General features: G+C 41.2%; 40 protein-coding genes. 17 read left to right on the top strand and 23 right to left on the bottom strand.

Annotated features, from left to right (window positions below; all coding sequences use genetic code 11):
- Window positions 1-1,344: 1,344 nt before the first annotated feature.
- Complete coding sequence (tyrS, locus tag FTU66_RS12055; RefSeq protein WP_180112862.1) at window positions 1,345-2,577, bottom strand: tyrosine--tRNA ligase; 1,233 nt, start codon at window positions 2,575-2,577, stop codon at window positions 1,345-1,347.
- A 63-nt stretch (window positions 2,578-2,640) separates the two neighbouring features.
- Here tyrS and FTU66_RS12050 point away from each other — a divergent pair, with 63 nt between their 5' ends.
- Entirely contained in the window at window positions 2,641-3,768 is a 1,128-nt protein-coding gene (locus tag FTU66_RS12050; RefSeq protein ID WP_004969740.1) for an anhydro-N-acetylmuramic acid kinase, read from the top strand.
- 128 nt (window positions 3,769-3,896) lie between these two features.
- On the opposite strand, the gene erpA is transcribed toward FTU66_RS12050, so the two are convergent.
- From erpA to FTU66_RS12035, 3 genes are all read right to left on the bottom strand, one after another.
- The gene (erpA, locus tag FTU66_RS12045) at window positions 3,897-4,232 is read right to left on the bottom strand and encodes an iron-sulfur cluster insertion protein ErpA (RefSeq protein WP_004969742.1); all 336 of its coding nucleotides are present in this window, start codon (window positions 4,230-4,232) and stop codon (window positions 3,897-3,899) included.
- A 134-nt stretch (window positions 4,233-4,366) separates the two neighbouring features.
- On the bottom strand, window positions 4,367-5,374 hold the full coding sequence (locus FTU66_RS12040; protein ID WP_180112861.1) for a putative solute-binding protein: 1,008 nt from the start codon (window positions 5,372-5,374) through the stop codon (window positions 4,367-4,369).
- A 181-nt stretch (window positions 5,375-5,555) separates the two neighbouring features.
- Window positions 5,556-6,572: a putative solute-binding protein gene (locus FTU66_RS12035; protein WP_004969750.1), complete on the bottom strand. Its 1,017-nt coding sequence runs from the start codon at window positions 6,570-6,572 to the stop codon at window positions 5,556-5,558.
- Window positions 6,573-6,959: 387 nt separating this feature from the next.
- Here FTU66_RS12035 and FTU66_RS12030 point away from each other — a divergent pair, with 387 nt between their 5' ends.
- Window positions 6,960-8,900, top strand: coding sequence for an ATP-binding cassette domain-containing protein (locus FTU66_RS12030; RefSeq protein WP_180112860.1), 1,941 nt, complete (start codon window positions 6,960-6,962; stop codon window positions 8,898-8,900).
- 456 nt (window positions 8,901-9,356) lie between these two features.
- On the opposite strand, the gene FTU66_RS12025 is transcribed toward FTU66_RS12030, so the two are convergent.
- From FTU66_RS12025 to dnaA, 5 genes are all read right to left on the bottom strand, one after another.
- Entirely contained in the window at window positions 9,357-9,719 is a 363-nt protein-coding gene (locus FTU66_RS12025; protein ID WP_004969754.1) for a hypothetical protein, read from the bottom strand.
- Window positions 9,720-9,880: 161 nt separating this feature from the next.
- Window positions 9,881-12,349 (bottom strand): DNA topoisomerase (ATP-hydrolyzing) subunit B, encoded by a 2,469-nt coding sequence (gene gyrB, locus FTU66_RS12020; protein WP_180112859.1) that lies wholly within the window; start codon window positions 12,347-12,349, stop codon window positions 9,881-9,883.
- A 43-nt stretch (window positions 12,350-12,392) separates the two neighbouring features.
- Window positions 12,393-13,475 (bottom strand): DNA replication/repair protein RecF, encoded by a 1,083-nt coding sequence (gene recF, locus FTU66_RS12015; protein WP_168418740.1) that lies wholly within the window; start codon window positions 13,473-13,475, stop codon window positions 12,393-12,395.
- 37 nt (window positions 13,476-13,512) lie between these two features.
- Window positions 13,513-14,661, bottom strand: a complete 1,149-nt coding sequence (dnaN, locus tag FTU66_RS12010) for a DNA polymerase III subunit beta (protein WP_004969759.1) — start codon at window positions 14,659-14,661, stop codon at window positions 13,513-13,515.
- Window positions 14,662-14,769: 108 nt separating this feature from the next.
- Window positions 14,770-16,146 carry a chromosomal replication initiator protein DnaA gene (gene dnaA / locus FTU66_RS12005; protein ID WP_004969761.1) on the bottom strand — a complete coding sequence of 459 codons (1,377 nt, stop codon included), beginning with the start codon at window positions 16,144-16,146 and terminating at the stop codon, window positions 14,770-14,772.
- Between the two features lie 660 nt (window positions 16,147-16,806).
- On the opposite strand from dnaA, the gene rpmH reads away from it, so the two are divergent.
- From rpmH to FTU66_RS11975, 6 genes are all read left to right on the top strand, one after another.
- Window positions 16,807-16,941, top strand: a complete 135-nt coding sequence (gene rpmH, locus FTU66_RS12000) for a 50S ribosomal protein L34 (protein WP_000831329.1) — start codon at window positions 16,807-16,809, stop codon at window positions 16,939-16,941.
- Window positions 16,942-16,972: 31 nt separating this feature from the next.
- Complete coding sequence (gene rnpA, locus FTU66_RS11995; RefSeq protein ID WP_004969764.1) at window positions 16,973-17,365, top strand: ribonuclease P protein component; 393 nt, start codon at window positions 16,973-16,975, stop codon at window positions 17,363-17,365.
- Window positions 17,366-17,374: 9 nt separating this feature from the next.
- Window positions 17,375-17,695 (top strand): membrane protein insertion efficiency factor YidD, encoded by a 321-nt coding sequence (gene yidD, locus FTU66_RS11990; RefSeq protein ID WP_004969767.1) that lies wholly within the window; start codon window positions 17,375-17,377, stop codon window positions 17,693-17,695.
- Window positions 17,696-17,700: 5 nt separating this feature from the next.
- Window positions 17,701-19,464, top strand: coding sequence for a membrane protein insertase YidC (gene yidC, locus FTU66_RS11985; protein WP_004969769.1), 1,764 nt, complete (start codon window positions 17,701-17,703; stop codon window positions 19,462-19,464).
- Window positions 19,465-19,555: 91 nt separating this feature from the next.
- A complete protein-coding gene (gene mnmE, locus FTU66_RS11980; RefSeq protein WP_180112858.1) occupies window positions 19,556-20,911 on the top strand; it encodes a tRNA uridine-5-carboxymethylaminomethyl(34) synthesis GTPase MnmE in 1,356 nt (451 codons plus the stop codon).
- Window positions 20,912-21,229: 318 nt separating this feature from the next.
- On the top strand, window positions 21,230-21,565 hold the full coding sequence (locus FTU66_RS11975) for a DUF1622 domain-containing protein (protein WP_178319447.1): 336 nt from the start codon (window positions 21,230-21,232) through the stop codon (window positions 21,563-21,565).
- Between the two features lie 124 nt (window positions 21,566-21,689).
- On the opposite strand, the gene FTU66_RS11970 is transcribed toward FTU66_RS11975, so the two are convergent.
- Window positions 21,690-22,877: an MFS transporter gene (locus tag FTU66_RS11970; protein WP_171287397.1), complete on the bottom strand. Its 1,188-nt coding sequence runs from the start codon at window positions 22,875-22,877 to the stop codon at window positions 21,690-21,692.
- A gap of 103 nt (window positions 22,878-22,980) precedes the next feature.
- Window positions 22,981-23,247: a metal/formaldehyde-sensitive transcriptional repressor gene (locus tag FTU66_RS11965; protein WP_004969779.1), complete on the bottom strand. Its 267-nt coding sequence runs from the start codon at window positions 23,245-23,247 to the stop codon at window positions 22,981-22,983.
- A 58-nt stretch (window positions 23,248-23,305) separates the two neighbouring features.
- Between FTU66_RS11965 and dmeF the strand changes: the two genes are divergently transcribed.
- Window positions 23,306-24,283: a CDF family Co(II)/Ni(II) efflux transporter DmeF gene (gene dmeF / locus FTU66_RS11960; protein WP_180112857.1), complete on the top strand. Its 978-nt coding sequence runs from the start codon at window positions 23,306-23,308 to the stop codon at window positions 24,281-24,283.
- A 171-nt stretch (window positions 24,284-24,454) separates the two neighbouring features.
- Window positions 24,455-25,102 (top strand): DsbC family protein, encoded by a 648-nt coding sequence (locus tag FTU66_RS11955; RefSeq protein ID WP_372238852.1) that lies wholly within the window; start codon window positions 24,455-24,457, stop codon window positions 25,100-25,102.
- A gap of 174 nt (window positions 25,103-25,276) precedes the next feature.
- On the opposite strand, the gene FTU66_RS11950 is transcribed toward FTU66_RS11955, so the two are convergent.
- From FTU66_RS11950 to FTU66_RS11935, 4 genes are all read right to left on the bottom strand, one after another.
- The gene (locus FTU66_RS11950) at window positions 25,277-25,534 is read right to left on the bottom strand and encodes a GlsB/YeaQ/YmgE family stress response membrane protein (protein ID WP_004969785.1); all 258 of its coding nucleotides are present in this window, start codon (window positions 25,532-25,534) and stop codon (window positions 25,277-25,279) included.
- A 196-nt stretch (window positions 25,535-25,730) separates the two neighbouring features.
- On the bottom strand, window positions 25,731-26,258 hold the full coding sequence (gene hpt / locus FTU66_RS11945; protein ID WP_019836204.1) for a hypoxanthine phosphoribosyltransferase: 528 nt from the start codon (window positions 26,256-26,258) through the stop codon (window positions 25,731-25,733).
- Window positions 26,259-26,475: 217 nt separating this feature from the next.
- On the bottom strand, window positions 26,476-27,816 hold the full coding sequence (gene guaD, locus FTU66_RS11940; protein ID WP_180038204.1) for a guanine deaminase: 1,341 nt from the start codon (window positions 27,814-27,816) through the stop codon (window positions 26,476-26,478).
- Window positions 27,817-27,977: 161 nt separating this feature from the next.
- Window positions 27,978-28,943, bottom strand: coding sequence for a TerC family protein (locus tag FTU66_RS11935; protein WP_104852786.1), 966 nt, complete (start codon window positions 28,941-28,943; stop codon window positions 27,978-27,980).
- Window positions 28,944-29,341: 398 nt separating this feature from the next.
- Between FTU66_RS11935 and FTU66_RS11930 the strand changes: the two genes are divergently transcribed.
- Entirely contained in the window at window positions 29,342-29,623 is a 282-nt protein-coding gene (locus tag FTU66_RS11930) for a GNAT family N-acetyltransferase (RefSeq protein ID WP_096902010.1), read from the top strand.
- A gap of 161 nt (window positions 29,624-29,784) precedes the next feature.
- Here the strand turns inward: FTU66_RS11930 and FTU66_RS11925 are convergent, their stop codons facing one another.
- Window positions 29,785-30,870 carry a zinc-dependent alcohol dehydrogenase family protein gene (locus tag FTU66_RS11925; protein WP_180112856.1) on the bottom strand — a complete coding sequence of 362 codons (1,086 nt, stop codon included), beginning with the start codon at window positions 30,868-30,870 and terminating at the stop codon, window positions 29,785-29,787.
- A 238-nt stretch (window positions 30,871-31,108) separates the two neighbouring features.
- Window positions 31,109-32,479 (bottom strand): UDP-N-acetylmuramate:L-alanyl-gamma-D-glutamyl-meso-diaminopimelate ligase, encoded by a 1,371-nt coding sequence (gene mpl / locus FTU66_RS11920; protein ID WP_004969796.1) that lies wholly within the window; start codon window positions 32,477-32,479, stop codon window positions 31,109-31,111.
- Window positions 32,480-32,719: 240 nt separating this feature from the next.
- Between mpl and FTU66_RS11915 the strand changes: the two genes are divergently transcribed.
- The 4 genes from FTU66_RS11915 to FTU66_RS11900 all read left to right on the top strand — a co-directional run bounded on the left by FTU66_RS11915 (window position 32,720) and on the right by FTU66_RS11900 (window position 36,899).
- Window positions 32,720-33,061: a DMT family protein gene (locus FTU66_RS11915; protein ID WP_004969799.1), complete on the top strand. Its 342-nt coding sequence runs from the start codon at window positions 32,720-32,722 to the stop codon at window positions 33,059-33,061.
- A gap of 225 nt (window positions 33,062-33,286) precedes the next feature.
- Window positions 33,287-33,799, top strand: coding sequence for a 5-(carboxyamino)imidazole ribonucleotide mutase (purE, locus tag FTU66_RS11910; RefSeq protein WP_019836195.1), 513 nt, complete (start codon window positions 33,287-33,289; stop codon window positions 33,797-33,799).
- 14 nt (window positions 33,800-33,813) lie between these two features.
- Window positions 33,814-34,935 (top strand): 5-(carboxyamino)imidazole ribonucleotide synthase, encoded by a 1,122-nt coding sequence (locus FTU66_RS11905; RefSeq protein ID WP_104852791.1) that lies wholly within the window; start codon window positions 33,814-33,816, stop codon window positions 34,933-34,935.
- A 677-nt stretch (window positions 34,936-35,612) separates the two neighbouring features.
- On the top strand, window positions 35,613-36,899 hold the full coding sequence (locus tag FTU66_RS11900; RefSeq protein WP_004969803.1) for a lytic murein transglycosylase: 1,287 nt from the start codon (window positions 35,613-35,615) through the stop codon (window positions 36,897-36,899).
- Between the two features lie 70 nt (window positions 36,900-36,969).
- Here FTU66_RS11900 and FTU66_RS11895 read toward each other — a convergent pair whose 3' ends face one another.
- The 5 genes from FTU66_RS11895 to FTU66_RS11875 all read right to left on the bottom strand — a co-directional run bounded on the left by FTU66_RS11895 (window position 36,970) and on the right by FTU66_RS11875 (window position 42,299).
- Window positions 36,970-37,347: a hypothetical protein gene (locus FTU66_RS11895; protein WP_162164695.1), complete on the bottom strand. Its 378-nt coding sequence runs from the start codon at window positions 37,345-37,347 to the stop codon at window positions 36,970-36,972.
- 140 nt (window positions 37,348-37,487) lie between these two features.
- Window positions 37,488-38,402: a matrixin family metalloprotease gene (locus tag FTU66_RS11890; RefSeq protein ID WP_004969807.1), complete on the bottom strand. Its 915-nt coding sequence runs from the start codon at window positions 38,400-38,402 to the stop codon at window positions 37,488-37,490.
- Window positions 38,403-38,621: 219 nt separating this feature from the next.
- Entirely contained in the window at window positions 38,622-40,559 is a 1,938-nt protein-coding gene (dnaK, locus tag FTU66_RS11885; RefSeq protein WP_154321227.1) for a molecular chaperone DnaK, read from the bottom strand.
- A 121-nt stretch (window positions 40,560-40,680) separates the two neighbouring features.
- Window positions 40,681-41,253, bottom strand: coding sequence for a nucleotide exchange factor GrpE (grpE, locus tag FTU66_RS11880; RefSeq protein WP_257220042.1), 573 nt, complete (start codon window positions 41,251-41,253; stop codon window positions 40,681-40,683).
- 566 nt (window positions 41,254-41,819) lie between these two features.
- Window positions 41,820-42,299, bottom strand: coding sequence for a hypothetical protein (locus tag FTU66_RS11875; protein ID WP_178867890.1), 480 nt, complete (start codon window positions 42,297-42,299; stop codon window positions 41,820-41,822).
- A 220-nt stretch (window positions 42,300-42,519) separates the two neighbouring features.
- Here FTU66_RS11875 and FTU66_RS11870 point away from each other — a divergent pair, with 220 nt between their 5' ends.
- Window positions 42,520-43,593: an alpha/beta hydrolase gene (locus FTU66_RS11870; protein WP_131261892.1), complete on the top strand. Its 1,074-nt coding sequence runs from the start codon at window positions 42,520-42,522 to the stop codon at window positions 43,591-43,593.
- Between the two features lie 40 nt (window positions 43,594-43,633).
- Here the strand turns inward: FTU66_RS11870 and FTU66_RS11865 are convergent, their stop codons facing one another.
- The gene (locus tag FTU66_RS11865; RefSeq protein ID WP_180112855.1) at window positions 43,634-44,302 is read right to left on the bottom strand and encodes an acetoacetate decarboxylase family protein; all 669 of its coding nucleotides are present in this window, start codon (window positions 44,300-44,302) and stop codon (window positions 43,634-43,636) included.
- Between the two features lie 98 nt (window positions 44,303-44,400).
- Here FTU66_RS11865 and FTU66_RS11860 point away from each other — a divergent pair, with 98 nt between their 5' ends.
- Window positions 44,401-44,970: a peptidylprolyl isomerase gene (locus FTU66_RS11860; protein ID WP_154321226.1), complete on the top strand. Its 570-nt coding sequence runs from the start codon at window positions 44,401-44,403 to the stop codon at window positions 44,968-44,970.
- The last annotated feature ends 388 nt before the right edge of the window (window positions 44,971-45,358 follow it).

Below are 45,358 nucleotides of genomic sequence, written 5' to 3'. Positions count from 1 at the left end.
TGAGCCATGATCAAACTCTTCAGTTAAAATCATTTTGAAGTTTTAATCTAAACTTCCAAATCTGGCTCATCAATTTTCTGACTTAAATTTCGCTCAAATAAACTTCGAGTAATTTAAACCAATCAATTAATGAAATATATTCGATCAATCAATCAGTAAAAATCCACACAAGTTGTTCTTCATAATCTCTTAATGATCTTAATTTCTGCCTCGTCAGCAGAAATTTTAACGCAAAACACTTCTAACAACTTAATTTTGTAAGCTAAGTTCGTAGGCTGTTTCGCGTCGGGATGGGTGCATTCTAGGGGATTTCAAAATATTTGCAAGCCCCAAATTATAATATTTTTCACGTATGTAGTTTTTTTCTACAGAAATGCTTGGTTTTTTTATTTTTTAGCTATTTTTTCATCAAATTTAAATAAAAACTCCCATCTACAAAGTAAATAGGACTTTTTCATCCATACTTTTGTGGACTCAAATCGGTCAAGTTTTGCAGGCTGTAATCAAAGATTATCAATGTCTACGATTCTTTTCGTCTTGTGACATCTAAAAATTTTACATTTCAGTTAAAAGTGCTTTTTGCATGATCCCCAATCATATTGATACATACGGCGTGCATTTATCATTTATTTTATACCTATGTAGTGGTTTTACCGCGAATTAAAAGTTGGTGCTCAGCATTTGAATTAGCGAGTTCTAGTTGACCAGCCTACTTCTCTATTCAACAAATATGGTTCGATGCATCTATATGCACCACTTACAAGAGGGTTTTTCTTATAAAAGTAGCCTTAAAATTCAAATCAGGTTTTAAAAACTTCAATAGACTTCTTGCGTTCGTTAAATTTTCAAATAGCTGAAAGCCATATTTTATGAGGTTTAGGCAATTCAAAAAATTAGATAAATCTATACTTTCGAAAAATTTCTTAATAATGTCTTTATAAAACAAAGAGAAGGAACTTTATATTTTACCTTTAGATATAAACTACCACAAAACCAAAGGCAAAAAAAAGAAAGAGATCTCTCCCAAAATCTCTCCCTCGGAGTTGAATCTATATGCGATCCATATATCGTTATTATAGTTATACGAAAAAAAAGAGTCCCTTGGGGAAGGGACTTGTAAATTGTGGAGCTATAGTTATAAGTACCCTCTAGATCTGTTTTGTACACTGTGTCTAGATGGGTAAATCTTATACATAACTGAGCAAAATTGCAAGATGTTTGGCAAAATTTAAGTGTTGTTTTTATAGGTTTTTTTTTGAATTTACTTATTCATATAATAAATATACCAAACAGAAAATAAAAGCAGACCGAAGCCTGCTTGTATTTCAATCACTTAGAATAGTCCTAGTCCGTGAATGTAACTTTGGCAATTGCTTTTTTACCTGCCTGAATAATATGCGTTGCATTTTCTTTGATCGAAAAACTTGCATCGACTACATTCCAATCTACTTTCACTGCGCCACGCGCCACAGCATCTTTGGCTTGTGCAGCATTTTTAGTTAAACCCGCAGCACGTACAATAGAAGCAATAAATAATTCACCGCCAAATTCAGCACGCGAAATCGTGACTTCTGGCGTACCTTCAGGTAATTCACCTTCGGTAATGATATTACCCGCACCTTTATGGGCATTGACCGCGGCTTCGCTACCATGGAAACGCTCAACCAATTCGAGTGCCAAAATCTTTTTGATTTCTTGCGGATTACGACCTTCTGCCATTTCTTTAAGCAAAATTTCAATTTCATCCATCGACTTGAAGCTGAGTAACTCAAAATAGCGCTCAATCAGACTATCAGGCATCGACAAGACTTTTTGATACATCGCACCCGGTGCATCAAATACGCCAATATAGTTGCCTAAAGATTTAGACATTTTATTTACGCCATCTAAGCCTTCAAGAATTGGCACAGTAATACAAACTTGCGCTTCCTGATCATAACGACCTTGCAAAGTACGTCCCATCAACAAGTTAAAGGTCTGGTCTGTACCGCCCAATTCTACATCGGCTTGTAATGCCACCGAGTCATAACCTTGTACCAACGGATACAAAAATTCGTGAATCGCAATCGGTTGCTGGTTGTTATAACGCTTGGTGAAGTCATCACGTTCCAACATACGCGCTACGGTTTGCTGCGATGCCAACTGAATTAAGTCTGCTGCAGTTTTTGTTGCAAACCATTCAGAGTTAAACACCACTTTGGTTTTATTTGGATCAAGAATTTTAAAAACTTGTTCCTGATACGTTTTGGCATTTTCCAAGACTTTTTCACGTGACAACGGCGGACGTGTAGCACTTTTACCTGTTGGGTCACCAATCATGGCAGTGTAATCGCCAATCAAGAAAAATACTTCGTGACCTAAGTCTTGGAATACTTTTAATTTATTGATTAATACCGTATGCCCCAAGTGTAAATCAGGTGCAGTCGGGTCAAACCCCGCCTTAATTTTTAAAGGACGATTCTCTTTTAATTTCTTTAGAAGATCTTCTTCAGAAATAATTTCATGCGTGCCTCGTTGAATGAGGGCAAGTTGTTCTTCAGCCGGCAGGAAATTTGACATCACGAAATCCAAACACATCAGTTATTCAATTTGTGCGATATACTAACACTTTTTCAGCATATTGCAGGCTATAGAATAACCATGACAGCGATCTATATTGGGGTAATGACGGGCACAAGTATGGATGGTGTCGATCTTGTTGCTGCTTCTTTTGATCCACTGCAACTCCACGCGACCCTGACTTTGCCGTTTGATCCCGATTTACGTGACGAACTCATGGCACTGACTTTGCCAGGTGACAATGAAATTGACCGCATGGGCAAAGCAGATGTGGCTTTAGCCACCATGATTGGACATGGTATTAACAGCCTGATTGAAAAAAATAAACTGGATAAATCTCAAATTAAAGCGATTGGTTCGCATGGCCAGACCATTCGTCATCGTCCTGAACATGCTTTTACTTTACAAATTGGTGATCCGAACATCATCACCGAAATCACCCAAATTCCTGTAATTTCAGATTTTCGTCGTCGTGACATGGCTGCAGGCGGACAAGGCGCACCGTTAGTGCCCGCTTTCCATCAAAACTTATTCCAACATCCGAGTATTCATCGGGTAATTTTAAATTTAGGCGGCATTGCCAATGTCAGTTTGTTGCCTGCAGGACAGCCCGAAGCAGTATCGGGTTTTGATACAGGGCCTGCCAATATTTTAATGGATGCTTGGTGTGAGCGTTACACAGGACAACCTTATGATGAAAATGGCAATTGGGCTGCGTATGGACATCCGATTCGCAGCTTGTTAGATCGTTTACAAGCCCACGCTTTTTTCTCTAAAGAACCACCCAAAAGTACAGGGCGCGAAGACTTTAACTTGGAATGGTTAGATGAACAGGTTGCCGATTGGCGTAATGATGTGGAATATGACGAGCTGGAAGATAATCCTGAAAATATCCAAGCCACTTTATTAAAACTCACTACCCGAGCAATTAAAAAAGCTATTTATCGTTCAGGCATGGATACAGGCGAAGTCTATGTTTGTGGTGGTGGTGCCTATAATTCTTATTTGCTTGAACAATTGCGTTGGCGTTTGCGTAAACATCAATGGACAGTACAAAGCACAGCCGATTTAGGATTAAACCCGACATGGGTGGAAGCCACGGCCTTTGCTTGGTTGGCAATGCGTTTTTGTCAGCAATTAAGTGGCAATTTACCTGCGGTCACAGGGGCAAAAGGTGATCGCATTTTAGGTACCATGACTTTGGTTTAAGTTTATTCTTTTAAACCAAACAATGAACAAAAAAGCCTTTCCTATTCTATATAGGAAAGGCTTTGATCATTTTGAGTACATGAATCTGCTTTTTGACATGCTGATACTCAAAAATATTTAAATCACACTTAGATTGAGAATGAAGACCCACAACCACAAGTGGTGGTTGCATTCGGGTTTTGTACCACAAAACGCGAACCTTCCAAGCCTTCAATATAGTCCACTACTGAGCCAACTAAATATTGATAGCTGAGTGAATCGACCAGCATTTTTACATCGCCATTCACAAATTCTGCATCATCTTCATTTTGGCTTTCTGCAAAGTTAAAGCCATAAGAAAAGCCTGAACAACCGCCACCTGTCACATATACACGTAGCATTAAGTCTTGATTACCTTCACTGTCACGCAATTGGCGAACTTTTTTAGCAGCGTTGTCGGTGAGCTCAAGTGCTTGGGCATTCATGATGGATTTTCCTCAGGTACAATTCAGATGTCTTTTCTGCAAAAAAGACCACTTATCAAGTATAGCATACTCAATATTGGGACGGTGATGCAGAATTAAAGTGAATTCTGAGTAATTACCTCAAGATTCTCCAATTATTTGTAATTTTCGTCCTGCAAGCCACATTCAAAATTGGTTGGCGCTTGTTTACAACGGAATTGCCATAATAATTTCATCATGCGTTTGTCATAAACACCACGTTTGGTTAAGTCAATCCGCGATTCACGCATCATTTTTTGATAACCCGGTTGATCTGCTGCAGGCACTTGCATCCAATATTTTGCAGGAATATCAGCTTTCATTTTACCCAGAATACCAAAGGCACGTGGTAACTGCCCTTTGACCCAATCACGTGATTTTTGACCAAATCCTGCAGGGAATTTATCAGGACGGATAATAATATTGCCCGTGACTTGTAAAATTGGATAATTCACAATCGCGCCTTTAGTGCCCAAACCTTTATGTAGTTCCAAAGGACGGAATACTGCAGCGGGCGCACCAATAATATCGACCTGACCATTGTTAAATTTACTGCCAAAATTGGTGACATCGGCACTTACTGCTTGCGCACCAATTTGCTGTACCATAATTTTTTGCGCTTGGTCATAATCTAAAACAGCAATTTTTTTCCCCGCGGCTTTGGCGACACTATTAATACTGCGGTCATTCACCATCAAAAAGGCATCACCCACAGGAATGACACCTGCGACTTCATACTGACCATTGCGCATATATTTGGCAAAAGCAGGACTCGCCAAACCTTGCATGACTTTAACTGCCAGTTTTAAATCTGGAATCGCACCAATTGCATCTAATGAGCCTGTAAAATGGTTAAATTGACGACCACGCATGCCCGTCACACTAATACCATCACATTTTCCTGCTTTAAAATCTTCTGCAATCACGCCTTCGTTTTGACCTACGCGTAACTCAATTTCTGCGCCCCAGTTTTTGGCCGCCAATTGATAGTCTTGCATTAAGTTATAGACATCACCGTTTTTACCGACCAAGTCGAATACACAGACCACTTGCTTAGCCTGCGCTGCACTAGCGACTAAAGATAAGCCTGCGCCAAATAATAAAGCTTGCGTCCATTGTTTCATTTCTAGTTCCTTCCATTTTTTGTTTTTCTGCGCACAGTTGATCCAAACCTTCAATTTAGTATCACTGTTCTTTTATCAAGCTCAGATTAGCGAATTTTGATTTTTTGGCTGATATGGCTCAATTGACGAATCTTTCATTATAAAAAACCTAGAGATCTAGGCTTTTTTATTAAAAATCAATCTATTCACCACCTAGTGAACATTCAAAATTGGTTTTTTCGACAGAACAACGAGCGCGTTTTAACACACTCATCATGGCAGGGTCATAAATGCCGCGTTTGGTCATATCCATACGTCCATCACGCAGCATTTTTTGATATTTGGTTTTATCTTCTGCGCTTAAGTTCATTTTATATTTGGCTGGAATCTCACCTTCCAAACGATTAATCATACTCATCGCTTTAGGCAGATTTTTTACAAACCAATCTCGTGATTTTTGCCCAAAGCCCGCAGGGAATTGTTCAGGACGAATCACAAAGTCTGCGGTCACTTGTAATACAGGGAAATTAAACATTGCCCCGTTATTGCCTAAACCTTTGTAGATTTCTAAAGGTTTGTACGCATAGGCAGGCGCACCGACCATATCGACCTGACCATTGTTAAACTTCGCCACAAAGTTAGATACATCAGAAATGACGGCTTGCGCGCCTACACGCTGCACCATAATTTTTTGTGCATCGTCATAGCCCAATACCGCAAACTTTTTCCCTGCTGCTTTTTCAATCGAGCTGATGTTCTTGTCGCGCACAAAAATAAAGGCCGAACCTAAAGGTGAAATACCCGCAACTTCATATTTCTTGCCACCTAAATTGGTAACCATTTTCGCTGCATTACGTTGATCTAAAGCAAAGCTGATGGCACGTTGTGCAATCGCATTACTTGGCGCACCACCTAAAGCATCAATCGAGCCTGCAAATTTATTGTATTGGCGAGCACGCATGGCGGTCATAAATACCCCATCACATTTGCCTGCTTTAAAATCATTGTCTGCGACAGCTTCATCCTGACGTGGAATTAAATTGACTTCTGCACCCCAGCCTTTTGCTGCTAGCGCCCACTCTTGTGCCATCTGAAAAGATTCACCTGACTTACCCAGTAAGTCAAAGACACATACATCTACTTTTGCTGCTTGCGCCTGAGCACTGAAACCGATCGCTGCGAATGCTGTCAATGTTGCGCTGACCCATATTTTTTTCATTGTTTCGATCCTTCTACAGATTTTTTTATTTTTGAGTGTCCGTACACGAAACAAATATTAAGCAAGTTCAAATTAAAAAAATAGAGCATTTACTCGAATTTCATCTGTCAATTCTGCCAAAACCTTATACTGCCTTATTTAAGCGATCATTTTTATTGCATAATTCACTTATATTTTATAGATTTAGATCAAAATAAAGATCATTTCCAACATGCACGTATTTTGTGCTTGTTTACAAAGTCATAAAAAAAGCCTGTTGTTAGATCATAATTTTTAAACATCACAAGAGAGATTTTTCGCAAATCACAAATAAAACTGGGCTTATTTTTGTTTTCTGGTGGGCTTCCATTAGAATATGCCCAACTTTTGTTGTGACCAGTAAACACCATGATTCAACTTGACCAAGTTTCTTTACGCCGCGGTGGACGTGTTTTATTTCAAAAAGCGTCTATGCAAATCCATCCAGGCTGGAAAGTCGGTCTTACAGGTGTCAATGGTGCAGGAAAATCCAGTTTATTTGCTGCGCTTTTGGGTAGTTTAACCCCAGACGAAGGTACGTTGAGCCGTCCGCAAGGCTGGACTGTGGCGCACATGGCACAGGAAGTTAAAGCATTGGATTTGCCTGCGATTGATTTTGTGCTGTCGGGTGATGAAGAATACTGGAACATTCAACAACAACTGCAACATCCTGAACAATTAAATAATGACCAACTTGCACATTTGCATGGTCGTTTTGATGAAATTCATGGCTATACCGCACCCGCCAAAGCCGCACAACTGATGGCAGGTTTAGGTTTTATGGCACATCAAAACAGCTTGGCGGTCAGTAGTTTTTCTGGTGGATGGCGCATGCGTTTAAATTTGGCGCGTACCTTAATGAGTCGCTCCGAATTATTATTACTGGACGAACCAACCAACCACTTAGACTTAGATGCAATTTTATGGTTAGAAGACTGGCTTAAAGCCTATGCGGGAACGTTGGTGCTGATTTCCCATGACCGTGATTTTTTAGATGCCATTACCGATCATATTTTACATATTGAAAATAGTGAACTGACTTTATATACAGGCAATTATTCAACCTTTGAAACCACACGCAGTGAACGCTTGGCACAACATCAACAAGCGTATGAAAAACAATTAGAAACCCGTGCACATTTACAAAAATATATTGATCGTTTTAAAGCCAAAGCCACCAAAGCACGGCAGGCACAAAGCCGTATCAAGCAATTGGAACGCATGCAATTGCTTGCCCCTGCGCATGTAGATACACCATTTACCTTTAGTTTCCGTGAACCGACCAAAATGAGCTCACCCTTACTGACCTTGGAACACGTCAGCATTGGTTATGCAGACAAAGTGATTGCCAGCAAAATTAACCTACAAATTACCCCGACCAGTCGTATTGGTTTATTGGGGATGAACGGCGCAGGTAAATCGACCTTAATTAAATCCTTAGTGGGTGAATTGGCGTTATTGGCAGGTACTCGCAAAGCCTCAGAATTACTCAATATTGGCTATTTTGCACAGCATCAAATGGATGCTTTGGATGATAGCGCCAGCCCGATGCTACAACTGGCACGCATTGCCGATAAAAAAATCAGCGAAGCCACTTTACGCGCCTTTTTAGGCAGTTTTGGTTTTAGTGGCGAACGTATGGACACGCCTTGTGAAAGTTTTTCAGGAGGTGAACGTGCACGTTTGGCTTTGGCTTTAATTGTCTGGCAACGTCCTAACGTACTGATTCTGGACGAACCGACCAACCATTTAGACTTAGATATGCGACATGCCTTAACCATGGCCTTACAGGATTATGAAGGTGCAGTGGTATTGGTGTCACACGAACGTCAATTGATTGCCAGTGTCTGTGATGACTTACTCTTGGTTCATGCAGGACAATGCACAGAATTTGAAGGCGATTTACAAGATTATGCCCAATGGTTACGCCAAGCCCGTGCAGACATGCTTAAGCAAGGCTCATCTAGCACAGCTCCATCCAATCCAAGTCCAGTGGTTGAAAACAAAACCAACCTTGCCAAAGTAGATAAAGAAGCACAACGCAAACTGGCAGCACAACGCCGTGAACAAACTCGCCCTATTCGTAAAAATATTGAAAAATACGAAGCGCAAATTGAAAAAATTCAACCGCGTCTGACTGAAATTGAAACCGAACTGGCAGATCCTGCCCTTTACGATGCCAACCGTAAAGATGATTTGCTCAAACTCATGAATGAGCAAAATGATCTGAAAACCAAATTGGCGCAGGCAGAAGAACAAATGCTTGAATTGATGATGGAATTGGAAGAACTCGAAAGTAGCTTTGAATAGCCATACCGATGAGATTTTAACGCTATGCTAAATAGGGTTAAATCTCATCATATTTCGTAGAATATGCATTGTGTATGTTCCATACTTATAAGACACATTCGTAATAGTTTTAATCTTTAGTTTATCTTCACAATAACCACGCAAAGAAATTTAAGTCACTCTCTGCGTTTGTTTATTTTTACTTATCAATCTTGCACCACAGCATAGTTGTATGACACCCCCACCCTGAATAAAAGTAAGACAGCATAGCTACCAAGCAAGAAGTTTTGAATTTAAAACTCAGTGTGATTTTTAAATTCAAAATCTACAATTTAAATTTAAAAGCAAAAAACTTAGTTATCCACAACTCAAACTAACTGTTATTTTAAATTCAAAACTCTAATTAAAGCCAAATCAATCCATTCTTTCATGGTTATTTTGAGTCATTGAATCTCAGTGATTCACAGAAAATCGCTGCTACTCGGCAGTAATTTTTGCTTTGCTAATACATAATTCTTGTATTTTCCAGCCCTGAATATAGCGCCAGATTTCTTGAATATACCCTTGATCATCCGCCAAACCAATTTGAATCCGACAGTTAACCTGCTCACGATCAAACTCATATTCTTCTAATTCAACATTCGGTTTGATCGGTTTCCAAACACCATTATTCACTGCATGCTGAATGTTGGCATAACGTGTTTCACGATTTTCCACACGTGATTCTGCCGTATAAACGACTTTAAAATCTTCATCTTCATAGTGTGCTAACAGCTCCACATTGCCAGTAAAAAAAGCATTCACCCATGCATCACGTGCTTGTTCTAATTGATTATCCATCTTAATGATTCTCCTATATTTTTGGCTTAATGTAGCTCAGCATGACAGAACAATAAGTCAGTTTTATAAAAGTTATTTGGATGAATCACGACAACAACAAAAGCCAAACATAAAAAAGCACTCCGTAGAGTGCTTATGGTTATGCGGATGATTTGGACGAATTAAGCGTCAATATCTGCATTTAAGGCATTTTCTTCAATAAAGGCACGACGTGGTTCTACATCATCGCCCATTAAGCAAGAGAACATGCGGTCTGCTTCAATGGCATCATCAATGGTGACTTGCAACATATTGCGGTTTTCTGGGTCCATCGTGGTTTCCCAAAGTTGTTCCGCATTCATCTCACCCAAACCTTTATAGCGCTGAATCATCATGCCGCGACGCGAGTCCTGCAAAATGTGTTGCCACACTTGATGGAAATTGTTGACCGTAATTTTACGTTCGCCTTTTTCCAAATACGCACCTTCTTCAAGCAGCGTAAACCAGCTTTTTGAATTTTTCAGCAAACGTGCATATTCAGCTGAACCCAGCAAACCTGTGTCTAGCAAATAGGTATGTGGCAAGTTGTGCACATATACCGTGATTCGTGGCCAATACGTTGCAGATTTTTGACCATCCGCATCTTCTTTTTCAAACTGTTCGATGCTTAATTCAGGACGCAAACTTGGTTGTAATCGTTCAATGCTTTGACGTAATTGCTCGCCCCATTGTTGTACATACGCCTGATCTGCTGCTTGATCAATTTTAAAGGCATCTAATTCTAATAAACCATCCAACAGACTTGCAGGATAACGCAGCGTTAAACGGCTCAAACTCTTTTGTGAGGTTTGATAATCCGCAATGACTTTGGCTAAAGCCTCGCCACGAATTGCAGGTGCATCAGCACTCACATGCAGCTCCAATTCATCAATCGCATTCGAAATTAAATAGGTTTCTAAAGCATCATTATCTTTGATGTACTGTTCTTGCTTGCCTTTTTTCAACTTATACAATGGTGGCTGTGCGATATAAATATGACCGCGCTCGACCAACTCTGGCATTTGACGGAAGAAGAAGGTCAACAGCAAGGTACGAATGTGTGAACCATCTACGTCGGCATCGGTCATGATGATGATTTTGTGATAACGCAGTTTGTCTGGGTTATATTCTTCACGACCAATACCACAGCCTAAAGCAGTAATTAAAGTACCTACTTCTGCCGATGAAATCATCTTGTCAAAACGGGCACGTTCCACGTTCAGGATTTTACCTTTCAGTGGCAAAATCGCCTGCATTTTACGGTTACGGCCTTGTTTAGCCGAACCACCTGCCGAGTCACCCTCGACCAGATATAATTCAGATAATGCTGGGTCTTTTTCCTGACAATCAGCCAATTTACCTGGCAAACCTGCAATATCCAAAGCACTCTTACGGCGCGTCATTTCACGGGCTTTACGCGCTGCATCACGGGCACGTGCTGCATCAATAATTTTACCCGCGATAGATTTTGCCGCTTGCGGATTTTCCAATAAATATTCAGAGAAAGATTTATTCATGGCCTGCTCAACCGCAGGTTTCACTTCACTCGATACCAATTTTTCTTTGGTCTGTGATGAGAATTTTGGATCTGGCACTTTGACCGACACAATCGCGGTTAAACCTTCACGTGCATCATCACCCGATACCACAACTTTTTCTTTTTTAAGAATATTTTCGCTTTCCATGTAGTTATTTAAACCACGGGTCAGCGCAGCACGGAAGCCTGCCAAGTGCGTTCCACCATCTTTTTGTGGAATATTATTGGTAAAACAACGTACGTTTTCCTGATAAGAATCATTCCACTGCAAAGCAACTTCTACGGTAATCCCGTTTTCAGCCTGTGTCGTGAAATGGAAAATTTCATTCAGGTGAGTTTTGCCTTGGTTGATATATTTAACGAACTCAGACAAACCACCTTCATAATCATAAATGTGTTCTAAATTTACACGCTCATCACGTAATACAATGCGCACACCCGCATTCAGGAAAGACAGTTCACGTAAGCGACGCGCCAAAATATCGACATTAAAAATGGTTTGGCTAAAAGTGTCAGCACTTGGCCAAAAACGCACTGTTGTACCCGAATCTGCGGTTTCACCCACCACTTTTAAAGGATATTGCGGGTCACCATGACGATATTCCTGTTGGTGAATTTGCCCTGCACGTTTAATCGTCAGTTCAAGTTTGCTCGATAGTGCGTTCACGACTGACACACCTACACCGTGTAAACCACCCGACACTTTATAACTGTTATCATCAAACTTACCGCCTGCGTGCAGAATAGTCAGAATAACTTCTGCAGCTGACACCCCTTCTTCAGGGTGAATATCGGTTGGAATACCACGTCCATTGTCAGATACGCTGACAGATTCATCTTCATGGATAGTCACCAAGATTTCATCACAATGGCCCGCCAAAGCTTCATCAATAGCGTTATCGACTACCTCGAACACCATGTGATGCAAGCCTGTACCATCATCTGTATCACCGATATACATGCCTGGACGTTTACGAACAGCATCTAGGCCACGCAATACTTTGATACTAGAGGAATCATAAGCCTTTTCATTGGTTTGTTCTGTAGTAGAGACAGATTGATCTTCTGAACTCATGGTTTCTCCCTAGTGAAAAATAGGTCTATCCAAAGATAAAAAATTATTGCTCAACAGCCTGCACCGTACCGTGATCGACCTGAAATAAGCGATAAGGAATCGACAACGCTTGTAAGTGTTGTTGCACGGATTGATGATCTAAAGTGGTAATAAAAACTTGACTACCCAATTGGCTTAATCGTTCAATTAAACGTTGTTGTGCGCTTAAATCTAATTCTGCTGTCAGATCATCTAATAATACCACAGTTTCCTTGTTGCACGCATGCAGCATTGCAATCTGTGAAAGTTTTAAGGCCATAATCAATAGCTTTTTCTGCCCACGTGACAGCACCACATCTGCATCGCCCATTGGGGTTTTTAGGCGTAAATCGGCACGGTGCGGGCCGTATTCGGTATAACGACGCTCTAAATCTTTTTGATGATAATTGCACAGATCATTCAGCAAGCCCGTATCGGTATGAAAGCCTGCGCTATATTCCAGACGAATCTCTAAATCTGGCAATAACTGCTGCAAGTCCTGAGCAAAAAACTGTTGCCATTGCTCCATAACACCAACCCGTTGCCGATGCAAAATCTCCCCATAATCACTGAGCATTTTGTTCCACGGCTCTAGATCAGACAGACTTAAATGACGTTGAGATTTGAGTAGGCTATTGCGTTGTTTTAAGGCACGGGAATAGTATTGCCATGCATGATAAAATTCTGGTTCCACGTGGAACATCAACCAGTCCAGCAACTGACGCCGTGGTTTGGCCCCATGGTCAATAATTTCGGTACTGAGTGGATCAATCAATTGCAAAGGTAAAATCTTAGCCAGCTGACCTTGGGTTGCAACAGGGTCACCATTGACTTTAATCAACTGCTCACCTGAAGCCATTTTTTGCATACCAATTTTTTCTGTCAAAGACTGGGCAAATACAATCGCATCTTGGCTGCTGTTCTGAATATAATTTTTTGGAATATGGGTACGAAAAGAGCGGCCTGTGGCAAGTAAATGAACCGCCTCTAAAATAGAAGTTTTTCCTGAGCCATTTTGCCCATAAAAGACATTAAACGGCTGCAACTCATGAAGTGCAACCGCTTTTAAGTTACGAACACGCTCTATATGTAAACGCGTAATATGCATGATTCAGCTAAATTATTTTTTTGAATACACGACTCGCTTAAACACGCATTGGCATTACAACATAAGTTTGATCTTGATGCGCTGGGTCTTGTACCAATACTGACTGATTGGCTTCAGTCATGGTCATAGAAACATCATCACCATCTAATGCGCCCAAAACATCTAATAAATATTGCGCGTTAAAAGACATTTCTAACGGTGAGTCAGCATATTGAATCGCTAAATCTTCAATGGCTTCATCTTGTTCTGGGTTATTGGCGCGTAACTGCAAAGTGTCTGCACTAAAGTTCAGAAATACGCCACGTAATTTTTCATTACTTAAAATCGCCACACGCTGTAAAGATTGTTTAAATACATCATGCGCGATCAGCACGTTTTTATCACCACCACGTGGAATCACACGGCGATAATCTGGGAACTTACCATCAATTAATTTAGTGGTAAAACGCACGGTAATTTCTGCTTGTTCTTTGTCACGGCTTGGGGTGCGAATGGTCACATTCAGCAATTCACGCCCAATTAAAAGTGCCAGTTGTTCATCTTCAATGCTCAGCAAACGCTGCAATTCAGCCACAGCTTTACGCGGCACAATGGCTTGAATTAATTGAGTAGCTGTCGAAGATGCCGCTGTTTCACACAAGGCCAAACGGTGACCATCTGTGGTCACAGCACGTAATTGGTTTTCATCAATTTCTAACAAAGTACCCGTTAAATAAAAGCGTACATCCTGCACTGCCATCGCAAACGCAGTTTTTTCAAACAAACGCTTCAGCTCACGCTCAGTAACCGTCACTTGCGTACCTTGAGCATTTTCTGTAGCCAATAATGGATAATCTTCCGCAGGCAAAGTACCTAATACAAAGCGGCTATTGCCCGATTTTAAAATACAGCGCTGATCTTCAGTGATTTGCAAATCAATCAAAGCTGCGCTTGGTAAAGATTTACAAATATCCATCAGTTTACGTGCAGGCACTGTAGTTTCCCCTGCCTGTAAACATGCCCCTTCAGTCAGATTCGTACTGGCAACCAATTCCACTTCCAAGTCCGAACCAGTAATGGTTAAGGCTTGCTCAGTCACCTGAACTTTGACATTGGATAAAATATTTAAGGTATGGCGACGTTCAACCGCTCCTACGACATGTGACAGAACATTCAGTAAGCTTTCTTTCGCGATTTTTAAACGCACGGTACATTCCTCTAACAACTGAAGATTGGAGTATAAAATAGGTTTTTTAGCAGTGTACTATGCGGCAAAAGCTGCCGCATGGCAAGAACAGAATTTGAGCAAATTCGGTCAACTTTGCAACAATCGTTGCAGGTTTTTATAGTCTTCGTTAAAGATCGGATCTTCTTCGCGCAGGCTTTGTACTTTTTCGCAGGCATGCATCACGGTACTGTGATCACGGCCACCAAATGCCATACCAATTTCAGGGAAACTGTCGCCTGTCAGCTCACGTGCCAAGCCCATTGCCAACTGACGTGGACGCGCATAAATACGGGTACGTTTTGGCCCCACCAATTCTTTGAGCGGAATACGGAAATATTCACTCACGACTCGCTGAATATTTTCGGTACTGATGGTACGTGCGCGAATTGCCAAGACATCTTTTAAAGATTCACGTACCACATCTAGATCGATTGGGGTGCCTTTAAAACGGGAAATTGCCACCACTTTATTGAGTGCACCTTCAAGTTCACGCACATTAGCCACCACTTGCTGGGCAATAAATAAAGCACAGTTACGTGGTAAATCTACGGCGCTGCTTTCAGCTTTCTTTAATAAAATTTCAATTCGGGTTTCAATATCTGGCGGTTCTACCCCGACTGATAAGCCCCAAGAAAAACGTGACACCAAACGTGCATCCAATTCGGTTAATTCTTTTGGATAACGGTCTGAAGTCAAAATAATCTGTTTAGATTCATCCAATAAAGCGTTAAAGGTATAGAAAAACTCGACCAAACTGGCTTCTTTACCTGCCAATAAGTGAATGTCATCCACCAATAACAAATCTAAAGAGCGGCAGTTTTTCTTAAATTCTTCAACCTTGCCCTGCTGCAAAGAGCTGACAAAATCCTGCACAAAACTTTCTGCAGTCATGTACATCACCCGTGCATTCGGTTTGGCTTGCAACAAAGCATTGCCCACCGCTTGCATCAAGTGAGTTTTACCCAAACCTGTTGGGCCATACAAAAATAATGGGTTGTGCTGTGAAGCCCCCAATTGGGTCAATACCTTGCGACAGGTTTCCGCAGCCATTTGGTTAGAACGACCTTCCACAAATAAGGAAAAGGTAAATAACGGATTGAGTTGGCGTTTACGGCTTTTTGCAGAACTTTCTTCTTTTTCACGTTTAGGCTTGGCCACAGGCGCAGGGCTAGATTCCAGCGCAGCAGTAGTGGTAGCAGGTTGTTCACTGGCCGATAAAATTGCACCTGGACGCGAATCGACTAAAATTTCGACCTTACGCACGCGTCCCTCAGACAACTGCTCTGCCAAAATAGTAATCAATTCCAGATGATGTTCTTGAATGTAACGCGTCCAATAAGGATTAGGCGCATAAAGTTTTAATGTATCTTCAACTTCTTCTGCCACCAATGGGCGAATCCACATTGTAAAGACATTTCCAGAGAGCTCTTGTCGCAAGCGATTTAAGCAGTCCGTCCAAAGCATGTGAAACCCCTATCTAATCCATTTTTAAATTTAAAACTTCTCTCGACCGCCTGAGCGGGTCGCCATTCTAACCAAGTTATCCACATCTGTCATGACAAAATCAGCAAAATTGCTCAAAAAAGGAATCACTAAACCTGAATTTAAATTTGAAACGTGGTGTGGATAAGTTTATCCGCAAGGTGTGGATAAAATATAGCACAAAGTTATCCACATAGTATTAAAATTATAGAAACACAGATATCCACAATTCAAAATTTTGTTTTATAAAAGAAAAAGTGGGTTTTCAACAGAAAAATGCGTCCCTAATAGTAATAAATTTAAATTTATAAATTTGAATTTATTTATAAGAAACGTTGCAACTGTGGATAATTCAATCTGAGTTTAAATTTAAATTCAAAACCGAAAATTTTAAAATTAAACAGAATAAGCTTGTGGATAATTATGTGAATAATACTGTTAATAACTTATTAGTCAAGCATAAACAATTACTTATCTTGTGTATACTTTAATTTGTATGATCAACCAGTCAATTGAGCGAAAACTTGTTAAAAAGAAAAATTTAGGCTTATTTTGCAAGAAACCGTGTTTTTCATTGACAGCTCAAGCAATGAGCACTAAAATCGCGGACCTTTATAGAAAGATCATTTTTGGAGTTTCGATATGAAACGTACATTTCAACCATCTGAATTAAAGCGTAAGCGCGTTCATGGTTTCCGTGCTCGTATGGCTACTAAAGCTGGTCGTCAAGTATTGGCTCGCCGTCGTGCAAAAGGTCGTCACAGCTTAACTGTTTAATACAGTCACGCTGAACCGACTCTTGGGTGTTATGACAACACTTTATGGCTTCAGCACAGAGTTGAGATTACGCTGTGCTGCCGATTATAAAGGTGTGTTTGATGGTGCGCTTTTTAAAGTGCATCAACCCCATTTCTTATTTCTTGCAAAACATTCCGAACTGCCGAATAGCCGTTTGGGTCTTGTCGTTGCAAAAAAGAAAGTGCGTCGTGCACACGAACGAAATCGAGTAAAACGACTTGCTCGCGAAAGTTTTCGCTTACACCAACAGCAATTAAATGACTTAGATATTGTGGTAATGCCCAAAGTTGGGGTAGATACGGTATCTAATGCGGAATTGCATCAGCAATTACAATTTGCTTGGCAGAAGTTACAACGTCTCGCCAAAAAGCATTCAAAAATAGCTCCCTCCCCACAAAAGTAGAGATGGCCAATGGTACTTTTACTGCATTGGTTGATACGTTTCTATCAGATCGCGATTAGTCCTTTATTGGGACCACGCTGTCGCTATATTCCAACATGTTCTCAATATTCTTTGGAAGCAGTCCATACGCATGGTGCTGTACGTGGTGTGTGGCTGGCTACAAAACGTATTTGTCGTTGTCATCCGTGGGGTGGTTCGGGCTATGATCCGGTGCCGCCAAAAGTCATTCGTTTTATTTCATTTCAGCAAATAGATTCTCAAACGCATCACATTACTGTACCCTTTCGTGATCGTTTATTGAACCAAAATCACTCTAACCACTTGGGGTAATAGATATGCAACAATGGGCCAGGTTTGCAATTCTCGGGGCCATGTTTGTCGTCGCATATTTGCTCATTTTGGCGTGGCAAAAAGATTATGGAAATGCTGAAACAGCACCGCAGCAAAAAACTGCCGTTGTTTCACATGAAGTGTCTGCAGATTTGCCGAATGCCCAAACGGCTACAGCAGCTTCTGATGTACCGCAAGCAAATATTCCTGCACAGCAAACAACCGATGCCACAGCACCTGTAAGTCAGCAGCTTATTTCAGTACAAACTGACCTTTATCATCTTTGGATCAATCCGAAAGGTGGTGATATTGTTCGTGTTGAATTACTCAATCATGACAAAAATAAAGACAGTGACGATCCTTTCGTCATGCTGGAAAGCGATGCTAAGCGCACCTATGTCGCGCAATCTGGGTTAATCGGGCTGAATGGTCCAGACAGTAGCCGTAATGGCCGCCCAAGCTATGAAATTGAAAAATCGACTTATAGCTTAGCCGATGCCAAAGAAAGCAAAAATAAAGCGGGTGAAACAGTTAAAACTTTAACTGTCCCAATGGTATATAAAACTGCCGATGGTGTAGAAATCATTAAAACCTTTAGTTTTACTGAAGGTGAATATCCTGTGCTGGTGAATCACAAAGTGATTAACCGCAGCAGCCAAAACTGGCAAGGTCAGATGTTTGGTCAGTTGAAACGTGATAATTCAGATGATCCAGGCAAGTCAGATCAAGGTATTTTTACCTTGGGTACTTTCCTTGGCGGCGCATGGGGAACACCTGAAGAACACTACAACAAGTTGAAATTTGACAATTTTAATGACGAAAAATTGAATGTCGATGCAACAGGTGGTTGGGTGGCCGTGGTTCAGCACTATTTCGTGAGTGCATGGGTTCCAGGGCAGTTAAAATTGACGCAGGCCGATGGTCAACCGTATGCAGCGAAGTTGGAATCACGTAAATCTAGCGATGAAATGAACATCATTGGTTTTACCTCGCCAACCATTAATGTCCCTGCAGGTACGGTGGCAGAAGTTGATGCGACCTTCTACTCTGGTCCAAAAATTCAGTCTGAATTGAAAGATTTGGCGACAGGTTTGAACCAAACTGTGGATTATGGCTGGTTATGGCCAATTGCAAAATTATTGTTTATTGGTTTGCAATTCTTCCATGGTTTAGTGGGCAACTGGGGTTGGTCAATCATCTTATTAACCGTTCTTGTCAAACTGATTCTTTGGCCGTTATCGTCTAAGAGCTATCGTTCTATGGCGAAAATGCGTGTGATTGCACCAGAAATGCAGCGCATGAAAGAAGAATTTGGCGAAGACCGTATGCGTTTCTCGCAAGAAATGATGGCACTTTATAAACGTGAACAAGTGAATCCACTGTCAGGTTGTTTGCCATTGTTACTACAAATGCCAATTTTCCTTGCCTTGTACTGGGTATTGATGGAATCGGTAGAGTTACGCCATGCACCGTGGTTAGGTTGGATTCAAGACTTATCGGCAATGGACCCTTGGTTTATCTTGCCATTGTTGATGGGTGTGACCATGTATGTTCAACAAATGTTGAACCCACAGCCAACAGATCCAATGCAGGCAAAAATCTTCCGCATTATGCCTGTGGTATTTACCGTATTCTTATTGTTCTTCCCTGCAGGTCTAGTTCTGTACTGGATTGTCAACAACTTGATTACGATTTTGCAGCAAAGCTTGATCAACAAAAGTGTTGAAAAAGACCGCGCTAAACGAGAAGAGGCAACTCCAGTCAATTAAGTATGGCTGAGCTGCTGAATAAATCCGCTTAAGATGGTAATCTTAGGCGGATTTTTCTTTGCATATATTTTGAAAGTTTTAGGTGAATTTTATGTATAACCGCAGCACCATTGCCGCAATCGCGACTCCACCTGGCCGTGGTGGTGTGGGGGTGATTCGCCTGTCGGGACCAAAAGCCTATGCGATTGCCGCAGCATTGACCCAAAAAGACTTACCCAAAGCGCGTTATGCAGGTTTTCGCCAGTTTTACGATGCAGCCAATGAAGTCATGGATGAAGGTTTGGTGATTTGTTTCCCCAATCCTCAGTCATTTACTGGCGAAGATGTGGTGGAACTACAAGGGCATGGTGGCCCAGTGATTCAAAATGCGCTGTTGGCACGTTTACTGGAACTCGGTGCAACGGCTGCCAAAGCGGGTGAATTTTCGATGCGCGCCTTTGAAAATGGCAAGCTAGATTTGGTACAGGCCGAAGCCATTGCTGATTTAATTGATGCCACTTCACAAGCCGCTGCGCGTTCTGCTGTACGTTCCCTGCAAGGGGCTTTTTCCACCAAAGTGAATACCGTGCTGGAACAGTTAATTCACTTACGTCTGCATGTTGAAGCTGCTATTGATTTTCCTGAAGAAGAAATTGACTTTTTGGCCGATGGGAAAATCCTTAATTTGCTGGATGAAGTGGCTGCTTCGGTGACTGCTGTGCAACAATCTGCGCGTCAGGGACAATTGTTGCGTGAAGGTCTGCAGGTGGTGATTGCGGGCAAACCGAATGCAGGTAAATCTTCCTTACTCAATGCCTTGGCGGGTATTGAACGTGCGATTGTGACCGATATTGCAGGGACTACTCGTGACGTATTGCATGAAAAAATTACCCTGAATGGCTTACCAATTACCCTGACTGATACTGCAGGCTTGCGTGAAACAGGGGATATTGTGGAACAGGAAGGGATTCGCCGTGCGATTAAAGAAATTGAACAGGCAGATTTATTGTTATTGGTCTATGACTTGAGCCAAAACGAAGATCCATTGCAATTGGCACAGCATTATTTTGCTGAACATATTGAACCGAAGCGTTTGATGTTGATTGGCAATAAATGTGATTTAACTGGTGTACAAGCTACAATTTCAGATTTTAAAGGGTTTAGACATATTACTGTGTCGGCCAAACAAGAAACAGGTGTTCAATCGCTCATAGAGGCGATTACAGCGCATGCAGGCTTTCAGCCTGAAGAAGATACCTTTATTGCACGTACCCGTCATTTAGACGCAATGAAGCGCACGCAGCAGTATTTGGCTGAAGCACGTGAGCAGTTGGTGGTCTATCATGCGGGGGAATTAGTAGCCGAGTCGTTACGTCTTGCACAGAATGCTTTGGGTGAGATCACTGGTGATTTTTCTGCAGATGATTTGTTGGGCAAGATTTTTGGATCGTTTTGTATTGGGAAATGATTTTTAGCGATTACTTCCTGATTTGATACAAAAATAGCATTAAGTTTGAGTGGCTTAGTGCTTTTTTATTATCCTATTTGGGGTGATCTGCTACTAAAAATCAGCCTATTCGTTAATGTTTAGTTTCTCATTCGGCACAAGCCCGATCTAACTTATGTCATATTTAAACGTTTCAATTTATCTTTATGAAAACCCATCAATAATCACGTAAGTCTTTTTAAACCGCAGCATTTAAAGCTATGATGAGAAAATAATCAAAAATTGGCGCTCAATTCAATCCTAAATGCACGAGATGAAATCTCTGATGGAGGTATTTGGATGTTTGAACTGGCTTTTTTACGTGAAATACTCATTTCTTCGGTTCATTTTTTGCAATTGTCACTCGAAGCCATTTCTGTGATTTGCGTGGTGATTGGTCTGGTTAAAACTTTATGGGTGCTGGTTCAGTTAAAATCGGGGCGTACTGCACGTTATTGTTTTGGGGATTGGCTCGCGACGGCACTTGAATTTCAGTTGGCTGCAGATATTTTAGCCACCACAGTAGATCCAGATTTAGATAGCCTAATTAAACTGGCGATCATTGCAGTGATTCGAACCTTTTTGAATTACTTCCTGACCAAAGAGTTAGAACATCAAGCCCTTAATGAAAAATAATGGCTATTGAGTTTGAGATCAAAATAGAAGACATAGTCCCATTCATCTACAAGATTTGAATATTCGAATAAACTCAGCTGATCCAAACCTTGTCCTGATTTTAGTTTGTCGTTTAGATGAAACTTCATCCTAAAACAGGTTTGTTCTGCAACTGGCGATACCAAATAATGATGTAGCCACACAGTAAGCAGATGGCTGCACAAAAGCTAAGTACGGCGGTGGTTAAACCAAAATGATCGGCCAGATAACCGACTGCAATAATTGGCAGAATTGTGCCTAAATAGCCCACAAATAAATAGGTCGACATCACTGCAGCGCGATTCTGTAGATTGGTCATGGCATGAATTAAGCCAAAAGCACCAATCAATGCCAACCCGTGTCCTATGCCTAGCAGCACATCACTCACAAAAAATAGAAAACTCCAATGTAAATACATGCATAAACCGAGTACCAATAAACTCAATAACAGCAAATACAGCCCATAATTTAGGCATTTTTGTGCAGGAATGGCTTTAGAAAAATACTGCACCAGCGCTGAAATCAGCAAAATACAGGTGATGGCCAAACCACTGACCAAAGGCCCGTGCCACGGAATAATCACTTGCACAAAAGAGGGAGAGAGCGAAGCAAATAAACTAAAGGCAGCAAAGGCACAGAATGCGGTTAAACCTGTAATATAAAATTCTGCATGAAAGCGTGGTTCTGGGCGTTCTAATTTTGGGGCAATCGAGAAGGCTTGTGGCGTAAATTCAGGCGGTGCTAAACGTAACAATCCAATAAAACACAGTACTGCACCCAAAATGACAGGAATATATGGACTAAACAAAGGCGCTGCTGAAAATTGTGCCACACCACCACCGAGCAAAGGACCTAAGCCAAACCCGACTGCGGTAATGACTGAACTGAGCTGTGGCGCATGTGCTTTATGTGATTCGGGGATACTCCACATTAAGCCAATTAACGCCGATGTAGTCATAAGACCTGAAGCAATTCCAATCACAAAACGCCCCAAAGCAAGCCAAAGTGCATTGGTGGCAAACATCGACAGAATCAGTCCGAGGGTGATGATCACTAAACCCAATTCTAAGGTTTTTAAGAAGCCGATACTGTTGCTGGTACGCCCTAAAAAGAGCAAGGTAGCCAAACAACCGAGCATATACGCCACAAAAATAAAGGTGATATGGCTAGGTAAAAGCTGCCACAGTTCCTGATAAATTGGATACAGTGGGCTTGCAAGTGCCGTGCCCATGGTGCCAATAATCAGGGCGAGGCTGATCATCACAAAAGGATGCCAAGATTGAGATTGAGTCATAAAAAACTCGATTGATGGCTAAACTGTTGAGTTTAGTCTCATATAGTGAGAAATATCACTCAGTGTAAAGACAAGCCTTGAATCTGGTCAAGCCTATTTGTGTTTAAGCATAGCGTTTCAGCAATTTCATAAACTCTTCCAGTTCATGTTCATCAATCGCGCATTGATCACCAATCACATGATGGCGTAAATGCGATTCGATTAACTCATTCATCAAACCATTGACCGCACCTTTAATGGCTGCGACTTGTTGTAAAACTTCAATACAGCCATGATCAGGATTGTGAAGTGCTTGTTCTACTGCCCCAATTTGTCCTTGTAGGCGTTTGACGCGATTTAAAATTTTCTTATCTGTATGTAAATGACCCAACACATCACCTCAATTTTTATATACTCTATGGGAGTATATTTAACAATGATTTCCCATTATGCGTCAGCAACACTCTCATCGTATCCATCCACATCAATTCGATCAAGGCAATCCGCTGGCGCAGAAAAAAATATTATATGCGGCTTTGCTGACGGCTGTCATGATGTTCTTGGAAATCTTGGGTGGTTGGATTTTTCATTCCATGGCTTTGCTAGCGGATGGCTGGCACATGAGCTCACACATGCTGGCGCTAGGCTTGGCTTATTTTGCCTATCGGGCAGCACGTCATTATGCAGCAGATACACGGTTTAGTTTTGGTACATGGAAAATTGAAATTTTAGCTGGCTATAGCAGCGCCATTTTATTGTTGGTGGTGGCTGCATTTATGGCAATTCACTCTATCGAGCGTTTATTTTTTCCTGTCGATATCCAGTATAACCAAGCCATCCCAATTGCAATTTTAGGGTTATTGGTCAATTTGATTTGTGCATGGTTATTACATGAAGATGATCACCATCACCATCACCATCACCATCACCATCACCATCACCATCACCATCACCATCATGAGCATACGCATGACAGCCATGAACTGAATCAAAAAGCCGCCTTTATGCATGTGGTGGCAGATGCGGTGACTTCAATTTTTGCGATTATTGCTTTAATTGCGGGTAAATATTGGGGCTGGGATTTTCTAGATGCACTGTTAGGTATTGTTGGTTCAATTTTAGTGGCGCGTTGGGCGATAGGTTTGATGCAGGAAACAGGGAAAACATTGCTGGATGCAGAAATGGATCATCCTGTGGTGGATGAAATTCGTGAAGTGATTGCAGAGTTACCAGTCAGTGTGATGATTACAGACTTGCATGTTTGGAAAGTCGGACAGGGTAAATTTTCCTGTATTTTGGCATTGGAAACCGCACACGATTTAGACGCAGATCAAGTCCGCACCGCCCTCGCCATTCATGAAGAAATTGTGCATATTTCAGTAGAAATTAATCCGCCATCAGGCTTGAATGTTCCACGTGAAACCTAAAGCGTTGCATAGCAAAAACGAGTTGTAGCAATTGCGTAATTCTGGCTTAAAAATACTGAATTCTGTGCAGCTTTCAGCTTAGAATCAGGCTAAATTTACTTTATTTAGATGAAACACATGATTAAACAATTGAGTTTAGCTGCCTTAATGGGATTATGCAGCGCCGTGAGCATGGCCGATGTTGCAACGGTTAGTAAAAATGTCAAACAACAGCATCCGCAACTGAAATTAGACAATATTCAAGCCACAGAAATGAAAGGTATTTACAGTGCCTCTATGGATGGTCAAGTGGTGTATTTGAATGAAGATGCACAACATATTTTGGCGGGTTCAATGATTCGTTTAAAGGATCAGCATAACTTAACCAAAGATTTATTGATCCAACAAAACAGTGTCGATTGGAAAAAGTTACCGTTACAAGATGCAATCAAAAGTGTGCGAGGTACGGGAAAACGTCAGATTGCGATCTTTTCTGACCCAAATTGCCCATATTGTAAACAGCTTGAGGCTGAACTGAAAAAGCTGGACAACATTACAATCTATACCTTTATTTTGCCGTTAAAAGCGCAATCTGTTGCGCCATCTAAACAGGTGTATTGTGAGAAAAACCCTGCTCTTGCTTGGGAAAACCTGATCACAAAAGCACAATTGCCTACAAGTCAAAGCAGTTGTGCCAACCCTGTGGAGCGCAACATTGTTTTAGCGCATCGTTTAGGTGTAAACGGTACGCCTGCGATTATTTTCTCGAATGGCTTTAAAGTTATGGGAGCATATCCTGCGGCACAAATTGAACAGATTTTTAAAGAATTTGGTCTTTAAGAACGGCTAATTTTTTATCTGATATTGGCAACTAAAATTGTGTAGTGTGTATCGGAGCAAACCTGAAATTTGTGATTGCGAAGTAGATATAAAAAAACCGCCTCAATTTTTAGGCGGTTTTTTTATTGAGAGAGAAGATGTTTGACTGAAAAATTACAGTCGTTAATACAGGATTTAAGCACGCGATTTTTTCATGAACGTATTATAAATAAATAGAATAATCAGCGCACCAATGATGGAGGCAATAAAGCCTGCGGCAGAACCATCACCGTACAATCCCATCATACGCCCTGCATAGGTTGCCAATAAAGACCCTGCAATCCCAAGTAAGGTGGTGACAATAAACCCTGCTTTATCATCTCCAGGATGAATCGCGCGGGCGATTAGACCTGCAATAAAACCCACCACAATTGCGACAATTAATGACCACATGAGCAGCTCCTTGTTATCTTTGTTTATGTTTTACATCATGTTTCAGACTTATTTTTGCTGAAAAATCCCAAGGAAAATAGTCGAATAATGCTACAGCATGTTGTGTTTTTGTCCTGTTAGATAGATGAAATGCAAATTTTAGCCATAAAAAAAGTGATCTGAAACGATCACTTTTTTTAAGCGAGGTGTGTTTGTTTTATAAGCCAATTTCGCCAATAAACGGAATATGACGATATTTCTGGTCGTAATCTAAGCCATAACCGACAATAAACTTATCTTCAATTTCAAAGCCCATGAATTTAACTTCAAGTTCAATTTCACGGCGTGATGGCTTGCTAATTAAGGTACATAGCTCAATTGAATTTGGCTCGCGGGTTTGCAAAATTTCCATCACTTTATTTAGGGTGTTGCCCGAGTCGATAATATCTTCAACTACCAAAACATCTTTACCGCGAATTTCACCATCTAAATCTTTTAAAATTTTCACATCACGCGATGACACCGTGCCCCCGCCGTAGCTGGATACAGTCATAAAATCCAGTTCATGCGGCTTGTGAATGGTGCGGCATAAATCTGCCATGAACAATACAGAGCCACGTAATAAGCCAATTAAAACCAACTCTTTGTCGCTATTGGCATAATGAGCATTAATTTTTTGACCAAGTTCCTGAACTTTTGTCTGGATTTCTTCTGCAGAAATCAAAACCTGCATTTCAACTGTCATGGGTAGATACCTAAAAAGCAAAAATAAAAAAGGTGTTGACCTGCAACACCCCAAAATATGCCCTAATTTTAATATATCTTGCGCGATGTTGCACGTGCTTGCATGGTTAAAATAGCATCATTTTTGTGCTGGGTGAGAATCTGTGCGTAACAACAAGGCACAACCGAGTATCAGCATTGCCCATCCGATGGGTTTTATATACGAGGATTGCGCAGGTTTAGCCACCTGCTGCTGAGTTTTGATTGGGTTGGTAGTAGGCACGTTGTCCATAAATATAGGTCGCATGAATATTACGGTCATCTGCTAAAGTAATGAGGGCAAATAATGCATCTTCAAGATGTTTGGAACGTTGTTGTCGTAAGCGTTGTAAAGCGGTGGCATTTAAATCCAGCACCACAAAATCGGCTTCTTTGCCTACCTTAAAATTCCCCAGCTTATCGTCTAAGTCCAAAGCTTTGGCAGCACCTAATGTGGCGTGATACAACGCTTCAAAAGCAGAGAGTTTTGCCCCTTGCAGTTGTTGTACTTTATAGGCTTCATTGAGGATATGCAGTACATTAAACGTGGTGCCTGCGCCAATATCTGTACCTAAACCGACCTTCACCTGTCGCTCCCAAGTTTTATGCAGCGGAAATAAACCGCTGCCCAAAAATAAATTGGAGCTTGGACAAAAGGCAATTGCAGAATCGGTATGATGCAGACATTGCCATTCATGTTCTTCTAAATGCACACAATGCGCAAAAACCGAACGTGAACCTGTTAAACCATAGTGATGATAAACATCTAAATATCCATTTTGCTCTGGAAATAATTGTTTCACCCACGCAATTTCATTGTGATTTTCACTTAAATGGGTATGTACATAAACATCGGGATATTCGGCTTTGAGTTGCCCTGCCCGCGCCAGTTGCTCAGGGCTAGAAGTCGGTGCAAAACGTGGCGTAATCGCGTAGAGATTACGTCCTTTTCCATGCCATTTTTCAATCAACGCTTTAGAGTCTGTATAGCCTGAGTCTGCACTGTCACACAATGCTTCAGGTGCATGCCGATCCATCAGCACTTTACCTGCAATTAAACGCATTTGATGTTGTGCTGCCGCTTCAAACAACGCATCTACCGATTCAGGATGTACCGTACAAAACACCAAAGCTGTGGTGGTGCCATTTTTCAGTAATTCCTGCACAAAAAATTGTGCAATCTGATCAGCATAGGCTTTATCTGCAAATTGCAGTTCAGTCGGAAAAGTATAAGTATTCAGCCATTCCAGTAATTGTTCACCATACGCGCCAATCATTTCAGTCTGTGGAAAATGAATATGGGTGTCGATGAAGCCAGGCACAATGAGATGGTCAGGATAATGTTGGAACTCAGTGTTGGCGTTTAGCTGTGCCTGCCCTTCTTGCCATGAACCAAACCACTGAATTTTGCCTTGTTCGCAAATTAACAAGCCATCGTCTACATAACGGACTTGTTCTGAAATTTGATCGGCTTGGCTGGTACAGTTTTTGAAATCAAGAAAGCGACCACGAATTGCGGTGCGTTGTACAGGAGATGGCATAAAACAACCTACATTTTTCATTTTTTCAAGAGATTGTACCTTAAATGTGGCTTGTAGCAGTATGATAAAATTTATCGTACGGTAAATTAAAACTTAGCTCAATTGATATAAAAAAGCCCTCTCGAAAGAAGGCTTGCAACGATGATGAGGACTGTTAAATTTTATAATGTGGTTTCATGGTGTTTTCGACTATGTCGAATTGATAACCACGCAGTGATTGTCAGCACAAGTACAATAAAGCCGAGTGAAATCCAGATAGGCATGTGGAATACATCTAACATCAGCATTTTAAAGCCAATAAATAGCAGAATTAAACCCAGCCCATACGGTAAATAATGCATTTTAGTGGCTGCGCCTGAGAGCAAGAAAAACATGGCACGTAAGCCCAAAATAGCCATAAGATTTGCAGTGAGTACAATAAACGGATCGGTAGTCACGGCAAAAATTGCAGGGATAGAATCCACGGCAAAAATAACGTCAGATGCTTCGACCAAAATTAAAACTAAAAATAATGGCGTTGCCCAAAGTACACCATTTTGGCGCACAAAAAACTGATCTTTTTCCAGTGTTGGGGTAATACGCATGTGTTTGCGTAGCCATTTCAACAACGCCATATCTTCAATATTGCTGGCTTCTTGCTCTGGACCTTTTAAGAATTTAAAGCCTGTGTAGACCAAAAATGCGCCAAAAATATACAAAATCCAGGAGAATTCTTGTACAAACCAAGCTCCAATAAAAATAAAAATGGTTCTGAGAATAATTGCGCCCAGTACGCCGTAGAGTAAAATTTTACGCTGTAAGCCCGGTGGGATGGCGAATGCGGCGAAGATCATCAACCAAACGAATACATTATCAATCGCCAGTGATTTTTCCAGCAAATAACCCGCAAAGTATTCCATGACTTTGGTGTTGGCGACTTCTAGCCCAACGCTGTGTTTAAGATACAGCCATAAACCGCCACCAAATAAAGCTGCCACACTGACCCAGGCGATACTCCAATACGCAGCGGTTTTGACTTTGACCGATTCGCCTGCTTTTTGTTTAAAGCCTAAGAAGTCAATGGCGAGCATGACTGCAACAATTGCAAAAAAGACCAGATATAGCCATAAATTGCCGATGGATTCCATACAATCTCCACATCCAACAACTGGCCACAAAAAAACCTTGACCTGTTGTCAGATGATTTCAAACATCTGTAACAACATGATCAAGGTCTTGCCTACATAGAGCGGACTTGTATCAACAAGTATGTGCACTATGCTCAGCGTCCGACTTTTTGCAAAGTGTAATGACGAAACGCTGACACGTTAAAGTTATATTTTAACGCTTGGAGGAGGCTACTCCCCTTGTTCAACATAATTTGGGATTAGGACGCTGCCTAAATCTGCGTAAAGAATTACATAATTTTAAGTGTTGTGCAATTTATTCTGTATGGTAAATCACTTTAATTTGTACAAATTCAGCACAATATTTCGTAAAGAGTGTGGCAAATTGAAAAAATAGATTTAGTTTGATAGGTGGACTTATGCAAATTCAACATCAAAAAACCCAACGCGGTGGCGAGTTTTTTATTGAACGAGATGGTCGGCATATCGCTGAAATTACTTATCAATATCAAGATGATCACACTATTTTAGCAGATCACACTTGGGTCGATCTGACATTACGAGGTCAAGGGGTTGCCCGTCAGCTATTAGATATTTTGGTCGCCTTTGCACGTGAAAAGCAGCTAAAAATTGTACCCGTGTGCTCTTATATTGAGACGGCTTTTGAAACAGATACACAATATGCTGATGTCGTGGCTTAAAAGTCTTTCTACGTTGAAATAATCTAATGTGTTGGTATTAAAACAGCATGCAGACTTCGTCTGTCGTGCAGTCTAAAATTTTCTTGAAAATATTATAAAAGCCCAAAAAAGCCAATCCACAGCGCGTAGATTGGCTTTTTTGTAACATAGTTAAGCCAAGATTATTCGTAATTAATCATCACTTTCATGGCATTTTCATCTGAAGCATGTTTAAACACATCATAGGCTTTTTCAAATTCAGAGAATTTAAAATGGTGCGTTGCCAGTTTTTCTAAAGGTAATTTGCCTGAACAGCAGGTTTTTAACAGCATACCTGTCGTATTGGTATTCACCAAACCCGTAGTGATGGTCAGGTTTTTAATCCAGAGTTTGTTTAACTCAAAATATACCGACTTACCATGTACGCCCACATTGGCAATATGTCCGCCCTCTTTCACGACATTTTGGCAAATATCCCAAGTGGCTTCGACACCTACAGCTTCCATGGCACAGTCTACCCCGCGACCACCTGTAATCTCTAAAATACGTTGTACCGCATCTTCTTTGGCAGAGTTAATAGTATGGGTTGCCCCCAACTCTTTTGCCATCGCCAAGCGGTTATCGTCCATATCGACTGCGATAATTTGTGCAGGAGAATAGAACTGTGCGGTAAGCAGACAACCCATGCCAATTGGACCTGTACCGACAATGGCAATGGTATCACCAGGTTTAACATTGCCGTATTGCACACCAATTTCATGTGAAGTTGGCAATACATCAGACAAGAAAACCGCAACTTCTTCATTTAAACCTTCAGGCAGCAAATATAAAGAAGTGTCTGCAAATGGAGTGCGGACATATTCAGCATGAGTACCATCAATCATATATCCCATGATCCAACCGCCTTCATTTTGGCAGTGTGCATAGAGTTGTTTTTGACAGTTTTCACAAGTACCACAACGGCTGACACAAGAAATAATCACCTTGTCGCCTTTTTTGAAATTTTTGACTGCCGAACCGACTTCTTCAACAATCCCGATACCTTCGTGACCTAAAATACGGCCATCAAATAGCCCTGTCTTGGCAACTGCAGTGTCTTGAATTTCTGGGTTTTTACCTTTCCAAATACCTAAGTCAGTACCGCAAATTGTAGTTTTGGTGAGACGAATCACGGCATCTGTTGGTTGTAAAATTTCTGGACGTGGGCGTTCTTCAAAACGAATATCATTGGCGCCGTGGTAGACCATGGCTTTCATTGTTTTTGACATTGTGACCATCCTTCTTAGTAATAATGATGAAAGACATCCAGCAGCCAACCTGTAGCAACCGTCATGCTCGCAGGATGTAATCTTTTTAAAGTAACAGGTCAAGATGACAAGTTCATGAGCAGTATTGTTGATTTTAATAATTATAATATATAAATTTATAATTAATATAAAAATCCCCTATTTTTTGCCAAAAACAGGGGATTTTTTTTGAAAGAGTTTTAAATCAGTTTAAGCGATTTTAAGCCGTGTGTTGCAACGCTTGAATGAGTTTTTGATGTAAACCACCAAATCCACCATTTGACATAATCACCACTGCATCGCCCTCACCTGCTTGGCTCACGATTTTTTGAATAATTTCATCCAAAGTATTGGCCACCACCGCATGATTGCGAGCAGCCGCAACCACAGGCTGTAAATCCCAGTCTAAACCTTCAGGTTGATACCAAATCACAGCATCCGCCAAACGTGCTGAATCTGCCAAGCCCTCTTTATGACTGCCCATGCGCATGGTGTTGGAACGTGGTTCAATAATCGCCCAAAGCTTACGCTCACCCAAACGCTTACGTGCGCCGTCCAGTGTGGTTTCAATTGCGGTTGGATGGTGGGCAAAGTCATCATAGACTTCAATGCCGCGTATGGTGCCTAATAACTCCATACGGCGTTTCACCCCACCAAAATTGGACAGCGCTGCACATGCGGTTTCAATTGCAACCCCAACATGCTCTGCTGCGGCGATGGTTGCCAAGGCATTGGCGACACTGTGTTGCCCTGTCATATTCCAGCGCACTTCACCTTGTAGCACACCATTTTTCAGAACTTTAAAATGTGAACCATCTGCTGCAAGTTGTTCTGCATACAGTTCCGCTTGTGGGTCTGCATTGAGCGAAGTACGTAGCACAGGTGTCCAGCAACCCATTTCTAACACTTCATCAATATGGGTTTCTGTAATTGGGGCAATAATGCGCCCTTCACTTGGGATGGTACGCACCAAATGATGGAATTGTTTTTGAATTGCGGCCAAATCATCAAAAATATCGGCATGGTCAAATTCAAGGTTATTTAAAATGGCGGTTTTAGGATGGTAATGTACGAACTTGGAGCGTTTATCAAAAAACGCAGAGTCGTATTCATCGGCTTCGACACAGAAATACTTGCCTGCACCCAAACGTGCACTTTCACTAAAGCCTAAAGGAACGCCGCCAATTAAAAAGCCCGGTTCTAAGCCTGCCTGATCCAATACCCACGCCAACATGGTGGTGGTGGTGGTTTTGCCGTGCGTGCCTGCAACGCCCAGTACGTGTTTGCCTTGCAAGACATGATCGGCCAAAAATTGCGGGCCAGAAATATACGGTAAACCTGCATTCAGCATGTATTCAACCGCATCAATCCCACGTTTCATGGCATTGCCCACAATCACTAAATCTGGATGCGGTTGTAAATGGCTGCGGTCATAACCTTGCATTAAGGTAATGCCTGCATTTTCCAGTTGAGTCGACATCGGTGGATAGACGTTTTGGTCTGAACCTGTGACGGTATGTCCTAAATCGCGGGCCAAAAGTGCCAATGAGCCCATAAATGTGCCACAAATACCCAAAATATGCAGATGCATTCCGCCTTACTCCACTGCTTTTATAGACACATCACGTATTTTTGTGCTGTTGTCGTGATTAACTTGATTTGAAGCAACGATAGCAAGGGTTTTGGCGAAAAGATAGTGATTCTTGTATCTCCTTTCAGGGATTTTTCAGCGCTGAATCTGCGCCAAACGATGTAAAAAATTGCTGCTCTTGCATTTTTCATGGCAAATAGCTCGTAAAATAAAACTGAATTTTTAAGATAGTACGACACAATGTCTTCAGCATTTTTACTTTTGGTGGTTGCAAACTGTTTTATGACCTTGGCGTGGTATGGTCATCTCAAGTTTTTACCACATGATGCGCCGCTGTGGCAGGCTATTTTATTCAGTTGGGTGATCGCCCTGTTTGAATACAGTTTGATGATTCCTGCTACCCGTTTGCTGGCGCAGCATGGCTGGGCGGTCGGTCAAATGAAAATTACCCAAGAAGTTGTGACTTTATTGGTGTTTGTCCCGTTTATGATTTTTTTGTTTAAGCAACCTTTTAAACTGGATTATTTATGGGCAGCTTTATGTTTATGTGGCTGCGTATATTTTGTGTTTCGAGCATCTTAAAATGGTGCTTTTGCATGGCTTAAACAGCTCGCGTAGCTGCAATGGTGTGAGCCTGTGGTTAATTATTAGAAAATAACCAGATAAAAATAATCAAAAAAGTCGGTTGAGTCGCCGTGTTCAATTTTAACAAGTCGAAAAATCAGTCTATAATGTGGAGTTCTTATTCAAGCTTGGCTTTCTCGCCTGAATTTCTCTTTCCTTAGTTTCGTTTCTGGAATATTTGTAATGAACGCGGCCGCTGCACAAGACGCTCCTCTCGTTGGAATTATCATGGGTTCTCAATCGGATTGGGCAACTCTCGAACACACTGCCAATATGCTGAAGCAGCTTGGTGTCCCATTTGAAGCGGAAGTCGTTTCTGCACACCGTACCCCAGATCGCTTATTTGAATATGCTGAACAAGCGCGTGATCGTGGCATTCAGGTGATTATTGCAGGCGCTGGTGGTGCCGCACACTTACCGGGTATGTGTGCAGCCAAAACTGATTTACCTGTTTTGGGTGTGCCAGTGAAATCTTCAATTTTAAATGGTGTCGATTCATTACTTTCAATTGTGCAAATGCCTGCAGGTATTGCCGTAGGTACATTGGCGATTGGTCCTGCGGGAGCAACCAATGCGGCAATTATGGCAGCCCAAATTTTAGGTTTAACCCGTCCAGAAATTGCACAAAATGTTGCCAATTTCCGTGCCGCGCAAACTGAGAAAGTTTCAAGCAACAATATTCCAGGTCAGGCTTAAGCGGGACAATTACTATGGATAAGACCATCGGTATTTTTGGTGGCGGTCAATTGGGTCGCATGATGGCACAAGCGGCTTTACCCTTAAATATTCAATGTACCTTTTTTGAAGCCAGTCCAGATTGCCCAGCGGCAACCTTGGGTCAGGTTTTTGCCAGCAAAAGCGAAAATAGCCTACAAGATTTTATACACAGTGCCGATGTATTCAGCCTTGAGTTTGAAAATACTCCGTTGGCTGATGTTGATGTATTGATTAAGCACAAAGACTTGCATCCACCACGTCAGGCTTTGGCAATTGCCCAAAACCGCTTGCTGGAAAAAGGCTTATTTGATGAATTGGCGATTCCTGTTGCGCCGTACCAAGCCGTCAACTCGCTGGAAAGTTTACAGGCTGCTGTAGCTGAACTCGGTCTGCCAATTGTGCTAAAAACCGCAACAGGCGGCTATGATGGCAAAGGTCAGTTTGTACTGCGCAGTGCAGATCAGATTGAACAAGCATGGGCAGAACTTGGCCCTGCAGGCAGCTTGATTGCAGAAAGTTTTGTTACTTTTTCACGTGAAGTATCTATTATTGCGGTGCGTGGTCAAAATGGTGAAGTAAAAACTTGGCCATTGGCAGAAAACCATCATCACAACGGTATTTTATCGCATTCGATTGTACCAGCACCAAACAGCGCAGACTTACAGCCTGTGGCGCAAGACTACATCACTCGCCTGCTCAATCACTTAAATTATGTTGGTGTATTAACGCTAGAGCTATTTGTCACTGACAAGGGCTTGTATGCCAACGAGATGGCACCTCGTGTGCATAACTCAGGTCACTGGTCAATTGAAGGCGCGGTGTGTTCGCAGTTTGAGAACCATATTCGTGCTGTAGCAGGTTTACCGTTAGGCTCAACTGAAGTGGTACGTCCAACGGTGATGGTCAATATTATTGGTCAGCATCCCAAAACTGAAGATGTGTTGGCATTGAATGGCGCACATTTGCATTTGTACAATAAAACTGAGCGTGAAGGCCGTAAAATTGGGCATATTACTTTAATGCCGAATGATGCCGCTGAATTGACAGATTTATGCCGCCAATTGGCAAAAATTTTACCAAATCCATTGGCGCTCAGTGCTGATATGAGCTTGTAAATTTAAAAATGACACCAAAGCGCTCATCACGATGAGCGCTTTTTTATACTTTCACGTTTTTATTCTGCCTATTTTTAAGGTGTTCTACCGTTAATCTGTCTAGGATTGACGCTGTAATTTTAGGTTGATTAAGATAGATCAGGCTGAATAAGCAACCATCACCGTAGCAAAGCAATACTTAAAATAAAAATGCGCACAAGTCTGATGGGAAACAGATGATAATTATGAATTCAAAACTTTAAATTCAAATAGCGCGTTTTAAATTTAAAGCGATGCTTCAACTTTGAATTTAAATATCAGAAATGAATTTAAAGATAGATCTGCAGTTTTGAATTTAAATAAAGTAGCGGCTCTTTTGATCTTTAAATTTAAAAAGCTACTTTTAAATTCAAAGCAATACATCGTAAATATGCAGTGAATGTCGTGTTTTGTGGGTAACTTGGGTTGGTTTAATTTGAATTTAAACTTTTAAATTTAAAAGTCTTATCATGTGTTGTGATTTTGAATTTAAAAATGTGAGATGCTGTACTTGTGGATAAGTGTTTTAAATTTAAAACGAGAAAATGAATTTAAAACTGTGTAAATGAATTTAAAGTTACAGATTTTCATCTGATCTCTGTGGCTGAAGGTGTTATGGTAAAGCCAAGATTTAAATTCAAAACACATCAAAGGGTATTATGCATCGTTTCGCTGTGATTTTTGCGACAGCTGCAATGGCAGCTACTCAGGTTCAGGCAGAACTGATTATCAATGGAAAATCTGTCACCGTAACACCAACGGTCAGTACATCTGCAAATTTTCAACCACAAAACCATTTTCAAAGTTGTTTGGCCAATTTACGCAGCCAAGCCATTGCCAAAGGGGTGAGTGGCAGCAGTTATGATCGCTATACTCAAAATCTCAGTCCAGATTATTCAGTCATTGAGCGTTTAAATTACCAACCTGAATTTTCTACGCCAATCTGGGATTATCTCTCAGGCTTGGTCGATGATGAGCGCGTGCAGGCAGGACAGCAGAAATTGGCACAGCACCGTGATGTGCTCAATCGTGTTGCAGCAGCCTATGGCGTACCTGCAGAAACCGTAGTGGCGGTTTGGGGTGTAGAAAGTAACTTTGGTGCGATTTCAGGATCCTATCCATTATTGCAAGCGCTAGGTACCTTGAGCTGTGAAGGACGCCGTCAAAGCTATTTCCGAGGTGAGTTTTTTACCACCATGCGTTTATTGCAACGTGGTGATGTCACTGAATCACAATTAAAAGGCTCATGGGCAGGGGCGTTTGGGCATACTCAGTTTATGCCATCGACCTATGATGAGTTGGCGGTCGATTTTGATGGTGATGGTCGCCGTGACTTAGTATCTAGTATTCCAGATGCTTTGGCTTCCACCGCTAACTTTTTAAAACGTCGCGGCTGGCAAACAGGGCAGCCGTGGGGCTTTGAAGTCAAAGTGCCTGCAGGCATGTCTTTGAGTGGTGAAGGGCGACGCAATAAAAAATCCCTCAGCAGTTGGGTTAATCGTGGGTTGACTCGTGCAGATGGTTCGGCATTAATTCAGGGCAATTTATCGGGCAGTAGTCAGGCAGGCTTGATGGCACCTGCAGGTGCGAATGGCCCTGTATTCTTAGTGTTTAGAAACTTCGATGCCATTTATAGCTATAACGCAGCAGAAAGTTATGCCTTAGCGATTGCGCATTTATCAGATCGTTTAATGGGGCAGTCTGCATTCCGCACCGCTTGGCCAACCGATGATGCAGGTACATCCCGCGCAGAACGCCGTGAAATTCAACGCTTTTTGTTAAGCCGTGGTTATGACATTGGTGAAGTGGATGGTTTAATTGGCGACAAAACCCGTCAAGCGATTCGTCAGGAACAGACTCGACTCGGCTTGGCTGCAACAGGTCGGGCAGGGCAGCAAATTTTAAGAGCGTTTCGTAATGAAGCGGCCAAACAAATGATGCAATAAGTTGTTGTGATTGCATTAAAAAGGTCTGCAAATGTGCAGACCTTTTTAATTTTTGTCTTAAAACAGGGGATTAAGGTTCAATTTTCACTGCTTCAAGCAAATCAAAAATCACAGTCGTGACATCTTGGCTTAATTCTTTGTTATTAAAAATTTCATAAGCTGAAATGGTGATGTCGGTATCACTTGGCAGCAAACGCTGTTCTTCTTCAATCAGGTGTTCAATTGGTAATAAGGTCTGTCTAACCTCAAGATGCAAAATATCTTTGTATTCAATATTTTCATCTTCAAGTTCAATCACTTGCTCATTAAAATACGGCAATAAAATCGAGTGGAGACAAGGTTGAAGCTCAACAATATCAAAAATTTCGATATCACGGCTTTGTTCAATCGTGCTGATGTGGTCATTTACTTCAATCAGGATATGGTAGTAACTCACATGAATCTCCACAGATCGTTCAGGGTTATACAGAGCCTTCACAATAACATGAAATGAGTAAATTTGCTGCCTTTGCACGTGTAATGGATATGCAACTATCGTACAGGGTGAGGGGAGTTTTGTGTTTTAGTCACTTCAGTTTGCCAGATTGCTCAATGCCGTGCATGGAGTAAATCGAGATCGGCAGGGCGCAGTTGGAAATTCTGCAACTGCTGATCTTTTAGCATTGGATACATTAAGGCATAAGGGTCGTTATGGTGTGCTAAACCCAAAGCATGACCAAATTCATGCGCCAAAGTTAGACGTAAATCATCTTTAGATTGAAACTCATAAATCCGAATGGCCTGACCATCAAAGCTGCCTTTATCAAATAAACGTGGTTGAAAACGTGCATTAAATTGCTGGATGGATACATCAATGTCTTGATTAAGTTGATTGAGGGCATCGACTTGTTGATTGAGCTGGTTAATTTGCTGATTAAATTGCGCTATTTCGTGTTCTAAACTCCACATGTGTTGCTGGATTTCTTGTTTTTTGGCTGCAAAAATTTCCTGTTGCGAAGGATGTAGCCCACCACTTTGGTTAATTTGCTGTACTTGACGATTGTATTGTTCAAGTTGTTGTTCAAATAGCATTTTTTTTGCATCAAGTTGTTGATTTTTATCTGCAATTTCTTGTTTTAGTGCTTGAATATTTTGGTTTTGATTGTTCCAGTGTTGTTGGCGTTGTTCAATGGCTGTAAGTTGTTGTTGGCGTTGGTTTGATTCATCTTGACGTTGATCATAAATCAAGTGAATGGCGAGCTTGGCGTTCGGGTCATATACAAAATAATCTTGTCCCGTCCCTTGTTTCCAAATATGGGTGGCTTCCTGACTCAGTTGTAGTAAATCGGCATGGCTTAAGCCAAAACGCGGATCGACTTCAGCAATACGATAACGTAAGCGAGTATCTAAAGGATGTTTTAAATGATCTAGTGCAGTATTGTGTCGTGTATGAGGATGTTGAATATTTTGATAAATCAGCAAGATAGAAAACAGTATGATTGCACCCAATAGAAACAAACGCATTGCTAGCGACATCCTTTTTTGGGTTTACTGTAGCCGAAAGTAGGGCAGAAACTCAATCTATTTGCAGTTAGAGCATCATTTTATCTATTGTACTCGGTTGAGCGTCCAATTGTCTGTGCTCTTTCATTTAAATCTTGAAGTCAGTGTATGGATATCGAAAAGAAAAACCGCGCTGCAATTGCTTGCAGCGCGGTTTTTGATGTGCGTTAAAGCGACAAATTATTTTTTATCATCTTTGACTTCAGTGAATTCAGCATCCACAACGCCATCATCGGCTTTTTGTTGACCTGCGTCACCGCCAAATGCATTTGGGTCGAAACCTTGTGCACCGCCTTGACCTTGTGCAGCTTCATACGCACGTTGCGTAATTGGCATGATGATGTTTTGCAATGCTTCAGTTTTTGCTTTGATTGCATCTACATCATTTTCTTTGGTTGTCGCTTCAAGCTCAGTGACTGCAGTTTCAATCGCAGTTTTTTCATCGGCAGTCACTTGTTCACCAAGGTCTTTTACTGCTTTTTGAGCAGAAGAAACTAAAGCATCCGCTTCGTTACGTGCTTTTGCAAGTTCTTCAAACTTACGGTCTTCTTCAGCATTTGCTTCAGCATCTTTAATCATCGCTTCAATTTCAGCATCGCTCAAACCAGAGTTTGCTTTAATTTGAATCGATTGTTCTTTGCCTGTGCTCTTGTCTTTTGCAGACACTTTCAAGATACCGTCAGCGTTAATGTCGAACGAAACTTCAATTTGTGGCACACCGCGTGGCGCTGGTGGAATGTCACCTAATTGGAAGTTACCCAACAATTTGTTTTGTTGAGCCATTTTACGCTCACCTTGGTAAACTGAAATGTCTACTGCAGGCTGGTTGTCTGCCGCTGTTGAGAACACTTGAGATTTCTTCGCAGGAATCGTGGTGTTTTTCTCAATGATTGGCGTCAACACGCCACCCATAGTTTCAATACCAAGCGTTAACGGAGTTACGTCTAGAAGCAATACGTCAGTTTTGTCACCAGACAATACGGCACCCTGAATTGCTGCACCAATTGCAACAGCTTCGTCTGGGTTTACGTCTTTACGTGGCTCTTTGCCAAAGAATTCTTGTACTTTTTGTTGTACAAGTGGCATACGTGATTGACCACCCACCAAAATCACGTCAGAGATGTCAGAAGTTGAAAGTCCTGCATCTTGTAGCGCAACTTTACATGGCTCAATGGTACGAGCGACTAAATCAGCAACCAAACCTTCAAGTTTGGCGCGAGTCACGTTCATCACCAAGTGCTTCGGACCTGTTGCGTCTGCAGTGATATATGGCAAGTTGATTTCAGTCGCATTTGAAGATGAAAGCTCGATTTTTGCTTTCTCAGCCGCTTCTTTCAGACGTTGTAATGCCAATGGATCTTGTTTCAAGTTGAAGTTTTGCTCTTTTTTGAACTCTTCAACCAAGTATTCGATCAAGGCATTGTCAAAGTCTTCACCACCAAGGAAGGTATCACCGTTGGTAGATAACACTTCAATTTGTTGGTCGCCATCAAGGTCTGCAATTTCAATGATCGATACGTCAAAAGTACCACCACCCAAGTCATATACAGCAACTTTACGGTCGCCTTCTTTCTTGTCCATACCAAATGCAAGCGCAGCAGCAGTTGGTTCGTTGATGATACGTTTAACTTCTAAGCCTGCAATTTTACCCGCATCTTTGGTTGCTTGGCGCTGTGCATCGTTAAAGTACGCAGGTACAGTAATCACGGCTTCAGTAACTGTTTCGCCCAAATAATCTTCGGCAGTCTTTTTCATCTTTTTCAAAGTTTCTGCAGAAATTTGCTGTGGTGCAAGTTTCTTGTCATTCACTTCAACCCAAGCATCGCCATTGTCTGCTTTGATGATTTTGTAAGGCACAAGACCAATGTCTTTTTGTACCGCTTGGTCTTCATAACGACGACCAATCAAACGCTTAATTGCGAATAATGTGTTTTTCGGGTTAGTTACAGCCTGACGCTTTGCAGATTGACCTACAAGAATTTCGCCATCTTTATAAGCAATAATAGATGGAGTTGTACGTGCGCCTTCTGCGTTTTCAATTACTTTAACTTTGTCGCCTTCAAGTACCGCTACACATGAGTTAGTTGTACCTAAGTCAATACCAATGATTTTAGCCATTTGGATGTTTCCTCAAAAATTCTTTTGCAATGTTTTCACTTGTTATTCGATATGAGAGCCAATCAAAATTTTTCAAGTTGTTTAGATGAAAATTTTTTATCAACTCTCGATTTTATAAGGCTTAAGCGCCAACCATCACCATTGCAGGGCGGAGTAAGCGACCATGTAAGGTGTAGCCTTTTTGTAATACGTTGCCAATTTCATTGGCTTTTGCATTTGGATCAATCCCTACGGCTTGATGCAGGTCTGCATTGAAACCATTGGCTGTATCAATCACCACCACACCAAACTTTTCTAAAGTGGTCAGTAATGATTTCAAGGTCAGTTCCACACCTTCAGACAAGGCAGTTTTTTCATCACCATTGGCGGCAATAGCACGCTCAAGGTTGTCTACAGAATCCAATAATTCTTTAGCAAACTTTTCTAAAGCAAACTTTTTAGCTGTATCTGCTTCACGTTCTAAACGCTCTTTGGTTTTTTCCGCTTCGTAAACTGCATTGGCAGTACGTGCTTTTTCCAATTTTAGGTTTTCTTCAAGTTTGCTCAGTTGTTCTTGTAAAGACTCAACGGAAACTTCTGCTTGCTCAGTATCTTGCGCTGTTTGTTGTTCCGTCTGCTCTAGCTCAAGGTCTTGAGTTTGTTCGTTCTGCTCAGTTGCCATTGATTTACTCCGTTTAAATGGGTTTTTAAACATGTACAGTCCTTTGGCGTCAGTGCTAACTGCGTTATTGCTGAACTGCCATGGTTAGAGAAGTTCGTAATTAGCTAAGAAATCGGGGCAGGGCAGGCAAAATTCAAGCGTGCCAGTAGATTAATTTTCATTGCCATGAAATTTGGTCAAAAAAATACATTTTGAATCAAGATGTCGGCGGATGAATGAAGCAAATTAAACTTTGAAACTTATAATATTTTTTTGTTTAAAAAAGTATGGTAATAGGGAGCTGATTATTCAGCTAAACCAGTGCTTTTATTACGGAGATAGCTAAAAACACTGTTTTATCAACAGGATTCGACTGGGTGTTTGTTCACTATATTGTGCATGCGTATGATTAGAGTTTTTAAGTTTTGGTTGATTAATCGCTAAAACAGCTTAATCGAGAGTAATTATATATTTTACACAAAACCTAACACTGCTTATTCTTTGCGCATAGATGCTATATCGCTGTAGTTTCTTGTGTATTGCTAAATGTGTTTTCGGGGCTTATCTAACTTCTGAATAAGCCCTTTTTTTACCTCATTTGTTTTGCTTTGCTGCAAGACTCAATCACGATCACGTCGTTGTTCACGGTCTTTACGGTTTTCCTGCCAGCGCTTTTGTTGTGCATCACGTTGTTGTTGCCAGCGTTTACGTGCTTCCTCACGCTTTTTTTGTTCAGCTTCAATTTGCTGCTTACGCTTTTGCTCTAGCTGTTTACGCTGCTGTTCCGATAAGCGTTTGCGTTGCTCTGCTAAGCGTTGTCGCTCTTGTTCATAGCGTTGTTGCTGTAATTGCTGTTGTCGTTTTTGTTCCCATTCACGACGTTCTAGTTCACGTTTACGACGCTCTAACTCAACCCGATTTTTACCTTGTTGATATTCCCAACGCTGCCGATCATTGTCATACCGTCGATGATCATCATCATAGCGACGGTCATAGCGTGGCTCATATCGTCCATCGTAGTAACCTTCGTCAGGCACGACCACGCAACCTACGGCTAAAATGGCAGTTGCGCACGAAAGTAAGATCAATTTTTTTGTCATGCTCTGCCTCCTGAGCCGATGAGGTAAATTTGTCTGAAACATCAATCATAGACCGCAATAGTGTCAATGACAGCGTCATAAAAGCAGGGTAGCGTATAGGTAATTTGAATGTGTATAACGATTGAAGCACTTGTATAACAAAATGGTCACTGTGCTGTTGATCATGAAGAAATTATGAAGCGTTTAGGCAAATCATGCAGACATATAAAAAGGAACAGGCATGCAAATTTTGAATTCATCTCTCAAAAATAAATTGCACAAAGGACAAGGTGCTGCTGCGCGTGCATTAAATAAGTTACCAAGTCGAGTACATCATACTTTGGCTCAAGCTTTGGGTTATCCGTATCATTATCCAGACCTTGATCCATTTATTAAATGCATGATGGCGGCACAATTAAAACAAGGGAAAATTGGTTTTATTGGTGCTGACCCTGTACAGTCTAGACAGGCATTTGATCGACAAATGCAATCTATTCTGAGCACTCCAACTGCGGTCAAACGAGTTGAAGAAATCCGTTTAAACTTAGCCAGTGGCAATATCGCAGCGCGTTATTATCATCCTGCACCACATAAAAAATTGCCTTTAATCGTGTTTTATCATGGTGGTGGTTTTGTGGTGGGTGGTTTAGACAGTCATGACGAATTTTGCCGCTTAATGGCGGTACATGCCCATGCACAAGTGTTGAGTGTGGAATATCCACTCGCGCCTGAAGCTAGTCCACAGCAGATTATTCAAGTCTGTGAAGATGCTTTGGCATGGGCATATCAACATCGTCGAGAAATGAAAATTTTAAAAAATCGCATAGCGGTGGCAGGCGATAGTGCGGGTGGTAATATTGCAGCGGTGGTTGCACAGCGTAGTGCTCATTCAGCCTATGCACCTGACGCACAATTTTTAATTTATCCAGCCTTAGATTTTAAGAGTCGCCATCCTTCATTCTTTGCTTATAAAGATGGTTTGGTGCTGACGGGGCAAGATATTGATTTTGTCACACAGCACTATGTCACACAGCATCAGGTCGCTTTGGATGATCCAATCATTTCGCCAACTTTTGGCAAATTGAAAAAACTAGCGCCTGCCTTTGTGGTCACAGCAGGGCATGACGTTTTGCATGATGAAGCTGAAATTTATGCACATAAATTACGTCAACATGCTGTCACGGTAAAATATGTAGAATATTTAGATCAAACACATGGTTTTATTAGCATGACCTTTGTGTCGCGTCGCGCCAAAAAAATCAGCATTGAAATGTGTAAAAACTTTAGAAAATTTTGGGATCGACCACGTAGCTAAACCTTGGGTTGTCTTTGTTAATCTGTTTCACGTGGAACGGTTAAACCAGAGTAGAGATTTCGGCTTCTGGAAAAGTCAGTTCGAACTCAGGCACGTAAAAACCATTGATGAAGCGTGCCTGATTAAAATCAGGAAACAAACTTGGATTCGATTGCCAAGACGCATGTTTGAGTGGGATTAATCTGCCGCGAAAAGAAGGATTAAATTGATAAGATTTCCCTTGCCATGTTTGCTGAATTTTTAAAAGCGCAGCAGGGATGTAATGACTATCAATAAAGCTACGTTGCGTATTGCATTTTTCAAGTTGAATGGCGAATTGCAAATCTGCGTGTTGTATTTTGCAACTTATCTGTCGATCTTGAATATCCCAATCAAAGCTTGCCAGTTCTTTCGGAATACCCCAAAGCTGTTGTCCGTGTTGCACAGAAGACTCAGTTGAAACAAAAATTTTAGGAATGGTAGATAAACGACGCTGCCTAAATAGAGGATGATCTAAAATCAGCAGCTCATCATAAGCGCCAATGGGGCTAGCGTTATAACGTACCCACATGACTTGAACAAGACGCCCTAAAAAAGAAGGTGCTAAGCCAAAAGGCTGTGCCAGATTTAAAAAATGCGGGCTGAGCCAATAATTTAAAATATAGGCTTCACCTTGAAGTTGCCAAGGTGCTGGACACAGTCGGATCTGATCTGAATTATTTTTATACATAAGTTTTCCAGCGTGATAAAAAATAACCACTGATTTATTCGCATAATCTTATTAATATAGATGCAATGCAAATACAACACAGATGGATTGGTCAGCAAATGTTAAAACAAAGTATGTTTACCATGGCAGCAATGCTTATCAGCTTCAATACGATGGCAGCCAACACCGTGGTAGAAATGACAACCAGCATGGGCAATATTGAAATCGAACTGTTTAATGACAAAGCCCCAGTTTCTGCAAAGAACTTTGAAAACTATGCCAAGTCAAACTTCTATAACGGTACGATCTTCCATCGTGTTATCCCAGGCTTTATGGTGCAAGGCGGTGGTATGGATGCCAATATGCAAGAAAAGCCAACCAAAGCGACCATTCGTAATGAATCAAGTAATGGATTGAAAAATACCCGTGGTACCTTGGCGATGGCACGTATGAATCATCCTGATTCTGCCAGCAGCCAATTCTTTATTAATGTGGTAGATAACGATTTCTTAAATCGAAGTCCACGTAACGCAGGCTATGCGGTATTTGGTCAAGTCACTAAAGGTATGGATGTTGTCGATAAAATTGTAAAAGTACCAACAGGCAACTATGGCATGCATCAAAATGTACCGAAACAAGCGGTAAAAATACTCAGTGTGAAAGTGAAAGAGGCTGCCCCAACAAAATAAGCGGATTTAGATTGCAAAAATATGAAAAACATATTTTTAATTTAAAATTATAGGGTTAGTGCGAGTTTTGTGTGTTCTTGAACCAAAATAGTGCGTAAAAATCCAACACTCGTGAAAACAAGCAGTTAAAAGCACTTGCACGTGTAGGAAATTGCCCTATAATGCACACATCCCGACGCGAAACAGCCTACGAACTTAGCTTACAGGGTTGAGTTGTTAGAAGTGTTTTGCGTTAAAATTTCTGCTGACGAGGCAGAAATTAAGATCATTAAGAGATTATGAAGAACAACTTGTGTGGATTTTTACTGATTGATTGATCGAAGATATTTCATTGATTGATTGGTTTAAATTACTCGAAGTTTATTTGAGCGAAATTTAAGTCAGAAAA

Source organism: Acinetobacter sp. YH12131, from assembly GCF_013418635.1.
Classification (GTDB): domain Bacteria; phylum Pseudomonadota; class Gammaproteobacteria; order Pseudomonadales; family Moraxellaceae; genus Acinetobacter; species Acinetobacter towneri.
This window is presented reverse-complemented; position numbering and strand designations above follow the sequence as displayed.

Bases quoted from the DNA above. Each gene is read 5' to 3' on its own strand.
- tyrS (WP_180112862.1), bottom strand. From the start codon at position 2,577: ATGTGTTTGGATTTCGTGATGTCAAATTTCCTGCCGGCTGAAGAACAA.
- FTU66_RS12050 (WP_004969740.1), top strand. From the start codon at position 2,641: ATGACAGCGATCTATATTGGGGTAATGACGGGCACAAGTATGGATGGT.
- erpA (WP_004969742.1), bottom strand. From the start codon at position 4,232: ATGAATGCCCAAGCACTTGAGCTCACCGACAACGCTGCTAAAAAAGTT.
- FTU66_RS12040 (WP_180112861.1), bottom strand. From the start codon at position 5,374: ATGAAACAATGGACGCAAGCTTTATTATTTGGCGCAGGCTTATCTTTA.
- FTU66_RS12035 (WP_004969750.1), bottom strand. From the start codon at position 6,572: ATGAAAAAAATATGGGTCAGCGCAACATTGACAGCATTCGCAGCGATC.
- FTU66_RS12030 (WP_180112860.1), top strand. From the start codon at position 6,960: ATGATTCAACTTGACCAAGTTTCTTTACGCCGCGGTGGACGTGTTTTA.
- FTU66_RS12025 (WP_004969754.1), bottom strand. From the start codon at position 9,719: ATGGATAATCAATTAGAACAAGCACGTGATGCATGGGTGAATGCTTTT.
- gyrB (WP_180112859.1), bottom strand. From the start codon at position 12,349: ATGAGTTCAGAAGATCAATCTGTCTCTACTACAGAACAAACCAATGAA.
- recF (WP_168418740.1), bottom strand. From the start codon at position 13,475: ATGCATATTACGCGTTTACATATAGAGCGTGTTCGTAACTTAAAAGCG.
- dnaA (WP_004969761.1), bottom strand. From the start codon at position 16,146: ATGCTTTGGACGGACTGCTTAAATCGCTTGCGACAAGAGCTCTCTGGA.
- rpmH (WP_000831329.1), top strand. From the start codon at position 16,807: ATGAAACGTACATTTCAACCATCTGAATTAAAGCGTAAGCGCGTTCAT.
- rnpA (WP_004969764.1), top strand. From the start codon at position 16,973: ATGACAACACTTTATGGCTTCAGCACAGAGTTGAGATTACGCTGTGCT.
- yidD (WP_004969767.1), top strand. From the start codon at position 17,375: ATGGTACTTTTACTGCATTGGTTGATACGTTTCTATCAGATCGCGATT.
- yidC (WP_004969769.1), top strand. From the start codon at position 17,701: ATGCAACAATGGGCCAGGTTTGCAATTCTCGGGGCCATGTTTGTCGTC.
- mnmE (WP_180112858.1), top strand. From the start codon at position 19,556: ATGTATAACCGCAGCACCATTGCCGCAATCGCGACTCCACCTGGCCGT.
- FTU66_RS11975 (WP_178319447.1), top strand. From the start codon at position 21,230: ATGTTTGAACTGGCTTTTTTACGTGAAATACTCATTTCTTCGGTTCAT.
- FTU66_RS11970 (WP_171287397.1), bottom strand. From the start codon at position 22,877: ATGACTCAATCTCAATCTTGGCATCCTTTTGTGATGATCAGCCTCGCC.
- dmeF (WP_180112857.1), top strand. From the start codon at position 23,306: ATGCGTCAGCAACACTCTCATCGTATCCATCCACATCAATTCGATCAA.
- FTU66_RS11955 (WP_372238852.1), top strand. From the start codon at position 24,455: ATGGCCGATGTTGCAACGGTTAGTAAAAATGTCAAACAACAGCATCCG.
- FTU66_RS11950 (WP_004969785.1), bottom strand. From the start codon at position 25,534: ATGTGGTCATTAATTGTCGCAATTGTGGTGGGTTTTATTGCAGGTCTA.
- hpt (WP_019836204.1), bottom strand. From the start codon at position 26,258: ATGACAGTTGAAATGCAGGTTTTGATTTCTGCAGAAGAAATCCAGACA.
- guaD (WP_180038204.1), bottom strand. From the start codon at position 27,816: ATGCCATCTCCTGTACAACGCACCGCAATTCGTGGTCGCTTTCTTGAT.
- FTU66_RS11935 (WP_104852786.1), bottom strand. From the start codon at position 28,943: ATGGAATCCATCGGCAATTTATGGCTATATCTGGTCTTTTTTGCAATT.
- FTU66_RS11930 (WP_096902010.1), top strand. From the start codon at position 29,342: ATGCAAATTCAACATCAAAAAACCCAACGCGGTGGCGAGTTTTTTATT.
- FTU66_RS11925 (WP_180112856.1), bottom strand. From the start codon at position 30,870: ATGTCAAAAACAATGAAAGCCATGGTCTACCACGGCGCCAATGATATT.
- mpl (WP_004969796.1), bottom strand. From the start codon at position 32,479: ATGCATCTGCATATTTTGGGTATTTGTGGCACATTTATGGGCTCATTG.
- FTU66_RS11915 (WP_004969799.1), top strand. From the start codon at position 32,720: ATGTCTTCAGCATTTTTACTTTTGGTGGTTGCAAACTGTTTTATGACC.
- purE (WP_019836195.1), top strand. From the start codon at position 33,287: ATGAACGCGGCCGCTGCACAAGACGCTCCTCTCGTTGGAATTATCATG.
- FTU66_RS11905 (WP_104852791.1), top strand. From the start codon at position 33,814: ATGGATAAGACCATCGGTATTTTTGGTGGCGGTCAATTGGGTCGCATG.
- FTU66_RS11900 (WP_004969803.1), top strand. From the start codon at position 35,613: ATGCATCGTTTCGCTGTGATTTTTGCGACAGCTGCAATGGCAGCTACT.
- FTU66_RS11890 (WP_004969807.1), bottom strand. From the start codon at position 38,402: ATGCGTTTGTTTCTATTGGGTGCAATCATACTGTTTTCTATCTTGCTG.
- dnaK (WP_154321227.1), bottom strand. From the start codon at position 40,559: ATGGCTAAAATCATTGGTATTGACTTAGGTACAACTAACTCATGTGTA.
- grpE (WP_257220042.1), bottom strand. From the start codon at position 41,253: ATGTTTAAAAACCCATTTAAACGGAGTAAATCAATGGCAACTGAGCAG.
- FTU66_RS11875 (WP_178867890.1), bottom strand. From the start codon at position 42,299: ATGACAAAAAAATTGATCTTACTTTCGTGCGCAACTGCCATTTTAGCC.
- FTU66_RS11870 (WP_131261892.1), top strand. From the start codon at position 42,520: ATGCAAATTTTGAATTCATCTCTCAAAAATAAATTGCACAAAGGACAA.
- FTU66_RS11865 (WP_180112855.1), bottom strand. From the start codon at position 44,302: ATGTATAAAAATAATTCAGATCAGATCCGACTGTGTCCAGCACCTTGG.
- FTU66_RS11860 (WP_154321226.1), top strand. From the start codon at position 44,401: ATGTTAAAACAAAGTATGTTTACCATGGCAGCAATGCTTATCAGCTTC.